Here is a 57,671-nt window from a genome sequence, read left to right on the forward strand (position 1 = left end):
CGTCGCGCTCTATTCGCGAACAGACAGCCCGTGACGCGGGATAAACCGCTGCTACGCGACAAGGCCAAGCCAACACAATGAGAGTGTGGCATTTGCCATATGCAAGCAGGACATTCAAGCCCAGAAAATGTCACGGCGTTTAAATTGAGTGCAACTATCGGGCTATATCACACTGCTCTATTTCTTTCACATCTCCGCGACCATCGCTTAAGTAGCATTGTTCTAACAACGAGCAATAACAGATCTCGGTTTTAATAGTCCTGCGTTGCTTATTCACCTTGTCCCACTGAGTTGTATTGAAACCTGTTTTCTTAAAACCAAAAAGATTAAGTTCAGCGCCTGAGGCTAATAATCGGTTATTACTAACGCCGGTGTATAACCAACCAAATGTTTCAAAGAAATTGATGTCAGTTGACTCTTTTTGCAGCTCATTTAACTGTGCTTCATAAGCATAAATATCAAAGCAGCAGTCTTTTATTAATTTGAATACATTGCTATACGATTTTTCATCATGGAAGAATTTAACGTATTTAATAATGGCTGGGCCTGAGCCTGAATTTTTAATGTAAAAAGTAATTTCTTCAGAATTTTTTTCTTCATTGAAATTCCCCGTCATCACTTCGAGCCATGGCCAGGTTGCGGCTTTTACTTGCCGCTCTGCGGCGTTGGCTTGTAAGTAAGTGGCATAAAAGGAGGCTGCTGAAATTATAATAGCGCACAATGCGAGAAAAAGGTTTAGCCGCTCGTTGGTCAACCAAATTTCGGACTTATTTGTGTTGCTTGGTTGTGCGCACAGATTTGTGGATACTATATCTGAGTCATTATTTGATTTAATGATATCCTGCTTTTGATTGTCCATAGTCTTGTATTTGTTGTTTTTTATAGACTATAAAACATGCAGATTAAATTGCATACAAAAAGAAACAGGGAGTATTTCTCCCTGCTTGAGCTATTAGCTGTTTGAAATAAATACGGTGAGCTTTTCACCAACTTTTAAGCTATCTCTTGAAAGGTTATTCCATTGTTTAAGCTTAGTGATACTGACCTTGTATTGTTTAGCTATCTTCCAAAGGCTGTCGCCAGATTTCACTTTGTATTCGATTTGTTGATCAGCTAGTTGCGGTAATATAAGCTTTTGGCCTATACGAATCGTATTTGTTTTTAAGTTATTGAAAGCTTTGAGTTGGCTAACGGTTACTTTATGGTTCTTTGCGATCACACTTAAGCTATCACCGCGTTTGACTGTGTAATGTTGCCACTGGCTAAAGTCATTACTCTTTTGGTTAGCTAATAGGGTTTGATAATGTGCTTGCTGCTCTTTCGGGACCACAATATGCGGCGCATCAATTACAGCAGGGTAACGGATAACACCATGGTTTAGCTCTTCAAGCTCTTGCCACTTTGCTTTATCTGCCAAGATCACAGCACCTGTCACTGGTAAGGTCGCAATGGCCTGCTCATTTTTAATGGCAGGGAATACCATTTTTTGATGTTTTAATAATTGTGCTGCAGCAAGTAACTTAGGCACGTAGTGTTTAGTTTGTGATGGCAGTTTCAAGCTAAAGAAATCAGTCGATTTACCTTGCTTTTTATTACGAGCAATAGCTTGTAGCACTCGTCCTTCACCAATGTTGTAGGCAGCAATAGCATGATACCAATTACCATCAAAGCGTTTATAAAGGTATTCCATAAAATCGAGGGCTGCACGGGTGCTGTCAATTACATCTTGGCGACCATCATACCAAGGAGTAATTTTTACTTTGAAATATTTAGCAAGAGAGGGTGTTAACTGCCACAAACCTGAAGCATGTTTATGTGAATAGGCACTGGCATCAAAATCACTCTCTATAAGTGGCATCAGGGCGAGTTCTATTGGTAAGTCACGGCTTTCTACTTCTGTAACGATATGATACAAATACGGCGCTGCACGGCGGCTTATTTCTTCCATGTAGTTAGGATGAGTAAGGTACCAAGCTATGCGTTTTTGCACATCTGGGTGACTTGAATCGCTAAATTGCAGTTGAATGCGAATACGCTGCCATACGTCATCAAGTTCACTTGGTTTGAGCGGTGTCACCGCGTCTACTTGTGCTGTTTTAGTGTTTGCAACCACAGTACCTGGATTTGCTTTGATGGTAGGTTTCTTTTTGGGAAGAGACTCAGGGGCAGTCTGACAGCCTGTTACAATGAGAGAAACAACAACAAGGCCTAAAAATCGATTTAAAAACACGTATTAAAATACTCCATTAACTTAGGTGCGGGTAAACTAAAGCGCCTAAGCTTAACATAAGGTGAGTTAAATATGACCATTAGATTAACAGCTCGCTAACTTACTCACCCAATTGAAATTAAAACGAAATACTAACTTGTAACCCAGCGTAGCCATGGTTTTGTGCTTCCCAATAGCGGCTGTCTATTTCTCGGGCTCTAGCATAGATCTCTATTCTGAACGGCTTTGAATCCACTCCCAAGCCAATCCCCACATAACCATCAATATTATTGTGGTCGTCATCAAAGCGGTCGCTGTAATCATGGTCATCTCGGTCGTTGTAAACAGCAAGCTCTATTAAATCTATGCCCACTTCGCCATAGGCAAAAAAGTCACTGAAATAGCCAAATTTTATGCCTGTGTCCAAGGTTAGAAATGTTTCCCGATCACCTTTTTTAGTAAACACTTCAGCTGAGCCTAATGCAGTTGTAAATGCTGCGCCGAAATTGCTGCGGTTAGCTTTAGTCATAAATTCGATGCCTGCCGAGGTGATTGAATCAGTACTATTATGCTCTGATTTAACAAACAAGTTCATATTTGGGCTGTCATAAATGCCAGCAAAGCTTGTAGCAGGAACAAAGGCAAGTGATGCGAATAGCGCCAAGAGGGTAGGTTTCATATTAGTTAATCCATTAAACTTTAATGGGTAGATGATACCAAACAGCGCCTTAGCAAATTGTAAGTAATTGTTCTAACGATGTAAGTTAACCGAACACACAGCGAAAGCAGGCTCCTTGTTGGCGTTTGATATATACCAAATCGCCACCATGATTGAGCATGATCTGGCGCGATAAACTTAAGCCTATTCCTGAGCCTTGTTGCTTGGTAGTAAAAAATGGCACAAAAATCATCTCGATCACATGATCGCTAATGCCAGTTCCATTGTCGCTGACCTCTAAATACAGTTGCTGATTAGCATTTTGCGCAATGTTTACCTCAATGCACTTTGCTGACTCTGGATTATTTAACTGCTTTAGTACATCAAGGGCATTTTTAAGTAGGTTTATTATTACTTGTTCAACTTGGCCTCTATCTATCATTACTAACTGCTGGCTTTGCACCGATAAATTCAACGTAATATTAAGTTGCTTAGCCTGTTGTGAGTGTAGAGCGACAACTTGCTTGGCAAGATCTGCCAGAATATGTGGTTGTAAGTGTGGGGCGGGTAAGCTACTAACCTTTTTAAATTGCGCTATAAACTCCCCTAAATGTTCGGTTCGCGATGCCAGTGTTGTTAAGGCAAGTTGCAGGTCTTGTTTATCTTCCTGATCATCAAAACAAAGCTCATTTGGCAGCAGCGCCGTACAAGTTTGTGCTAGTGAAGAGAGTGGCGTAATCGAATTAGCAATTTCATGGGTTAGTACTTTGGTAAGGCGTTTATAAGCTTGTTGCTCTTTTAATTGCAGCTGATCATGGATAGATTGCAAACTGATCACTTTACGAACTTTACCTTGGATTTCGGCAATACTGATCTGCACAGATAACGTATCGTGCTGCTCACCATTTTGCCATGGCACGGTATTACGGCTACTTTGTTTAGCGCCTTGGACAAGGTTTGCTATTACACCTAAATCATCGATGTGCTTTACAGCTTGTCCAAGTAAACGACTGACTGCTGGATTGCTTTCAATAATACTGCCTTGTTCATCACACACTAATACCGCTAAATCGATATGAATTAATAACGCTTGTAAGAACTGGGCTTGTTGTTCTGCATTAAAACGCGCAGCCTGAATTTGTTGTTTAACCTGCTCAAATTGCTGCTGCATAGGATGTTTATCGCCAAAGCCTAATGTGCTGTCTCCATTTGCTAAAGCGCGAATCACCCTATCTGCACGCCTTGTTTGGCGTTTAAATAAATTAAAAATTTGCGTGGCACATGTCACATTTAAAATAACTAAAAGTACCGAAATTGCTGAAAACCCGCTTTGGTCTATTTGCCAAAACAAAGCAATTGATAAACCTATTAATGCAGCTAATAGGCTGGCTAAGCTAATAAAGTTTCGCATCAATTAAAGTCCGTATTTTTCTAAACGACGATACATGGCTCCGCGTGTTAGGCCGAGCGCTTTAGCTGCGTGACTCACGTTCCCTTGAAAATGCTTTAAAGCTGCACGAACGGTTCTCTGCTCGATGATTTCAAGATCAAAAGTGTCGTAGTCTGTGGCGCTTGTAGGGAGCTCATTTGTGCTAAAAGTGGTACTGGGTGAGCTTATCACTGAGCTTATATCGAGCTCTGAGCCTTCAGAGAGGATGACTGCTCGCTCAATTGCATGGGCAAGTTCACGGACATTGCCTGGCCAATGATACTGACTTAAACGTGTCATATCAGATGCCGCAATCGATAACTCACGTTTGTATTTATGTGCAAAATGCTGCAAGTAGTAGTTACACAGTAATGGAATGTCTTCAATGCGCTCACGTAGAGCTGGCAAACGGATCTCTACGGTATTAACACGGTACAGTAAGTCTTGTCTAAATTTACCTTCAGTAACTGCTTGTTCGAGGTTTTCATTGGTTGCACAGATCAAACGAATATCAATATCGATGACTTTAGACCCACCAACCGGTGTTATTTGCCTGTTTTGTAGTGCCGCAAGCAGTTTAACTTGTTGGTTAAGCGGTAAGTTACCTAGTTCATCTAAAAATAAACTACCACCATGGGCAAGTTCGAATCGGCCAATGCGATCTTCTTTCGCGCCAGTAAACGCGCCTTTCTTATGGCCAAATAGTTCGCTTTCAAACAGGCTTTCGGCCAGTGAGCCCATGTCTAGGCTTATGAAAGGCTGGTTTTGGCGCTGGCTAGCATTGTGGATTGCATGTGCTGTGAGTTCTTTACCTGTGCCACTTTCGCCACTAATCAATATGTTGGCATCCGTGTTGGCTGCTTTGTCGATAACCGAAAAAACCTGCTGCATTGCATCGCTTTGGCCTAAAAACTCAAATGGTTGATTGCCGATGGATTGCTGCAAGGCTTGCTTTTGTTTTGTGAGCTTACCAACTTGCTGCTTGTCTTTAGCGTGTGAAAATGCCGCCGCTACAGCACCGAGTAATTGCTCATTCTGCCAAGGCTTGGCAATAAAGTCAGAGGCACCGGCTTTAATTGCTTCTACAGCTAGCTGAATATCGCTATAGGCCGTCATAAGCAGTACCGCAATGTTAGCGTCTTGGCTCATTATTTTTTTTAGCCAGTAGAACCCTTCTTTGCCACTAATTGAGTCTTGCGTGAAGTTCATATCGAGTAACACAACATCTATGGCCTGATCCGCCTCATGCTGTGCGTTAATGATACCTTCGATATCAAAGGGATTATCTGTGGTTTTTACAACCTGATAATGTTGTTTTAGAAGTAATCGTGCGGCGATAAGTACGTCGGGGTTATCATCGACGATAAGAATTGATCCTGCTTGTTTCATAGCTGTTTATTATTATTCCTTTTTAAGAACACTAAGACTAATTGAAAAGAGGAACAGTGTCCATTTATGGACGATATATGATTTTTGAAGTGTTCTATAAGCGGACACTTGATTATATTCATCTTTATTATTTTTTATATAAGTCATTGTAATTTAATGAAAATAAAAATTGGCACAAGAGTTGTTTTATCTATAGGTAATTAGCACCTAGATAACTTAAAGGCGTCAACATGGATAAGAAAATTACACGCTCAAATAAAAAAGCATTTTTTAAAAAATCAGTAATTGCAGCGGCATGTTTAGCTGTTGCGGCAGCAGCTTATGGTTTCACACAAACTGAGCAAACAGGTCGTAGTCAGCAAGTAACCGCGACAAGCTTAACGATTAGCACAGTACAACAAGGTGAATTTGTTGATGCTTTAAGTCTTCGTGGTCAGGTTATGCCTCGTACTACTATTTACCTCGACACCATTGCCGGAGGCCAAGTAGAAGAGCGACTTGTTGAGCAAGGTGAGTTTGTTAAAAAAGGCCAACCCCTTGTACGTTTAAGCAATACCAATTTGCAGCTTGATGTAATGAGCCGTGAAGCACAGGTGACTGAGCAGCTGAACTTTTTACGTAACACGCAAATGAATATGGAAACCAGCCGTTTAAACTTACGCCGTGATTTGCTTGAAATCGATCTTAAAATCACACATTTATCGCGTCGCTTAAAACAGACTCAGCCGCTAGTGAAAACCGGTGTGTTAGCACAAGAGCAATTATCTGAAATTAAAGAAGATTTAGCGTATTACAAAGCGCGTAAAGAACTAACCCTTGAGCGTCAAAAGCAAGAAAACAGCATTCGTGAAGTTCAGGTAGCTCAGTTAAAAGACAGTGCCGACATGCTAGAGAAAAACTTGCAGTTTGCGCGTAAGAACCTTGAAAACTTACTCGTAACAGCACCTGCCGATGGTTATTTAAGTGAGCTTGATGTTGAAATTGGTGAATCAAAAGGCCGTGGTGCTCGCCTAGGGCAAATTGATATTCCTAATGAATACAAGCTAGTTGTGCGATTAGATGAGTTTTACCTAAGCCAAGTTCAAACTGGTATGCCAGTGCTTATTGAACATGAGCAAGGCGAAATTGCGGCGACGGTTAGCAAAATTGATAGTCGTGTTCAGCAATCACAGTTTCAGGTTGAGGTCGAATTACCCAATGGCACGAATAACATAAAACGTGGGCAAAGCCTTGATGTGCAACTGATGCTAGGTGATAGCAAAGGCACTGCTTTGTTACTTGAACGCGGCGCATTTTTTACCAGTTCGGGTGGTAATTGGGTTTATGTCATGGAAAAAGATGGCAATCGTGCAGTACGAAAAGACATTCGTCTTGGCAAAAAGAATCAAAACTATTATGAAGTGTTAAGTGGCCTAAGCGCCGGAGATCGCGTGATCACCTCTAGCTACAGCAACTTTGATAAAGCACAACAACTACAATTTTAAGGATAATAACAATGATTAAATTAACTAACTTATCACGCGTATTCCGTACTCAAGATGTTGAAACAACAGCGCTTAATAACATTAACTTACATGTAAACGAAGGCGAGTTTCTTGCCATTATGGGGCCATCTGGTTGTGGTAAATCAACATTACTCTCTATTTTAGGTATGTTGGATTCGCCATCTGCAGGCAGTTTTGAATTTTTAGGTGAAGACATCGCAGGGTTTGGTGAAAAACAATTAGCAACACTTAGAAAAGCGTCAATTGGTTTTGTTTTCCAAAGCTTTAACTTAATTGATGAATTAACAGTATTTGAAAACGTTGAGCTGCCATTACAGTATCAAAATATCTCAAAAAGTGAACGTAAACAGCGAGTAGACGCAATCTTAAAACGTGTTGCAATCGACCATAGAGCAGATCACTTACCGCAGCAGCTATCGGGTGGTCAGCAGCAACGTGTAGCAGTAGCCAGAGCTCTCGTGATTAATCCAAAACTTATCTTAGCGGATGAGCCTACGGGTAACCTTGATTCAAAAAATGGTGATGAAGTCATGGCGATGCTACGTGAGCTAAATCGCGAAGGTACCACGGTAATTGTGGTTACCCACTCAGAAAAAGAAGGCAATTATGCTGACCGTTTAGTGCGCTTACTTGATGGCCAAGTAATGGTTGATAAAGCTAACCGTGTTCAACAAACAGCAGAGGTGGCATAACATGATTTTAAGTTATTTGATCACCGCGCTGCGTGCGTTTAAAAACCAAAAACAGCACTTTATTTTAAATGTTCTGGGTTTAAGTGTGGGCTTAGCTGCGGCAATTCTAGTTGCTTTGTTTGCAAAAAATGAGCTTTCTTACGATAGCCAACAGCCTCATGCTGAGCGTGTTTATCGCGTTGGCCAAGACTTCTCAAAACTCGGTTTATCTGTGGTGCCTATTTTTAATTATGTGCAGTCAAAGCAGGCTGAAGATTACAGCCAAGTTGAAGAAGTGTTCGGATTAACGATGGTCGAGCTGACCCGTGAAGCCATGGTGGATGTGAGTTACCGCAATCAAGGCTATAAGTTAAATGCCTTATATGGTGCTACAGCAAATATTGAAAATTTCATTGCTCTGAAAACGCTGGCGGGTGATTTAACAACAGCAATGAGTACACCAGATAGCCTCGCTTTAAGTGAGTCAGAAGCTCTGCGTATTTTTGGTCGCACCGATGTGATTGGTGAAACACTAACGCATGAACAAGGACAGTACACAGTGCGTGCCGTGTTTGCAGATTTAGCAGACAACACTCACTTTGCCTTTAAAAACCTTGTTTATGTTAAGCATGATCCAAACGAAATAGATATCAACAGTAGTTATGTTTATATGCGTGTAGCAGAGGGCACCGATACAGATGCATTAGCTAAAACCTTAACAGAGCGCTTTTTTAGCAATTCGATGCTGGAGCAAGTTAGTTTAGAGCTACATCCATTACTTGATTTGCACCTAACGGCTAAATCACCGTTTGAGATGAAAGCGGGTGGTGCTAAACAAGTGGTGATGATTTGTGTTGGTTTAAGTGTGTTACTTATTCTTATTGCAGGTTTTAACTTTATCAATATGACCGTCGCTCAATCGACTAAACGTGCAAAAGAAGTGGGTGTGCGTAAAGCGCTTGGCGCAAGTAAAGGCCAATTAGTAACGCAGTTTTTATCTGAATCTGTGCTGGTATCAATGCTTTCAATGGTGATTGCATGTGCTTTAGTGGAACTATTTTTACCAAGCTTTAACCAACTAGTAGACCGCGAATTGGTCGTGAATTATGCCTCTGAATTTGGCATTGCCATTATTGTGGTCGCAATTGCTGTGGGCATATTAGCTGGGCTTTATCCTGCATTCTTTATTTCGTCATTCAGTGCAAAACGCGTTTTAAGTGGAGATTTACAACGTGGTAATACTGCAATATGGGTTCGTAAGAGCTTACTAACCTTACAGGCTTCACTAGCAATAGGTTTAATCATTGCCTCTATTACCTTGTTAAAGCAATTAACTTACTTACAAAGCTTACCTTTAGGCTATGAAACAACACAAAGATTGGTTATTTCAGAGCTACCTGTAGGCGAAGTATTCACAAAAGAAAAAAATGCCTTAGTTAACCGTATTAGTGCAATTCAAGGCGTACAGCAAACAACAGTTATTGATACCCGTTTAACCGTTTCAATCAATAATACACTTATGCCAACGTGGCCAAATGGTGAAGCGTCTGGCAGCTTAACGCCTGTTGTAGGCGCAAGCTACGATGTTGTAAAAACGCTAGGATTAAAACTCGTTGCTGGTCGTGACTTTAGTCGTGAGTTTGCTGGTGATTGGGCAAGCCGTGAAAATGGAGTAACAAGTACGGGCACCATTGTGACTGAATCTGTCGCAAGGCAAGCGGGTTACACTAACATGAGTGACATTATTGGTAAGGTCATTAAAGACTCAGGTCGCGGCATAGATATGCGTGTTGTGGGTGTGGTGGAAGATGTAAAAGTAGGTAATGTAAAAGATGCCAACTCAAATATTATGTTCTTATGTGGCTTTAACTTTTTATCACCAGTATCAGAATTAATTTTAACCATTGATCAGCAAAACTTACCATATATTAAAGCTCAGCTCGCTGAAATATTAGCAAGCTCAGCCAATATCTATGAGCCAAAAATTAACTTACTCGCAGACAACTACAAAACTCTGTTAAAAGGTGATGAGCGAATTTCGAATGTCGTTTTAATCTTTACCGCTCTTGCCGTGTTCTTAACTTGTTTAGGCACCTTTGGTTTGGCTTCGTTTGCAACAGTGCGTCGTCAAAAAGAAGTGGCTGTTCGAAAAGTGCTAGGTGCATCACGCATCAGTATCGTTAATATCATTGCTAAAGAGTTCTTATTGCTGGTGGGCGTGAGTGTTGCTATTGCGTATCCAGTGACTTACTTGTTAGTTGGCGACTGGTTAGCAAACTTTAATGACCGCATTGAACAAGCTGTATGGGTGTATTTAGTTGCCGCCGCCGCGGTGGCCGCGATTACCTGGGTTACCGTTGCAAGTTTAGCCTTTAAGGCCGCAAGCACCAGACCATCGCTTATTTTACGATATGAATAACAGTTAACTAACTCCCAACGATAAGCCCAGCAATACAGCTGGGCTTTTTTAGTTTTAAATGAGTCGCCGTAAATGACAACCTACAGTAGGGCGTGCTTTAGCGCGTTAATATAGGCTTAAAGATCTTTTATCTTCACCGCAGGGTTACCTGCTACTAAGGTATTTGCTGCGACATCTTTGGTAACTATTGCCCCTGCGCCAATCACGGCATTATCAGCAACTTTAATACCTGCAAGTATAATAGCACCTGCACCAATCCATACATTGTTACCAATGTTAATCGGCGCTGCAAAATTAGCTTTTGCTAAACGCTCGGTTGGGTTTACTGCATGCGATACCGCGAGTATTTGCACATTTGGGCCTAATAAGCAGTCATCGCCTATCGTAATTTGTGCATCAGATAACGGCGCATCGAGCATGGTACAGTTAATGTTTATGAAGGTGCGATCACCTATTTTAATACCACTGCCATAATCACAATGAAAACCCGCTTCAATAACAACCTGTTCACCACACTGAGCAAACGTATCTTTTAATCGTTTTAAATTGCCTTTACTTGGGCTTTTGGCAAATAAACGACAAATTTCATGGGTGTTTTTTCGTTGTTCTATAAGTGACTTTTCTAGGCTGTTAAATGAAATGCTCATCGTTTATTCAGGTAACCCAATATGTGCATGACCACTTTTATAGTCAATAGTGATTAAAAAATGTTTGAGAACATCGTAGCCTATCAAGCCCTGTACTTTTTTTCCTCTTATATGTGTACCCGTTGTTTTATATTGAGATTCAAGATTCGCAGATTCTCCTTTAGCGGGGATACTCACCAGTACATTTTCCATTTCAAAAGGACCAAATTTTAGCCAAGGGATACGAAAGCTTTCAGTCATACCACTTGTATTCACGCCTGTGCTTATTCCCGATTCGCGCTCTATCTCATCAAGCCACCCCATGCTTTGAGCGACACTTCGTTTAACAACCATACCACCATTGTTACCCGTGTCGAGCACCAACCATATTGATTTTTCATTACTTAACATCACTTCTACAATAGGCATACCTGAGCCTCTTTGTTTTAGCATTTTAATGTTTTCGGTGTCATTTAAATTGACTGAGTCATGGGTAATAAGACGCATTTTTTGATTTGGGTAATCCAGTTGTATAACAAATTGGCGAAAGAAGCCGGCACCAAATAGGAGTGCATTATCATGAAAGCCAAGGTTGATTTCTACCGCATCATCAACTTCAGTGTCCATACCAAAAAAATTAATAGGCACATTGTGGTAAGTTGTTTTATTTTCAGTGCCATATACGCCTTTAATTCGCGTTTTGCCTCCCTTATCGAGATCAAGCTTATTTTTGTTAATAAAGTGAGGATTAATGCCATTCACTTGTGCGCCCGTATCCAATAAAATTTTACTCGGTATACCAGATACCGTTGCAGGCACTTTGATGTGACCATTTTCTAAGTGAAAATCGAGCCAAGGCGTGACCGCTGCGTGGTTAAAAAAACTTAAAACAGTTAAGCACAGTGTAATAAGTAACTTCATTATTAATCCTTTAATTTATTGTTTTTTATAACTTAAGCTATTTATAGTGAAGTAATTCAGATACCCATGCAAGCCCAAAGTTGGCTCAGTTACGGCTAGCCTTGTGTAGCAATGATGACAAGTGAAATGGTATAGGGACTTTGAGTGTAAATAATATAAGAATAATGCATTTTATGCTCTATAGTGGTTACTAAAGAGCATATGGTATTACGTCATAATTGTGCTCGGGATGATTTTAACCACTTATTAAGCCAAGCTGATTGCTCTTTAAGTAAATATGTTAAGTTTTCTTTCGCTCTATAAGAGTGGCCTTCATAGGGGAGCATAATGAGCTGGGTTGTTTTTTTATTCGCAATTAGCGCTTGATACATTCTTGTTGATTGTAGGGGGTAAGTCCCTGAATTTTGATCATTTTCACCGTGAATAAGTAGCAATGGCGCATCAATTTTATCTGCGAACATGATTGGTGATAAGTCAATATAGGTCTCTTTTGCTTGCCATAGAGTACGCTTTTCACCTTGAAAACCAAAAGGCGTTAATGTTCTGTTATAAGCACCGCTTCGAGCAATACCAGCTTTAAAAAAGTCAGTATGTGCGAGCAAGTTTGCTACGGTAAATGCGCCATATGAATGACCCATGACAGCTAAAGAGTCTATATCAATTAACCCTGTACCTTTGAGTGCATTGATAGCTGCTTGTGCATTAAGATTTATTTGATTGATAAAGTCATCATTGGGTTCTTGACCGTCAAATGCAGTGATTGGCATGGATGGTGACTCAAAAACTGCGATGCCGTCATGAAGAAAAACCAAAGGGCTTAATGGATCAAATTGCCTAAATATATTTGTTTTTACAGTATTTTGTTGGCTTAGTTTTTTATTATTAAATTCATCCGGGTAGATCCATAGGACTGCAGGTATTTTGCCTTGTGCTTTATCGTAGTTACTCGGTAAATGTAGCGTACCACTTAAATTTAACCCATCACTTCTTTTATAATTTATAAATGTAGGAGGCTTGTCAAAATATTGCTTATTTTTGTTCGTTAATAAGGGGATTCGCTCATTCATATCAGTGCTTGAAATTGCAAAATATTGAGGAGCTGTTTGTACATTTTGTGTTTGTATAATAAGCGTATTATTTGCCACTCTTAAAGGGAGTTCAATGCTTTCTTTACTGCTAATAAAGTACTCTTTTCGTGTGTTATTGGTTTTGTTTAGTGTATTTATAGTGGGCCTGATGCCCTCTTCGCTAAGGCCATTAGATAAAAAGAAAAGATTTGAATCATCTTCTACAAGCACTTCATACCCCTCAGGTAGTCTCAGGGTTTGCGGATCGCCAAAGTCATTAAATTTATCTCTATAGTCTCGTTGTTCAATTAAGACACTTGCTGAGGTACTTGCACTAATTAAAGAAGCTTTTGCTTGTTTGCTAGCATAAAGCCACTCTTGAGCGACTCCGGCACCTGATTTCCCCCATATAATATTATGTACTCTCCACTTAGCCTGATGGATGAGTTGTTTGTTTTGATTGAACGGGCTGGCAAGTTTATATGTATTGTCATGATATTTTTTATCTACTGACATATCACCATTATCAATTGCTTCGGTCCAAGTGAGAGTTGAGCCTTCAGAGGGAAGCCATTTTACTAATCTTGCACCATTAGGGACGCTATCTTTGGCTTTCTTTAAGTTAACCTTGTTATTTAAAGAGGGTAAGACATTTAGCTGGTGGTGGGTTTTTAAGTTAGTAATTTGATAGTCTCTGCCCCACTTTTTGTATGGTAAAAAGGAGGAGAGCTCTTTGGGTAGAGTTGACGACAACACATACTCTCCGTCAGGAGACAAAGAGAAATCATCAAATAGCATGTTATCAGTTAGAGAGGTCACATTACCTTTTAAATCGATTTTAACTAAGCTTGAAAGTGCTAGAGTTTTAAATTGCTCTTTAAGTTTGTTATTTTTTAGAAGGCTTTGATATGTTCGCCCTTGCTCTACTTGTCGCTCAGATGAGAGAGAGTTTGGCTGTTTTAATTCGTTAATGGGTGAGTGTACTTTAGTATTTCTTTTTTTAACGATTAGTGCTGTGCTATCAGGTAGCCATCTGAGGTGTCTGCCACCTAATGTCGCTGACAAATTGGCCTGAGAAAGGCGTTTGAAAACCTGAGCTTCAACGTCATACACCCATAAATTAATTGTGTTGTCATTTTGAATTAAATAAGCAATTTTTTTAACGTCAGGAGACCAGTTATAGTCGATAATGACGCCGTTATCAGGGGTTAGGTCTATGCTTGTTCTATTGCTGATATCAAAAAGTGTTGTATGGCTATATAAAGGTGTGTCAAATCGGCTATATAGATTGCTATAAAAATCCAAGCCCGCTAATTGCACGCGTGCTTGTGATACATAGTGAATCGATGGATAGCGTATCTGATGTAAAAATAGAGCCTGTTTCCCATTAGGTGATAGTGATACATTCTCTTGTGTTGTGGAATCTATATAACTTTCCCATTGGGGTTTATTCTCATCTGTGTTTGCGTGTATCGCGAAAGATAAGAGCAATACTATAAATATAAGAAATCTATTCATTGCGTAATGCCTTTATTGGATCTTGTCTTAGTGTTTTATTGATCGGAAAAAAGCTCGTGATAAGCGCCATAACTAACAGCCCAAGCCAGATAGATAATGTTAACCACCAGTTTATAGTTAAGGTGACGTTGGGTAGTGAAAAGCAATAACCAATAATTAAAAATGCTAATGAAAAAGCGAGCACCAAGCTCATCGTTATGGGTTGCATAAGCTCAAGTAAACTTTCTTTTAATAATCTTAGGTTATCTGCGCCCATTGAGAGCTTAACGCCCAAGCTATATCTGCGTACTTTAATTAAGTAGTTAACAATGCCATTGATGCCTATACAGACCATGAGTAATGATGTTGATGCAAGTACAATAGCGAGCCAAGCTGCGTTTAAATGACGCTGTCGTTGGTCATCAAATTGAGTTGTTAATGACGCTAATGAATGTATATCTAAGCGTTTATCAATCCCGTAGATCAGTTGCTGAATTTGCGATATTGATGCGGAATCTTTCATTGTTAGAAGGTAGGTATATTGACTCCAGCCGGGGTAATCTTTGGGTGTGAACACTTCAAAGTTTTCACTTTCAGGCCTTCCTGGTACGTAGGTATTACTGACTACACCTACGATAGAATAAAACGTTTTGCTGTCAAAGCTGACTTTACTATTTAGTACGTTCTGTGTGTTTTTATCCAACATATCCGCAAGGCGTTGGTTAACAATAATGGACGGGTTTTTAAGTTTTTCATCACCTTTGCTAAAGCCCTTGCCAGTTACTTTAAGATCTAATTCTGCAAAATAATTGTTGGAAACTAAGCTATTACGCGCTTGGGCAATATACTGGTCAGCTTCATCATATATTTGGTTAACGTTAACCGTATCGGGTAAGCGCTGTTCTGATGATAGTGCTAAACTGCTCACATTATCGAGGTTTAATAGCTGTTGGGTGATGGCTTTATGAAGGTTAATTCGTTCACTCGGCTTATCGATATTACTGTAATTTATTGTAAGTGAGTATTTACCTTGAGTGTTTATGCCATTATCTCTGAGTGCTTCAGAGAGTGTTACTAACACGACGTGACTTGCTGCGGTTAATACTAAAAATGAGAACAAAATCTGTAAGCCAACTAACAAGTGGCTGGTCGCTGCGCTCATTTGTTTTCCAGTACCTTTACCGCTACTTTGTAAGCTACTCATTAAGTTTTTCTCTTTTACGACACTTAATTCTATAAATGAATAGAGTGCAGCAATAGTAACAATCAAAAATACTGAAAAGAGGAGTGTATTTATACTTAACGAAAGAGTATCTAGTCGTTGTATAGAATTTTCGGCTAAGTTTTGAATAACGATAAACCCTATTTGGGTAAGTGTTAATGCCAGTATGACTGCAATGCTAATCAGTAGTAAGTTGTGCTTTAGTGTTTCAACAATGAGCTGTTTTGTACTTGCTCCAAATGCAAAGCTTATAGCAATCGGTTTTATACGAGTAATTGCTTTTGCAAGTTGCATACTAGAGAGGTTGATAAGTGCAATGATCAATAACAAACAAACACCTAAAAGAAGCATGAGTACTATTTTTCCGCTATCACCTTTTAGTGCGTCACTAAATGTCGTGATACGTGCGTTAACAGTAAAATCTTTCAGAATATTAGGAGCATGGAGCTGAGCGCCTTTCAATGATAGGTCTGATAACTGTTGTGTGATTGCAGATTCTGATGCTGTATCTTTTAATCTAACAACACTTTTGTATGCACCCATAAACCCATTTGCTGTTTTGGGATCAAATACCTCATCGACATCAATAGGTAACCATATCGCATCGTTTATATTTTTGTAGTGGGGCAGAACAAGATCATCTGGAGCTACACCAACAATAGTGAATCGACGTTGATTTAACTGTATTTTTTGACCAATGATATCATCTTGACCTTGGAAAAGTTTTTGCCATGCCCTATAGCCTAAAACGACAGACATGTGCTTACTGCCAAGCGCCTCGGTCTTATTAAATAATCTGCCAAGTTCAGGTTTTACACCAAGCAGGTCAAACAAGTTATTAGATGCAAGAATAACGTCTACAGCGGGTCTAGTTGGCCTGTCTAATAATTTATAACTGGTCCACTTATGGTAGGTAGCCATGTCAGTAAAGAGCGTATTTTCACTCTCTATATAACTTATTACTTTTGAATTACTAGCAGGGCCTGAGTAGCTTTTTGAGTTTACGGTGCCTTCCAGTAAATATAAATTATCACTTTGTTGATAAGGCAAGGGGGAGAAAAAGACTAAATCCACTAAGCTAAATGCACTTAGTACCATGCAAAGAGTAAGCGCTAATGTAAATACGGTTGTTAAATAGTACTGTTTAGCACGTTTGAAGGTATTGTAGGCTACTTTTAACATGGCTGAGCAACTCGATTTGCCTCTATTGGCGTATTGATATCATCATTTTCAGCTATTACAGAGCCATCTTTTAATTGAATATTACGAGATGCCATGTTGGCATAACGCGGGTCATGGGTGACTAAAACGATTGTTGTGCCTTGCTGATTAAGGTCTTTGATCAATGCCATGATGGCATCACCGCTTTTAGAATCTAAGTTACCTGTTGGCTCATCGACAAGCATAATTCCTGAATCACCAGCTAAAGCGCGAGCAATGGAAACGCGTTGCTGTTGACCCCCTGATATTTGGTTAGGGTATAAATCAGCTTTATCTGCAAGGCCTACTTTTTCTAAGCAATCTAAAGCACGTGCATGGCGCGTTGAAAGCGAATCCCCTCTGTATTTTAAAGGCAGTGCTACATTTTCTAAGACGGTCATTTCATCTATCAGATTAAAAGATTGAAATACAAAGCCGATTCTATTTCCACGAACTTTAGAGCGTTGCGTTGAGTCCATATCAGAAACCAGTAAGCCGTCGATGTAATATTCACCACTTTGTGGGGTGTCGAGTAATCCCATAATATTCAGCAGTGTTGATTTTCCGCACCCTGATGGGCCTGAAATAGAAATAAATTCGCCATCATAAACAGTGAAGCTAATTCCTTTTAAAATTTGACTAACTTGATCGCCATTGGTAAAGGATTTAGTTAAGTTATTAACCCTTAAAATTTCAGTGTTCATACTTCTAGCTCTCTATTTTTATAACTTTTGTTTCAGCAGGAATATCTAAGGTGGAAATAATAACTTGCTCACCAGGCTCTAAGCCTGATAACACCTGAATTAACTGTCCTGATGTTTTGCCATATTGCACATCAACTCTAACAGCCTTGTTATCACTCGTTAGCTTGAATAGTGAACCATAACCACCTTCTTTAGCATCACTGGGTTGCTTTATGTAATTCATATCTTTTTGCACGTCGGCGTAGATGGTTGCATCAACCTGTTGCATCGGTTTCATGCTGCCGTGCTCAATTGCTTCAAGTTCAATATCAATCTGTACAGCACCATCATTGATAACAGGGTCAACACGAACGACTCGTCCATGCACTTGCTCATTGAGTGTTGTAATGTCGGCTTTCATGCCCATTTGAATTAAGTGCGCTTGAATTTGCGGAACTTTTATTTCCCCAACTAATGGCGAGAGGCTGCCAATGAGCGCAAGCTCAGAGCCTGCTGTTACACTTTGCCCTAAACTGAGAGGAAGACGCTGGATGACCCCTTTCATTCCTGCTTTTACAGATAATTGCTCTACCATAAGTTTTGCGACGTTGAACTCATCTTCTGCTTGAGAAATAAGATCATCTTGAATCGAAAGTGCTTCTTTTTGCATTTCAGTGAGTTTGTCTAATTTTGATTCTTCGAGGCTGATGCGTTTGAGTAACTGCTTCGCTTCCAATTCATTTTTTTTAGCACTAATCCCAGAGACAATTCCTGATTTAGCTAAAGAGCGTTCGGCTTCTACTTGGAGCATGGCAATTTCTGCTTGTGCTTTTAACTCAGAGATACTTGATTCATTGTTTAACAGCTCTCGTTGTTGCACTAACAAAGTTTGACGTTTCTGTGTCTTTGCATTTTTGAGCTTCGCTAAAGCTAAGCGCAGCTTACTCTCAAGCTCAGGGTTGTTTAATGTCAGAATCACTGTATCAGGCTCTACAACAGCCCCTGCTTTTAGCTTTATTTCGTCGACAACCGCATTGCTAGTGGCTGTGAGTAGTCTTTTATTAATTGATTGTAGTGAGCCATAACCTTCAACCTTAATAGAAAAGTCACCTCGTTCTACTTTTGCCATCGTTACAGACTCAAGCGAGATTACTTCTGCATTATCTGCAAACCCTAACCGCCAACCAGATAAAAGCATAATGGCTGACAAACCAATTAACCCCTGATAAACAAGTTTAGATGTGAGTTTCATTATTTTTTCCTTTGCTTTATGAGCAATCTTTAGTTAGATCACCTCTGACAGGGCTTGACCATTAATTAACTTTTCTAAGTCTATTACTCTGTCTGCTGCTTTTATCGTTTCTTGCCTGTGGGCGACACTAATTCTGGTTATTCTTTTTGATTTTAAATGCTGATTCACTTGTAATTCTGTAGCAGCATCTAAGTGACTCGTTGCTTCATCTAAAAATAAAACAATAGGTTGGCTGTAAAGGGCCCTAGCTAAAAGTAAGCGTTGCTTTTGACCGCCAGACAATGAACTGCCTAAGTCGCCCACCTGTGTATGCAGCCCCATTGGCATGGCTTGAATCTCTTGCCAAATTGCTGCGCCTTTTGCAGCTTCAATCACTTGATTGATATCTGGCTTGGGTTCAAAAAAGGAGATATTTTCAATTAAAGAGCCATTCAGTAATTGATCATTTTGCATAACCGTGGCGCACATAGATCGAAAGTTTCGCATCCCTAGCATATTGATTGAGTGGCCATCTAATAGATAATCACCTTGCTCGGCTTTAATTAGGCCAGTCATTAGCTTAAGTAAGGTTGATTTGCCTAATCCTGAGCGGCCAATAATAGCGACAGACTCTCCAGCATTTATTTCAAAGTTGATACCTCTAAATAACCAAGGAGATGAAGGAGAATATCTAAAATGTAAATCACGTACTTCGATATGTCCCTTAGTTTGCTCTTTTGCAACGACCAATGAATTACTCTCTTGTTCTTGGCTTTGCATGACGATATCTGACATTCTTCGAAGGTAAGTGGATGCCAACTTAAATCGAAATATATGGTCAACTAAGGTTTGAGTGCTGCTTGAAAATTGTTGACGATAGGCTAAAAAGGCAATGAACATACCAATCGTAAATGCATTGTTTATGATTAATGTCGCACCAAAAAATATAACGGTTAAATACTCTACTTTACTTATTAATTCTTGGCTTATTTCAGCCGAAATAGATATTTTCTCTCGCTTAATATTTTCATTGGTTGTATCGGCAAATAAGTTAAGCCACGATGATAATCGTGTACTTTCTTTGACGTAGCACTTTATGGGCATTATCGCTCGAATTGTTTCGAGAAAGTGGCTATTTTCTTTTGCTTGTTTCGCTAAAACTTGTTCTAAGTGTTTATTTTCTTTTTTTGTTAAGTAAAGCCTTACCATTAACGTGATAGATAAAAATATAAGTGATATCAAGGCAAGGGTAGGTGAATAGGTATACATTATGATTAAAGTCGTAATACCAAGAAGGCCTTCGACAATCGCGGCAATAAAGCCTCGGCTAATCATACGCTGAACTTCATTAAAGGCCTCGAATCTTGATTTGATATCTCCAACATGGCGAGACTCAAAGAATGATAGAGGTAAATGTAGTAAGTGGCGTTGTATATTAGCCTTTACCTGAAAACCTAAGTTCTTATCTAGGTATAATATTGCCGCTGAGCGAATAATATTACTAAACGTAGTTAATAGTGTGATTGCTAAAAATGCAGCCAGTAGCCAGACCAACACACCGCTATCTGAAAGTGGAATACCATGGTCAATGACGATTCTTATATAGTATGGGGATATGAGTAAAAAGCATTGCAATATCAATGCAATAACGAAAATTTTAAACAGCGATGAGCCTAACCCATCAATATTACCTATAAACGTTCTAAGTGGCATTTTTACTCTTTCATCTGCAACCGTAAATGTCGATGAAGGAGTTAACTCTATTGCAATACCAGTGAAAGCTTCAGAAACTTGTTTCCAATCAAGTTTAACTTTCCCTTTGGCAGGATCATGAATAACGATCCCCGTTCTACTGACCGACGCTAAGGTTACAAAATGATTAAAGTTCCAATGAAGGATTGCTGGCCCTTTTAGTTTTGATAGCTGTCCAAGCTCTAGTTTTAGTACACGCCCAGACAAGCCAATATCATCAGCTATTTTTAAAATATGTTTAACGGTAATGCCTTGTGTTCCTACCGGATAGCGCTGTCGCATGGCAAGCATATTAACTTTGTAGCCATGATAAAATGCGATCATTGCAAGGCAAGTAATCCCACATTCAGCTACTTCACTTTGTAAAAAAGTAGGCAATTTAGATGATTTGAAGTCTATATAATCGGTGAGTCGCATTTAGTTTTCACTATTTAATTAAATTTATAATCTTTTCATCTTGCTTGTTAAGTACTATTTTTATTTCAGCGTTAGGTGATAATTTTTGTATATCATTTTCTTTAATTTTCAAATGAACTTTTTGTTCTTTTTCACTTGATATTCCATTAATAACCATAGTGACTGTCGCTGTTATTTTTTCATCGTTAATATGTAGAGTTGCTTTATCATTTACATTTAAATTAATTTTCTTGGTGTTTGATACCCAAAAAGATAATTCACCATCGGCTGGTGGTGTCAAAAGATAACCAAGAGGCTTGTATGGCTGAGTTATATTTTTATCAATTTTAGAGTGAAAGAAAAAACCGTCACTGGGAGAGCGGATAACATCACTTTCTAAATTGCTTTTATTATTTAGTTTAGAGATAGAGATCAAAGCCTGGTCTTTTCTTACATGCCCACCATTTTTAGATAAGTAACTTTTTATAATGGCAACTTCACTATAAATTAGTGGTGTATAATTTTCAGCAGATATCTTAATCGCAAGACTCTTACTTGATGGGATCGAGATTATTTTTATTAAAAGAAAGAAAGCGATAAATATGAAGATAAGAAATAATATAGAGTTATTTATCACTTTAGGTTGCTTTATAAGCGACTTGCCAATATCACTTGATTTATATTGGTTCCTAAGAGCTTCCTTTCTAAACATATTAACAATAGACATGATTTAGCTAACTTTCTTTATTGGAATGTCACCAACAACAGTGTTGCTGTTCATATAACTAAGCGGGCATCCCATTTGCCAGCTATCAAGAGTCGTAAAGCCTTTTATCCAGGTGCTAAATTTTTCATTATTTAAAGTGAGAGTGCCGTCAGGGTTAATCTTGCCAATATTGTTTCTGTCATCATCTAAAGCTACGGTACACTTATTGATATTACCATTTGCTCTAATTCCTAAAGAATTTGGCTTTCCGGCATAACAGATGTAATGGCCCCGATCATTAGTTTCCTTACTATTATCTAAATAACGTTCTGTTAGTTCTCGAGCTAACTGTTTGGCTGATTTTTTTGATATTAGGCGGTTTATTTTTTCTTGATTATCACCCCCTAAGTTAGATATTTCTTTAAAAAGCAACTGAAACCTACTGTCTTCTTTTAGCTCTTCATCATAGCGTTCACAAAAGGCTAAAACACTTTCATGGTTTAAGTCTGTAACATGTATTCTGAGAGTTATATGAAAATCAAGATCTGTTGCAGATGCTGCTAATAAGCGACCCCATATTTTATCAAAACTGCCTCTTCCGTTACGTGTTAATCGAGTTGTGTCGTGTGACTCTTTGTCACCGTCAATAGAGATTTGAAAGCTATTTTGTTTTAGCTCCACAAGTTTTGTGAGTGTTTTTATATCGAGAAGAGAACCATTTGTAGTCAGATTTCCCGACACTTTACAGCCATTTTCTTTTGCTAATGATTGTGCGTATTCAGCAATTTCAAATAGAATATCTTTTGCTAATAAAGGCTCCCCACCAAACCAACTAAATGATAGGCTCTTCAACTTAGGTATTTTATTTTTGATAAGAATTTTAGTAGCATCGACTAACCAACGAGGCATTTTTCCAATTTCAAAATCTTCATAGCAATACACGCATCGAAAATTGCACTGCTCTGTTGGAAAGATTATTAGCTGGAATTTTTCATTGCTGAGGCTATTTACTAATTGTTGTTTAGAAAAGCCTTTAATTTTTCCTGTTGAAGAGATCATTTTTTCTCCTTTAGTTGTAAATTAACCCAGATCACTTTAAAGAGGGTGATCTGGGTTAGTGTGTTAGTTATAGTTCTTTAAATTCAGAGCCACAGCTAATGTTTGCACAACCTACATTAGTCTCTTCATCCTCTTCTTCTGGAGAGAAACCACCAGCTACAACGCCAGCTAACTCTTCACTTAGCTCAACTTCACCTAACTCATTAAGTTTGATTTCTTCGTTTTTGATATTTTCAAATTTCTTGCTCATTTTATTTCCTTAAATTTATTTTATTAGCCCTTAATGGGTTTTATAATTATGGATGCTATTTTTATTTTTTTAACTGTTAAATCTACTAGGGTTAATTATTTTATTCATTCTTTTTGTTATTTCTTTTAAGTTTTCTTTGTTTCCTCCTTCCTCAGTGAAGGGGAGGTTTAATTCATGTGAAATGTGTTTTTTCAGTATGAAATATTCTGTTTTTTCATTTATTTCTAAAATTTCTGTCTTTATATCTTTGGATGGATGGTTTTTATATATGTCTAGAACTGTCATGCCATAATTGAATTCATCATTTATTTTTTTATAACTTTTCAAAGTGTTTTTTACGAGTGATGAACTATGTGACTCTTTACTTTCTGCGATAACATATGAGGAAAAGTTCAGGTCTGATAGTGAATCTAGCTTTGTTTTCTTTAAGCAAGCTATCAGGTGATTTAACACAGTTTTAGATTTGCTTTCATTTCCTGATTTTTTAAATAACTCGTAAAGCCGGTAGCTGTATATCCCATTTTTTATACACTTGTATTTTCTTATTTGCTTAAAGCAAATATCCAAAGCTTCATCAAATTCATTTAAGTAAATTAGTGATATTATTTTTGATTCAATATATATGTCATTATTACTATATTTTTCAGGTATTAAGTCTTGGAGTGAGAACACCGCATTGAAATTAGAATCTGCAGTATAGCTTTTTAAGCATTCATCTAACGTAGCAAGGTAGAGTGCCTCCCAGCGCTCGCCAATATCCGACTTTGAAACTTTTATTCCACCTAAATGAACTTTGTCACTGTTATAAATTGGAGATATGTTGTTTAACAGGGAATCGAACTCTGATTTTCTTTTCGTCAATTTATAGAGCCTGAGCAAGTTGATTGTAGGATCTATAAGGTTTATGAGATTTTGGTTATCTCTGTCATTTCTATATAATTCACTCCACAGGTCGATCGCTTTCTTTAAAAACAGCTCACTTTCATTAGTTTTTCCTTGGTAAGCTAGCACTAATGGGTATGCATTGATTAGCCTTCGCAGTGTTCCATTAAACTTTATCTCTTGACCTGCTACATCCCTATCAAAAGCAATGCACATGTTTTCACACCATTGCTCAATATTATATAAAGCTGCTAAATCCCGTTTTTCGGTTAAACGTTTTAAGTGAGGTTTGTAGCTTGTCGAAAAATTTTCTGGCATTAGCTAATGCCCTCGGAATCTGAGAAGGAGGTGCGTTGTTCCTGATTATCACTTACATGACAATAGACCTCTTCAGGATCGATATAACCACCGACGAGTGCATCAAGTAATTCGAGGTTGGTAATTTCAATAAAACCATCATTTGTTCTTCGAGCTGCTACCGAGTGTTTTTCTGATTTCATATTGTTTCTCATTTAACTTGCCTTATTAGTTTTTCGGACTTGAAGATAAACCTAAAATAAGCCAGCTGATTTGCAATGATTTAACGCTGATATATCTGTAACCAAGTTGTGACTTTCTTATAAATCAATGGGTTATGATTGTGTGGTAATTCTAATTACAGTGCGGTACTATAGTTGTTGTTAAGGAAGTGTTAAGTTTGTGAGTGACTAAACAGTATGTTTTTTAAGATTGGTGAGTATTATTTAGATACGCAAGAGATGTCTCTTCGCATAAATGAGCAATCAATTTTATTAGAACCAAAAGTCTTTGCCGTCTTAGTGTATTTTATTGAGCATAATGATCGTTATATTTCGATGGAAGAGCTCCATGAAAACCTATGGCAAGGTCGATGTGTCTCAGATGCTGCTGTTAGGCGAATTATAAGTAAAATACGTATTGTTTTGAACGATGACCACAAAGAACCTACTTACCTTCAATCTCTTCCAAAGCGCGGCTATAAATTAATTTGTCCAGTATCTCAAATTGCAGAAACATCTACACCTGAGGAAACTGAAAAGCCAATAGATGTAAAGAATAATGACGCAAAAAAAAATAGGCGTTTTTTATTCATTGTAATTGCCACCCTCTTTTTGTTTTCATTGACCTACTTCATCTATAAAAATACTGATAAAGAAGTACATGTCGTTACAAAAGTGATTGATTCTGTTATTTCGGACAAAAGGGCGTTAGCTGTTTCAAATGATGGCAAATATATAGCATTTACAAGTAAAGTAAGTCATGAGGAAAATGACCACATCTATTTAAAAGATAGAGAAAGCCAAACTGTAAAAATGCTAATTGATGATACGACCCTACCCAGGGGTTTAACTTTTTCCAATGATGCAAAACACTTGTATTATTCTGATAATTTAGATGGTATTGCTTTATTAAAACAGGTTGCGTTAGAAAGTGAAGCACATAAACCAGAGATATTAGTATCCGACTTTTACTTTATCGCCGATGTTTTTGCGGATAAAAATGAAGATGGCCTAATTTACTTTTCTGGGCAAAAAAGCCAGCAAAGTGCAATGCTTATCTATAAGTATAACTCTAAAAATAATTTGCTAGAGGAAGTTACATCCGTTGCTCAAAAAGGTGCACATGACAGCCAAGCCGATATTTCTCCAGATTCTAGCAAAGTTGTCGTACTTCGAGTTTTTTTAGATAGTAAACGTAACTCTATTCGGGTACTCGATTTAAAAATTGGTAACACACTTTTCCAGCATGACCAAAATGTTGTCATCTATGATGTTCAATGGCTAGATAATGAGCACATCATTTTAGTCGATGATAAAAAATTAACTAAATTGAACATTAAAACAGGTGATTTAGAGATCATAACTAATTCAGAAACAGGCTTGATTGCTGCCAAAGTTTTAAGTTCTAGTTCTCTATTGGCGATTAGAGATAATGTGTTAACCAATACGCTGATAGAGAAGAAACTACCATTAAGTGATTTTAAAAATGTTGAGTTAATCCAAGAGAAACAAGCAAAGCAAGGTTACATTAAAGCTTACCAGCCCGTTGATAATAAAATCTGGATGGTTATAAAAGAGAACGGAGTAAACTCTTTGACTTTTTATGAAAAAACAAAGGCTGATAAAAAAGTGACTTTAATGAGTACTGAAAAGCCACTTAAGTTAATCAGTACCTCAACATCTGGGCAATATGTATTACTGAAGCTTCAAGAGCGCATAACGATTCTTAATACACTTGATAATAGCCTTACCTACCTCTCTAAAGCTGATGAGTTGATTGGCGATATTACTTTTTCACTAGACGAAAAGTCTATTCTATATACGCGTAAGAGCAATGGTGAATGGCAAGCTTTTAAGCATATGATTAAAGAGAAAACAAAGGAAAAAATCTTTAAAGGTTACCGCTTTATTCGTCCATTCAATGAAGGGTATGTTTTAGGTGATGACAACGGAAGGTTATCACGCTTTGAAACGTTAAAAGAATCGATGATCCCAATGCCCATAAGTGTGTCTACTGAGCATAATACAAACTGGACGATTATAGAGAGCACATTACTATGGAGTGATCATAACTTGATAAACACCACCTTCTATGAAATGGACTTATACGATGTTGATGCCTCTAGCTTAAAGTCAAAAACGTTTGACTTTAACGTGATTAGGCCTAGTTTTTATGTAGATAAAATGAATAACTTGATTGTAGTTGAAAGCTTAGGTAATAAATATAGCGATATAATTTTATTTGAAATTCAATGAGTTAAATGTTTTTCTTTAAAGTTATAAAAAAGTCACCACATAATTATTGATAAAATAGCCCTCTTAGCCCAAATTTAATGTGAACAAAATAACTACAACATAAGTTAGGGGCTATACCACTATGAAAAACACTTTTAAAAAAACATTCATCTATGTGACTACCTTTATATTATTAACAGTAGCTAATACCGGTGAACTGTATATAAATGATACTATTAAAATTAATACTGACGAGTCATCAGTGAAAAGCATTTGTATTCTCGCTCCAGATCTATGTAAAGAATAATCTTATAAGAGAGCGTTTTTTATGGTAAATATAAATGAACTTCATTCTAGAATTGAGTGTATAAATTCAATAGATAGCTTTAATAAATTTTTTACAGATATAAAAAATACTTATAGTTATACGCAGGTAGGATTTATTACTTTTGATTTCTCTGACTTATTTAGATTTGATACTAATTACTTTGGAGAATTTGAGCACTCTTTTTTAGATGAGGTTCACTCCTGTAAAAAATTAATTCATTATTGTCTTAATGAAACAAAAGCGCTGATGCTTAGTGAAATAAATGGCAATTATGATTCAGTATTAATTGTTCCTACAGGTTTACATAAGAATAAATTTGCTTGTTTGGTACTTGAGTTGCCTAATTTAAGTACTGAACCGCACAAAGCAAAAATGCTAGGAGACTATTGGCGAATCTTTTTAATCGAAATGTTTGAAGCCTACCGACGTTCAACGCGTACAGAAGCAGTAAAAATTACACGGCGAGAAAAAGAGTGTATTAAATGGGCATCAATAGGCAAAACATCCTGGGAAATTAGTCAAATACTTAATATCAGTCAAAGAACGGTTGATTTTCATTTGTCTAACTGCATAAAAAAAACGAGTAGTACTAATCGACAGCAAGCTATCGTGAAGTGTATCTTAAACGGAGAATTGCTTGCCTAACACCAGCAAGAGCCACCTTTTATGGTGGCTTATTTGTACCTAGTGTGAATTTAATAGAATGATAAGTTTTCTCCCTCACTTTAATTTAAAACATTCACTTGCCATTTATATTGTTTCGTTTAAAATTTCAAAACTTTCGAAACGAAACTTATGTGATCATATAAATGACAAAACGAAACACTCAACAACGTCGCCATACAATTTTAAGTCAAGTTAATGAGTACGGTGAGGTAGCTGTAGAGGCGCTGGCTGAGCAGTTTCAAACTTCAGAAGTAACGATTCGTAAAGACCTCACGGCACTTGAGAAAAGTGGCTTATTACTGCGCCGTTACGGTGGTGCCATTGCATTGCCGCAAGAAATCGTTGCAAATAGCAACGAGAAAAGCGACTCGCTTCGCAAAATGGCAATCGCACAGGCGGCTGCAAAGCTTATTAAAGACCATAACCGCATCATTATTGATAGCGGCCGCACTACAGCAGCGATGATCCCTGAACTTGCCAATAAGCGTGGTTTAGTGGTGATGACCAATGCTATTAATGTCGCTAACCGACTGCTTTCATTAGAAAATGAGCCAACACTTTTGATGACCGGTGGGACTTGGGATCCGCATTCAGAATCGTTTCAGGGCCAAGTTGCAGAGAATGTTCTACGCTCTTACGACTTTGACCAACTCTTTATTGGTGCCGATGGCATTGATATTGATAGAGGTACTACAACCTTCAATGAATTAGTAGGGCTTAGCCAAGTGATGGCTGAAGCTGCCCGTGAAGTGGTAGTGCTGGTTGAATCAGAAAAAATTGGCCGAAAAATACCGAATTTAGAACTGCCTTGGCAGCGTGTTACCACTGTTATAACAGACAACCACCTAAGCGTAGATAAGCGCGAGGCGATAACAGCGTGTGGTGTACAGCTGATCTGTGCAGAAATTGAATAACCCGTAATAAGACCGACAACACCTTATTACGCATCATTTATGACAACACATACCGCCCAAAGTTAAACACTTTGGCATGTGCAAAAGGAGAGATTATGTGTGGAATCGTAGGGGCTGTTGCAGAACGCCCAGTAAATAAAATTCTTGTAGAAGGCTTAAAGCGTCTTGAATACCGTGGCTATGACTCAGCAGGTGTAGCCCTCGTTGAAGGCAATGTATTAAATACAGTAAAAGCTGTAGGTAAAGTTGCTAATTTAGAATCAGCCCTTAATGCTGCAAATGTAAAAGGCACGACAGGTATCGCACATACGCGCTGGGCAACACATGGCGGTGTAACTGAAGCGAATGCACATCCGCATATTTCGAATAGCGAAATTGCACTCGTTCATAATGGTATTATTGAAAACCATGCTAGCCTGCGTGATGCGCTAAAAGGTGATGGTTATGAGTTTTTATCAGAAACTGATACTGAAGTAATGGTGCACCTTATCCACCAACTTCGTCAGCAACACACTTCTTTATTGGCAGCAGTACAAGCGGCTGTTAAGCAGTTTGAAGGCGCATTTGGTACCGTTGTTTTTGATAAAGCGAACGACAACGAAATCATTGTAGCGCGCTCAGGTAGCCCATTGGTTATTGGTTTAGGTCTTGGCGAAAACTTTATTGCATCTGACCAACTTGCTCTATTACCTGTTACTCGTAGCTTTATTTACCTTGAAGAAGGTGATGTTGCTCGTATTACCCGTGACAGTGTGGAAATATTTGATGCAAACGGCGAGGTAGTCGAGCGCGAAGTGATTGAATCAAACATCACGCAAGATGCATCAGGTAAAGGCGAATATCGTCACTACATGCTGAAAGAAATTTACGAACAGCCTCTTGCTGTACGTAACACACTTGATGGCCGCCTTCACAATGATACTGTGGCAATTGATGCCTTTGGTGACAGTGCTCAGCAAATCTTTAAAGACGTAAAGCACGTACAAATTATTGCCTGTGGTACTTCATATCACTCGGGTATGGTTGCGCGTTACTGGCTTGAGCAGTTTGCAGGCGTGAGCTGTAACGTAGAGATTGCCTCTGAGTTTCGTTACCGTGAATCATTTGTACATGAAAACAGCTTACTTGTGACCATTTCACAGTCTGGTGAAACAGCCGATACACTTGCTGCACTGCGTCTTGCAAAACAGCAAGGTTATATGGCGTCAATGACCATTTGTAACGTACCTGGTTCATCACTGGTGCGTGAATCTGACTTAGCCTTTATGACTAAAGCAGGTGCTGAAATTGGTGTTGCATCTACTAAAGCTTTCACCACACAACTTGTTGGTTTATTAATGCTAACTGCATCTATTGCGCAAGAAAAAGGCTTAGATCAAAGTGCGATTGTCAATGCAATTAAAACACTGCCTAACAAGTTAGAAGAAGCATTACTGCTTGCAGAAGGCATTGAAGATTTAGCTGAAGAGTTTGCTGATAAACACCACTCACTATTCTTAGGTCGTGGCTCACAATACCCAATCGCGATGGAAGGTGCACTTAAGCTGAAAGAAATTTCATACATTCACGCTGAAGCATACGCGGCGGGTGAGCTTAAACATGGTCCTTTAGCGTTGATTGATGCTGACATGCCAATCATTGTTGTAGCGCCAAACAATGAACTACTTGAAAAGCTTAAATCAAACGTAGAAGAAGTACGTGCCCGCGGCGGTATTATTTATGTATTTGCAGATAAAGACTCACACTTTGAATCTGATGAAACAATGCGTGTAATTAACGTAAACCATGTGGATGACGTGATTGCCCCAGTTGTATATACAATCCCATTGCAGCTACTTTCATACTACGTTGCGGTTATTAAAGGCACCGACGTAGATCAACCTCGAAACCTAGCAAAATCGGTAACGGTTGAATAAGTTTAGAGTTTTATATTTATTAAGGCGCAATATGCGCCTTTTTTTGTACTTGTAATTCTGTTAGCTTAAAAAATTACCAACATCTCTTAAGGATAAGTCGTGCGACTATTTAAGTTACTCTGTATTAGTGGTTTTTTACTCTGTACTAGTTATGTAATGGCTCAACCAGCCGCAGGTGAGGCGGTTACAAATTACAGCCAACATACGCATACTATCGAATCAAGTAATCTTAGTGAGCAACGCACTGTCGTTGTGCAATTACCAAAAAGCTATCAGGCCCATCCTAATAAGAAATACCCTGTTATCTATCGTTTAGATGGGGCTGGCAATGTGCCATTGATTAATGCTGTGCTTGAGCGCTTACAACAAAATGATCAGGCGCCAGAGGTGATTGTAGTTGCAATTGAAAGCACTAATCGACTTAGAGACTTTTATCCCACAGTGAACAAAGAACCACAAGGGCCTGTTGGTGAAGGCGGTGGTGCAGCAAAGTTTTTAGCTTTCGTAGAGCAAGAACTGATGCCTTTGGTTAATAAGCAGTATCGCACTCATGATTATAGAATTATCGCAGGAGCTTCCGCGGCTGGTGTATTTGCTCTTTACGCAATGCAGGCTAACCCCGAGCTATTTCAAGCACATATTGCTTATAGTCCTGCGGTATGGTGGAACTATGGCGCCCCGGCTAAGAGCTTAAAAGCCTTTGTCACTAAAGCCAACAGTATCAACAGCTATGTATATATGAATATCGGCGAAGAAGCTGGCATTATGCGCGAAAGATACGATGATATGCAGCAAACGATGCAAAATAGTAAGGTGCAAAATCTGCGCTTTAAGAGTGACGCCTTTGCAGGCGTTTCGCATAACCTAACCTCAGCTGCAGGGGCATTTAATGCGTACCATGGCTTATTTTTATCTAAACATATGCCTTTGAGTGCGCTGGGCGATGATGTTTCATCGATTGATGCCTATTATCATGGTTTATCTCAGCAATGGGGTGAGCAAATAGCGCCACCAGACCGTGCTGTTAGGTTACTTGGTTACAGCTTAACGGATAACCAGCAATTTGAGCGGGCGATTGAGGTGTTTAAGTACAATATCAAAAACTACCCTAAATCAGCGTATGCCCTGTCAGCTTTGTCATATGGCTATGAAATGCAAGGTAATACTCGCCAAGCATTATTCCAAATTGAGGCTGCAATAGCGGTTGCCGATGACGCTTACCCTTACCTTAATTACTTAAAAGAGACAAAAACGAGGTTGCAAGGGCTGCTATAATCAATAAGCTCGCTCCCCTAAGTCATAAGCAAAGTAACCATATACAGCTAAGATCATCGTAATCGTAAAGGAGTAATGCATCACTCGAGCGAGTACAAGGTCAATAGGGCGTGCGTGGCGAAGTATTGCTTCGTCGTTAACGATGGTTGCTTTGGCAGGCTTTTGACGACGAATTACTTTGCCATACATGGTCACTCTTATGCCTATTCCTTTATCCCAAAGAGGCTCGTGTATTCCTTCGTCACGCATTTTTTTCTCAATATGCTTCATCGAAATGCGAGTGAAGCATAGAGTTGAGATTAAAAAAGCAATAAATGATGGTCCAGCTAAAATCCAGAAAATATTTTCAGGTATAGTAAACATTTAAAAGTAACCTTGTTTAGTAAGCGCCTTCCCCTAAATCATACGCAAAATAACCATAGGCAATTATTAGCATCAAACCTAAAAATGATACATGCATTACTCGAGCTAAAATTAAATCAATAGGTCTGGCGTGCCGTAAAATTGCTTCATCATTAACAACAGTAGCTTTTACAGGTTTTTGTCGCCTAATAACTTTTCCATACATAGTCACCCTTATACCTATACCTTTATCCCAAAGTGGCTCATGTATTCCTTCCTCGCGCATTTTTTTCTCAATGTGCTTCATTGAAATACGAGTGAAGCACAGGGTTGAAACCAAGAATGCTATCACGACCGGGAGTGAAATTATAAAAAAAGTGAACTCGGGTATTATATACATATTAAAACCTGTCAAAACTTGAACTTAAATCATACACAGCGCCAGATATAAGTTGTTCTAAAGAATCACCCATATAACAGGGCCATGGCAATAGCAATGCAGACACTGTGGCCCACCTATAAAAGCCCCTGTTCTACAACTGCACGGCGTTGTAATGAGTGTATGTAAGTTAATTAAGGCAGTAAGAGTTATAACTTAGCCTTTATTTCCAACACATTAAGCGATTTGCTGTTTTCTCATTGCTTCGAGTTTGGCGTACATATGTTCTGTAAAAAAGCCGTGCATTAAAAATCGTTGCCCTAAATTCCACGGGCCTACGAGGTAATGCGGGTATTTATTATATGCGTACTCGGTTAATGAGCTATCGTTGATTATTTTTCCTATTCTAATTGCGATGCTGTGATCTAGGTTGAATCCATTAATGGCATCGCGATATTCATCACGTTTTAATAATAAGCAAAACAAGCACATAAATAAGGCATGTGCGGTTTCAAAATCAATGACTTGTGTGGCTTTTTTTTCGATGAAAAAATCTTTCATATTAATTGGTTGCCAACTTTTCCAATTATATCGATTGGATTTATTAATGTGTGTTTGAGCATTGCCGAGTTGTGCGAAGGACTCAAACAATTCTTGGTCGTGATCAACAAAGCTATTGTGTAGCATGTCGTCTATTGTTTTAGGGTATAGATTCACTCTATAACTGTGATCTGTGTTTTCTGAAAGGAAATTTAAAATATTTGATTCTGTGGCAAAGTGCCTAAGAATAAGCATATTCGCCTCTGGCGAAACAAAGTACTTACAAAACCAGCAAATGGTTTTTTGTAAAAATGTATGCGCACTAAATTGTGGTAATGGCAGCCTTTTTAAAAACCAAATCAGATGCAATAAAATAGCAAATACAAACTGCAAAATGGGCCTTAGTGTCCAGCGAAAGCGATTTTCTAAATCTTTGTGCCAAAGTGTTAATGCTTGTTGCTCAATAGGCAGAGAGTCATCATTTTTTAGTGCCCTTAGGTAGGCGCTTTGGTTATTGCTCATTATCAATCTCCTCTAGTTGCAAGCAATACAAACGCCCTACAACCTTAGCTGTTTTAACTATGGTGGCCACTTTTTCGTTTGAGGATGCGACGCGATCAATGAGTTGATAAAGTTCTTTTAGGTGCTCAACATCATTTTTGCCATGATATTCTAAAAAACGAGTGATGTTTGCTGTGGGTTGTAAGTGCTCTTTAATCAGCTTGGCCCACTTGAGTGACATTTTGTTTCCTAACCCTTCAATGATCCACATAGCACCAATGAGCGCAACAGGGTTGGGTTTACTGGCGCTGTACATTAGGTAACCATGCAGTGCCTCTGAGCCTAAATTTCTGTCGGCTGTTTGTATATCATCAAGGTTGCCACCGGCTGCTAGGTAGTCTTTCTCGATCATCAAATAGTCGCGGTGTTCTTCGTGGGCATGATGGATAACGCTAGAGCGAACATCACTGTAATCACGGTCAAAACTGGATGCGCTGCGGCTTATCCACCTTGAACCTTCAATCACTTGTTGACGCATATTGAGTAGTAAATGACGGTAATCTTGTTGGCTTAATTTACCCGTTTCTAATCGTTTTACTATTGGCACTTTTGACAGATTGCGATCAAAATCAAGCCATACTTGTAGTAACTGTTGTAGGCATTTCTTACCAAGCTCAGTTTGAATGTAATGTTCCATGTTATTTCTCTATTGTTAGCAGCATATATGCGCAGTTAAATCGGCCTGACTCAGGAACCATACACAGAATCGTGTCGCCTGAGTTTAAAGTATGCGTTTTTATAAACTCATCCAGCATGATAAATAATGAAGCGCAGCCGGTATTTCCTCTGTCATAGAGATTTGTGTACCATTTTTCTTCAGGAATAAAAGTGCCAGCTTGTTCTAGCATTTCAAAAATTTTGCCTTTGAAATAGTGTGATGAAAAATGGCAAAGTACATGATCGATTTTATCAACGTCGACATCACCTGCATTTATGAGTTTTAAAAATCCATTAACACCAACGGTAACGATATTATCTAATAGCCTAACATCTTGCCTGAGCAATAATGCGCCAGCTTTTTCTGCTGCAGCGTAGGTTGGGTAGTCTTGCCAGGTTTTTATATCCTCATTTTTACTTTTGCCTAATGACATGCAGGTATCGTATACGTCAGCGTGAGAAAAGCTTTTTATCCATTCGATTTTTAAACTTGTGGTGTTAGGTCTAGGGATATTTTCGAGCAGTAGGGCGCCGGCCCCGTCTGAGAGCATCCAGCGCAAAAACTCGGCATTAAAATCTACGGCATTATCTGTAATTACTTCATAGCGCGAGTGTTTGAATAGTCGAGAGGCAAGCTCGCTTGCTACCACTAATGCGTTATCGCTTAATTCTGCTTTGATATTAGCGAATGCGTATTTGAGCGCCATCATACTACTTGAGCAAATACCATGGCTGGTGTTTATTTCTACTTCAGGAATATTAAGCTCGGCTTGTAACATGCTACTAAACCCAGGTAAAACCATATCACCTTGACTGGTTGCAGTACTTAACAGCTTGATTTTACTGCGCGGTAGAAAACTGTTTTCAATGCAGCTTATAGCTGCCTTCTTAGCTAGGTCACAGTTGCTTTCAACTGTTTGCTGCTTTGTGTTTATGGCGTAGTGGCGTGTTTTTATACCATTCGACTTTAAAATTTTATTTTTTAAGCGGCTGGGTTTGTTATTTATTAAGCCCAGTACAGCTTCGATTTCGTCATTATCGATTGGGTTTCCTGGCAAGTAGCGACCAGTACTATTTATATATACGTTCACGCTTTTCTTCCTTTAAAGTAAGCATAAATACAGCGAAGGTTTTCTTCCATGTAGGGAAACACACATACAATAGCCATAAATGTTAAATAAGCAGGTAGGTAGCTAGATGTGCCATATGGGTTTTCAAGTAATGTAAATGTCATTTCTCCATTGAGATCTAAGGTAATTAATTTTAAAAAATGATCCCAATTGATGACAATAATGCTGGTTAGCATATACAGGGGCAAGGATCCTAAATAGGTGTGGGCGTGCATTTCCCAAATAGAGATTTCTCTTATGGGGGATGCATAGGCAACATCCATATGGGCAACGAGCTCGTGCAAAACCCAAGTTATGATACAAATAAGTAAAATGAGTGCATTGACATCAAATATAAGGCAGAGCACGATGGGTAGCCCCATCTGAATTCCCATGACGGAATGCATTAATGTTTCTTTAATGCCTGTAGTGTGTTCTATCTTAGTTGCGCGGTGACAGCACCAATCAACAAATCCAGCTATTCCCCACAGCGGTAAGAAAAAGTACAGCAATGCATTTATTAGTAGTAAAGAGGTATCCATTCTCGTTTGTTCCTTTTTTACCATGCATAGTAGGGGGTTATGATTTTTTAGTCAAAGCGTACTTTTCATAATACAGCTCATGGCAAATTATAATTTGTTATTATGGCCTATTAATAAAGGGCTAGAAACTGAGGGATAGATAGGGTCGCTGTGCAGTGTTTAATACCCCGCATTGCTGCGGGGTTTTTTGCTTTTTTACAGAGTTAAAAATTAAAAGTCAGTCGGTGCGGGTGGCACGGTGAGTGGCTTTTTCGGGTTGTCTTTTAGCTCTTTTAACAGCTCTTCTACGGCACGTTCAATCGACGGATCTTTACCTTGATAGATAAGCTCTGGGCGGTCAACAACCTTGATATCTGGGGTGACACCTTCGTTTTCGATGATCCAGTTACCATCGTTATCTAAAATGCGGAATGTTGCCGCGATAACTTGGCCGCCGTCGACAAGGCTTGGGTTACCTGAAATACCAATTAAACCACCCCAAGTGCGGGTACCAATAAGCTTACCTAACCCCGCCTGACGAAAGTAGTAAGGAATAGCGTCACCGCCTGAACTTGAGTAACCATTGATCAGCATGGCTTTTGGACCATCATGAGCAAATTGTGGTGTTTTCGTTGGCTCAACACCGCGGCGCTTCCAATAGTTAAGCGGTTTACGGGCAAGCCACGTGATCATGTGCTCAGGAATAAAGCCGCCGCCATTGTATCGGTCATCAATAATCATGGCGTCTTTGGTAGTTTGCGGCATGTAGTTTTTGAACATGGCGCGGTTACCCTCAAACGCTGTATTGGGTAAGTGAACATAACCAATACGGCCATTTGATAGCTTATCAACATAGGCTGCACGAGAGTTAACCCAGTCTAAATAACGCAAACCCTGTTCGCTCGCTACAGGCTTAACGGTAACTTGCCATGCACCTTTGCTGCGCGGTTTACTATTAAGCATAAGCTCTACTTGTTCACCTTGGGTGTTCTCTAGTAATTCGTAGAAGTTAGCTACGTCTTTTACTGAGCGGCCATTTACGGCAATGATGTAGTCGCCGTTATGTGCTTTTATCCCTGTTGTGCCAAGTGGTGAACGGAAGTCTTCATGCCAGTTTTCACCTTGGAAGATTTTCTCAATTTTTACGTATCCTGATGGATCGCTGGCAAGTTTTGCACCCAATAAACCATGCTTTTTACGCTCTGCTTTTGGCATATCACCCGACTGCACATAAATGTGGCCTGAGTTAATTTCACCGGCGATTTCACTGAGAATGTAATCTAAGTCACTACGGTGTGAGATAGCATCAGCCATAGGTTGATACTTAGCTAAAATTGCGTCCCAATCTTGGCCGTGATGGTTTTCATCATAGAACCAATCACGTAATGTACGCCAGCCTTCAACATACATTTGCTGCCATTCAATTTGCGGCTCAATTTTTAAGGTCATTTTACTGAGATCGAGTTTATTCGCCGCTAAGTCTTGTTTGGCTTTTGGCTCAATTAAGCTGTAATCCTTGCCTGCATGAACAAGCAGGTGCTCACCGTTACTCGAAATTGTGTAATTACTGACTCCTTCAGCCACGGTTTCAAGCTCACTATCGTGAGCTGTGCCAATCAGTTGCAAACCGCCATTAGCCAATGTTAGCACACCATCTTTGACTGCGGTTAAGCCACGATAATCACCTGCTGGTGCATTTAAAGCGGTTACACGCTGCATAAAGTCGCTGCTTTGCAGGGTATTTTTCGCTTTCTTATCGTCATCTTTTTGTTTATCACTGACGATCGCTGTTTCGTCACTTTGTAGTGCGATAAGTGGCTTGATACTGTCATTTACGGCAGCGGCATAAATACGGGTTGCACGATTAAACATATAGTCAAACTCGTAGCTACTAAAGGCTAAATTAAAGTCGCGCTCAGAGCTAAAGTACAGGTATTGACCATCAGGAGAAAAAGTTGGATTTTGCTCATTGGTCATTTCATCCGTTAAGCGAGTCACTTTCTTTTTATCAATATTGTAGTGCCACAATGAGGCATAGCGGTTTTCATTGTTTTTCACATACACAATGTCTTCGCTATTTGGCGACCAGGTATATTGGCGGATGCCTTCTTCATCGTAGATGCTGGTATCAATTTTGTGTTGTTTACCCGATTTTGCATCTATCCACCAGAGTGTGTGGTTTTTATCTGCAAATAACAGTTTTGAGCTATCTGGTGACCAAATTGGTGTAAAACGCCAAATAGTGCCGTTGCTGGTTAGTTGCTTGGTGGCATTGTTGTCGCTGCGATCTTTTAAGTAAATTTCGTATTCGCCACTTTCATCGCTCATATAAGCAATATAACGGCCATTTGGCGACCAACTTGCGTCAATTTCGCGACCTTTTGCTGTGTAAGATAAATTACGTGTTGGGCCTTGTTTAACTGGTACGCTAAATAACTCACCGCGGGCAGTAAAGAGTGCACGCTTACCATCATGAGAAATCGACATTGAGTCGATAAAGTCACTGACATTTTTTGTGTACGGCATTGCATACTGACGCACACCAGCAATGTTAATGCTCAGCTTGCTGCTTTTTTGAGTTTTTGGATCAAAGCGATAAAGGTAACCACCATTTTCATAGACAACCGCAGTTGGCCCTGCTGATGGCCACAATACGTCAAAGTCTTTATGGTTGGTTAGCTTCTTAGGCTCAGCGCCTTTTTGGTATTGATACAGGTTAAGGGTGTAATCACGGTCAGATACAAAGTAAATGTTGTCGCCAACCCAAGTAGGTTGCTGATCGGTAGCACGGTTACTGGTCAGTTGCTCTGAGGTATTGTTTTTTAAATCGTAAACCCAGACATCTTGTGCACGACCGCCACGGGTGCGCTTCCAAGTACGAAATTCACGATCAATCGGCGTGTAAACATATTTGCTGCCATCTGGCGAAAGCATCCCGCCACCGGTTTCAGGAATAGCAAGAGGCTGCTCAAGGCCACCGTCAGCAGGCACCATGTATGGACGACCCATACGTTTACCCCACGGTGTGCGGTTAGCACGAAATACCACATTTTTGCCATCCGCTGTCCAATCGAGAACACGATAATCAAAACCGCCGCGTGGTGGCATTGGGCCAACATCGTTGTAGTAAGTCAGTTGCTTTAAGCCAGAGCCATCGCTGTTAATGACATAAATTTGGCGGCTGCCATTGTACTCGGCTGCAAAGGCAATGCGTTTACCATCAGGTGAAAACTTAGGGAAGGTTTCAAAGCCAATATGGTCGGTTAAGCGTTTGCTCTCGCCTGTTTGCGTATTAGCAATGTAAATATCGCCACCGTACACAAAGGTAACGTTTTGGTTATGAATATCAGGAAAGCGCAGTAAACGCGTGTCTTTAGTTTCGTAAGCTGATGCCCAAGGTGCCAGTGTCGCAGCCATGGCCAGTGCCAACGTTGTTAGTTTTTTCATGGGATTACATCCTATTTTGGGAACTGTAACAGCATAACAATTCGCTTAAAAATAGCGATGCAGATGCGATGAAAGCACTGTTACAAAATATGAATAAAAAAGGTTGGCATTTAATGCCAACCTTTAATCGCTATTCGTGAACTTTAAAACCTAATGTTCATGATTATGCTCTTCACTTTGCTCTGCAATACCTAGCCACGTAATTGCGCTTGGTGCGAAGGCTAATTCTAAATCACCTTCAATTTCGAGATCTTCAATGTGCACTTTTAGTACGTGCTGAGCGATAGGATCGGCAACGTAAGCAAACTCACTATTTTGTGATACAGTCATGCTGAAGCTCATGCCCTCTGGCATAGTTGTTACATCTTCTTCAGTAATATCTACTTTACCTGCAAGCTCCCAATGCATGTGGCCGTCGTGCTCATGGGCTTCAAGCACGTTTAAAAAGCCTAAGCTATCAAGTACTAAAAAGTGCGCTCCGCTTCCTGAGAATGAGTAAGAGACGGCACTTGCACCTTCATCAAGTTGCCACTCAAGCACTTCCATTTCAGCTTCGCTTGGGTTAATACTTACAAATACACCTGATGCAATAGCAATGAAGCTTTCACTACCTTCATGGCCGTATAGTGTACCAATGCGTGTATCCCCTAAAGCATCAATGTTGACGATTTTTTCTGCATGGTATTCATCGTCGTGCTGGTGGGCAATTAACACACCGTCGCCACAACCAAACGCTACATAATCATGGTTTTGTGCTGCACCGTGTAAATCGGGGCAGGTTAGTTCAAATGTTTGTTCAAGCTCATATTCACCATCATGAAGGTGGTAAACGCCAACTTGATCAGGCAAAACTTTAGCATTTGAAGTGCTCTCGCTATCATCGCGACGCAAGGTTGCAATTAGGTGCTCGCCACGTGGTTCTGCAACACCATGCATATTAATGTCGTACTGAATGCCTGGAAGTGTGGCGGTTTTGTTTGCAATGTCGTTATCGGTTAATACTTCAACAGAGGCAGCCGTACCTGCATCGGCATTGCCATCATAAAATACAGCCATTTGGCCGTCGTGCTTAACGATGTGAGTTGGGCGGCTACCGGTTGTTAATTCGTAGTCACTAAAAGCTGGACTTTGTTTATAGTCGTGTAGGTGATCGCCATGATCTTCACGCCATAAGCCACTATCAATAAAGCCCAAGTAGTCTTGATTGCGATTTGCAATTACCGCATAGCGATAGCTAGGTGATACATTTAATGAATTTGAATCATGGGTTAGTGTAAACGACTCGAGTAGCGAGTTATCATCTAAGTCAAAAATATTTGCTTCGTTACTGTTCGCAGCTAACACCGCTAAGCGACCCATAGAATCAATAGCATGGTCATCACCGTGATCATGATCATCGCCATGATCATGATCATCGCCATGATCATGATCATCGCCATGATCATGACCGTCGTCAGGTGTTTCAATTGGATCTTTTTCAACAATGTTTGTTTCTGCATCACCACACGCGGTGATCAAGGTGCTACTAATTGCAAGAGCGAGTAGTTTTAGTCTAAATAAGTGTGTCATATTGATTTTCCTTAATTGTAATTTTGTTTAGAAATAGCCGCGAATACCCACTGCAAAACTGCGCCCCGGACGTGGCGCGATATTCTTTAAGAACGAGCTGTGTACGCGTGCTTCTGTGTCCGTTAAGTTTGTGCCTTTTAAATAAAGCGATAGGTCTTGGTTCAATACCGATAAGTCATATGAAATGCTGGCATCAACGAGGGTATAGCCATCTGTTTTGGTTTCTTCTTGCGCTATGCGGTCTTGTTCTTGATAGCGTGTTACGTGAATATTTGCTGTTAGGTTTTCGGTTTGATAGCTAAACTCGGTACCAAAACGCAGTGGAGGAGTGCGCGGTAAATCTCCGCCGTCTTTTAGACGCGCGCGTACATAATCTGAGAATAAATCGACTTTAAATTCGTCGGTTAGCTGCCAAGCAACTTGCGCTTCAAAACCATGTAAAACCACGTCGTCTGTTTTAAATAAATAAACAGGTAGTTCAGATGAATGATCATGCTCATCTTCGTGGTTGTGTTCGTCACCATGGTCGTGATCATGACCACTTTCAGCGTATAGGCCTGTGTTGATCTGGTAATAATAGTTATCTACTTGGTTATAGAAAGCATTGAAGATAAAGCCAATATCGCCCTCGGTTTTACGAAATGTAAGCTCGATATTATTTGCCGTTTCTAAATCGATAGCTTTGTTTGAAAGTTCAAAATGACCATCATGAGTATCGAATAACGCGCCAACTTCATAGGTTCCGGTCCCTATGTGTGGACCGAAAGATAAAAGCTCAGAAGCAGAGGGAGCACGCTCAGAACGCGATACCGATAAACCAAGGTTATAACCCGGAGTAAAATCCCATACCACACCTGTTGATAAGCTGACCGGTGTAAACTCTTGGGCTACATCAAATACACGTGTGTAGTTTGATTCTTCGTGTTCATGATCATGGTCGTGCTCATCGCCGCCTTCATCATGGGTATGGGCGTCGATTTCTGGTAAAAGCACATTGTTAGCATCAATTGTTACTCGCTCAACACGACCACCTAATTGCACTAAAAAATCACCAAAATGCTTTTCTTCCATCATTGCAAAAGCAATACTTTCAGTAATAGAAGGAGGAGTGAAGGCTTCAGAGCCCTGTGCTTCTACATCACTTTTTTTATAATGAAAGCTGATGCCACCATTCCACTCATCAAATTGACTATGCAGAATGTCAACGCGCAACTCATTGGTTTCGTTTTTGAAGGTTGTACCTACTGCACCGTGTTCGATTTCAGCATGTTCGTAGTCTGTGTGGCCTGCACGTAAGTTAATTTTGCTTAGCCATTCACTGTCGATATTGTATTCGCCAAGTAATTGCACTTTGGTTTGGTCAAGATCAGCAAATACGGCTTCTTCTTCGCTGTGTTCCTCTTCGTGGTCATGCTCTTCTTCACCATGAGTATGGCCAGGAATACCGTATTGGCGGTTAAATTGTTCAACCGCAACGCCAATGTAGCCTTGTTCGAATAAGTAGCTGGTACCAAGTGTGAAGCCGTCAGAGTCTTCGTTACTGTTGGCTACGATATCATCATCATTGTGCTCAATATCTTCAATATTTGCAGCGACAGGTACACGGTAGTCATCAGACTCTCGCCAAAAAGCATCAGCATAAAAGGCAAATGAGTCAGTACCAGTAGTGGCATTAAATGAAGCTGTTTTTTGTTCATCAACTGAGTTGTGTTCTAAATTCCATTCACCACGGGTTGTGCTGTCTGTTGGTACGCGGCTATCAACCACGTTGACCACACCACCAATGGCTCCGCTACCATAAAAAAGAGTGGCGGGACCACGTAATACTTCAATTTGTTTTGCGGTTGACGCTTCAGAGGCCACTGAGTGATCAGGACCGACGCGTGATACATCACTTACATCTAAGCCATTTTGTGTGATCAACACACGTGGGCCGCTTAAACCACGGATCACAGGAGTACTGGCAACCTTGGCATGAAAGTTTGTGTTAACGCCTGGTAGCTTTTCAAGGCTATCACCTAGTGTTGATGCTTGTTGGCGTCTTAATTGTTCGCCAGATAACACACTAACAGGAGAAGCTGACTCCATTGCAGACATATGAATCGGCGTTGCTTCAACATCAATCACTTCAATTGGCGAGCGTTTTAAATTAAACGTTGCGCTGTGGTCTTGGTCATTGGCAAGCGTAATATCACGATGTAAGTGAGCATAACCTGGCGCTGAAATATGCAGCTCTTTTAAGCCGTTATTTAAGCCGCTGATTTCAAACTCGCCTTTATCGTTAGTTGTTACTTTTTGATCAGACCCTTCAAGGTCAACAGTGGCATTAGCAATCGCTTTACCTTGGTTATTTAACACAACGCCTTTGATTGATTGCGCCAAGACACTGGCAGGTAATAACGTCGCTATGACGACAGCTATTTTTGAGATGTTATTCATTAGTTACCACTCTTTAGTACGTTATAATGTATCAATTGTGCTTTAAATGTTATAATGTATCAAGTGTGAATCGATGAATGAGTTTCATTCTTTTTTGTAACAGAATGTTGATAGCGGGGTAATGAAGTGGGTGGGGTGATCAAAGCAGCAAAATTAGCAGTGATAGGCTTTATAGTTGGATGCGTTTTTTCAGCTCAAGGGCATCAACACCATCACCATTCACATGGTGAGGGAGTGCTTTTTGTGGTTCATGATCAAGATAAATGGCAGGTTAAGTTTATTTTGCCAGCTGGAGATATTTTTGGTTTTGAACATCAGCCCGAAACAGCCCAGCAAAAGCAGGTCATTAAAAAAACATTAGCCAAATTAGAAAATTCAAAGCAGTTAGTGACATTTAACACCCAGTGCGAGCTTATTGATTCAAACGTTGAAAACCCATTTGAGCATCACACTCATCATTCACATCAAGACTTAGAAGTTGAATACTCGTTTAGCTGTGATGAGCCCATTTCTACAGTCACAGTCACTTTATTTGAGTGGGCTAAAACAATATCTGCTATCGAAGCGCAGTGGATCACAGAGCAAGCACAAGGAATCGAAGAGCTGACGGCAGCTAAACCTTATATTGAGTGGCCGCTATGAATAAGCAGCGATTAACCAGCACACTTAATAAAGCAAAGCAGGTTTGCCTTGAACATGGCAGAAAATTCACGATTCAACGCAAACAGATACTGCAAATATTGTTAACCACAGACGTGCCGCTATCAGCCTATGAACTGGTCAGTTGCTACAAGCTGCGTACAAGCTCGAGTGTCTCTGTTATGTCTGTTTATCGCATCTTGAGCTTTTTAGAGTCGGTAAACCTTGTTCGCAGGCTTAATAGTGCTAACAAATACATCGCTTACGATGCTGGCAGTGAGAGTTTCAACGATGATCTTTCTCTGTTTTTAATTTGCCGTCATTGCCAAAAGGTTGAAACACTTACTGTTTCACAGAGCGATGTTGCAACGCTATTCCCTCATTTTGCTGAGGTGGGTTTTACCTCACAAACAACGCAATTTGAAATGATGGGAGTATGCAATGAGTGCCAAGCAAAAATTGCTTGATGCACTTTTTATCATTCATGTGTTCTATTTTGTAGGGATTATTCAATGAAATTACAATTAATGATGGATAAGTTTGCTATCGGGTTATCAGCTATGTGTGCTATTCACTGCTTAGCTGTGCCTGTGTTACTCGTGTTATTACCGAGCACTGCTGTGCTTGGTTTAGGTAACGAGCAGTTTCACTTTTGGATGCTTGTCGCGGTACTTCCTAGTAGCTTACTTGCATTAGTTCTGGGTTGCAAAAAGCATAAAAAGTATCGGTTTTTTATGTTTGGTGTGGTTGGTCTCTTACTGCTTGTGATAGCCGTTTATTTTGGTGCAGGAAGACTAGGAGAAGTTGGTGAAACGGCTTTAACAATATTAGGATCAAGTTTTATTATTTTAGGTCACTGGCTTAACTTTCGCTCATGCAAAACAATAGACGGTAAACATCAATCATGCCAGCAGACTGTTTGAGTAAGAGGTGATACCGGCCACATATCTTTTGACCGGTATTGGTTTCGCTTATTTGTAGAAAACTTCTACAGTACCTTTTACTTTTAATAGTAAAGGTTGGCCGCGGCGATCAAGCGCTTTTGGAGAAGCGATTTTGATCCAGCCTTCGCTGATATTATATTCTTCAACGTCAAAACGCTCTTTGCCGTTAAGTTTTACACCAATTTCATGCTCGAATACTTCTTCTACGTAGAACTTGCTACGAGGGTTAATCGATAATTGATTTGGTAATTCTGGTTTATTTGTATCTGTCATGATTGCAATACTGTATTGAATAAATTGTGCGCCATTGTAGGCAATCCCAAGCATGGGCTCAAGTAAGAACAGTGCAAATTTGTTTTGTGCCGAGGTTTGAACCTACGATAGTGCTGTTATTAAGTGCACTTTAATTCGCAGCACTCTTTCAATAATCAATACTTTTGCGGTAGCTACACTAAAATAAGTAGTTAGAAAATAGAAATTAGTGATTTGTTATACTATATCAAATATGCTTATTGTGTTATTTTATAACAAATCATTTTAATTAATATTTTTAGCTAATCAACTTATGAAGTATTCAACTCTATTTCTTGCCTTAGCAGCGACGTCTGCTGCAACTACACACGCTTCTAACAGCGATATCGAAACAATCACCATTGAGCACAAGCAAGCCTTTCGTGGTGATATACCAACAAAAGATTTACCGCAGTCGATCACCACATTAAGTAAAGACATGATGATTGATAATGGTATTACCAAGTTTCGTGATGCGCTGGACTTTTCTGCCAGCATTAGCCGAAAAAATAATGGTGGGGCGCTGTGGGACAGCTACTCAATTCGTGGTTTGTCGGGTAATGAGAATATGCCATCAGGCTACTTAATCAATGGCTTTAGTGGTGGTAAAGGATTTGCAGGCCCTCGTGATGTTTCAAACATTGAATATATTGAAGTATTAAAAGGGCCTGGCTCTGCGTTGTATGGTCGCTCAGAGCCGGGTGGTACCGTAAACATTATTACTAAAAAGCCACAGTTTTATCAGCAAGGGCAACTTCAAGCCGAGTTGGGTAGCGATGACCACAAACGTATTCAAGGCGATTACACCAATGGCCTGACTGATGATTTAGCGTTTCGCATAAATGGTGCTTGGCAAGACAGCGATAGCTTCAGAGATCATGTGCATCACGATAAATTTGTGATCACCCCATCACTTTATTATCAAGTTAATGACAAATCATCGCTGACGTATGAATTTGAATATGTTGACCAACAGCAAATGTATGACCGTGGCATTGTGGTGTTAAATGATGACTTTGATACCGTGCCAGAGTCGCGTTTCTTAGGTAACCCAAATGATGCACCAACCAAGGTACATTCTCGCGGTCATCAAATTAACTATAACTACGATTTTAATCGTCAGTGGTCATTGCTGGCAGGGGCTAACTATCGTGCTGCAACGCTAACAGGGCAGTCTTCAGATGCTGAGTTATCACCTTCTCGTCAGTCATTGTTTGATGATGGCAGAACCTTAACTCGCCAACACCGATACCGTGATTATGAGTCTGAAGATATCTCGGTGCGTTTCGAATTAAGTGGTCATTTTGATATCGCGGGTATTACTAATCACGTACTCATAGGTGCTGATGCGTATGATTATGAGCTACGTACGGGGTTATACCGTTACCGTGGTGGTTATGGCACTTATACAATTGATATCCATGAGCCTGATTACAGCACTGGTGAAGGTCCAGAGGTGGCTATGCAATACGAAAATAACGAAGAGCAAAAAGCTTTCGGTATCTATTTGCAAGATCAGCTCGACCTAACCGATAACTTAAAAGTCATGCTAGGTCTACGCTTTGATGAAATTGAGCAAGACATTTTCGAAACTAAGTCGGCTATAGCTTCAAATAGTAAAGAGAACCGCATTAGCCCTCGTTTTGGGGTTGTATATACAATTAATAACGACATTAACGTTTACACAAGCTACTCAGAAGGGTTCTTACCACTAAGTGGTACCGATGCTGAGGGTAAGCCATTCGGTTTTGAAGAAAGCGACTCGTTTGAGGTGGGAGTTAAATTTAGCTATGCCAATATCAGCGGTACCCTTGCTTACTTTGATGCGAGTAAGAGCAATATGCTGGTGGCGGACCCTGTAAATGTCGGTTATTCAACGCCTGTAGGTAAAGCAAATAGTACAGGTTTTGAGTTAGACCTAACAGGCTCATTGGGCGATAACACTGAGTACAACCTATCTTATGCTTATGTTGACGCTGAGACAGCAACAGACAGTTTAAATGTTGATTGGTTAGTGCCAATTCCTAAAGGCAGCCCTCTTGTGAACGTACCAAAGAATAATCTTTCGATTGGTTTAAATCATGACCTAAGTGTATTTGCACAAGATATAAAGATTGGTGGTCATTATCAATATGTGTCTGGCCGTTTAGGTGACCCTGCTGATTTAAGCTTCCGTTTGCCGAGTTATCAAACGGTAGGCTTGTTTGCCAAATGGCGAGCAACAGAACGCACAACGGTATCACTGAATGTTGATAATGTGTTTGATGAAAAGTACATTGCAAGCTCATACAATGCCTTATGGGCCTACCCAGGTGCGCCTACGCAATTTAAACTGGGTGTGAGCTATGACTTCTGAGCAAGTTAAAAGCCGTATTCACAGTATCGACATCATGCGTGGTGTCGTTATTCTATTGATGTTACTTGATCATGTGCGAGAGCGGTTTTTCTTGCACATGCAGGTAGCCGATCCTATGGTAGTTGATACCACGTCACCAGGACTTTTTTGGAGTCGTTTTGCCGCACATTTTTGTGCGCCAACTTTTATCTTTTTAACCGGTTTATCGGCGTGGCTTTATAGTCACCCAGCAAGTGGTGTAGCGCGCTCAGCGCAAAGCTTCTTGGTTAAGCGAGGGCTGTTTTTAATCGCCTTAGAAGTGACCCTCATTTGTTTTTCGTGGATGGGTTACTACCACACTATTTGGTTGCAAGTGATGTGGGCGATTGGTCTATGCATGCTGGTCTTAGCGTTATTGATAAAACTGCCGCGTAATGTGTTATTAGTACTTGGTTTAGCTATTGTGTTTGGTCATAACTTACTTACCCCAATCAGTTTTACGCCTGATGAGTTTGGTTATTCGCTGTGGACGATTTTGCATGATCGAGGCTATCTATCACAAGGTGGCTTAATCGATATAAAAATTAGCTACCCAGTGCTGCCTTGGATTGGTGTGATTTTACTGGGTTATTGCGCAGGGCCACTATATGCACATACGCAAAAAGCGCAGTCTCGTAAACGAGCACTGCTGCTGTTAGCAGTATTATGTGTAGGCTTATTTGCTGTGCTGCGTGGCTTTAATATCTATGGTGAAACCCTACCTTGGCAAACCTTTAGCACCGCAACACAAACCATGATGTCGGTATTCAATGTCACTAAATATCCGCCGTCACTGAGCTTTTTGCTTATCACTTTAGCAGGTATGTTTGTTGGTTTATGGGTATTTGAAAGACCACTTAATCGCATCACCAATGCACTCCGTGTGTATGGCTCTGTACCTATGTTCTTTTATATTTTACACCTCTATGTATTGCTAGTGATGTATCAAATAGGTATTCAGGTGTGGGGGGCAAACCAAGGGCAATATTTAGGTGTTAATGATATATCAGGTATTTGGCTTATCACTATCGTATTAGCCGTTGGGCTTTATTGGCCAACTAAGAAGTTTAGTGAATATAAGCGTAAGGCTAACAAACCTTGGCTTAAATATTTATAAACTCATCAATGCCGACATGCCTATGCATGTTGGCATTTCTTAGGAACTGTTGATTGAAATTGTTTAAAGTTAAAATTACAAAAGTTATCAAAAGGTAAAATATTAGTTAAATTAATATTAAATTCGTATTTTTAATACTTCTTCACTACTGTATGTTATTTGTACCACTTTTGGTAGAAAAATAAGGATAGTAAAATGAAAAAAGTATTAACATCAATAGGATTACTCGCCGCTAGTGTTTTTTCGGTTCATGCAAGCGCAGATACAATGGAATGTTATGTCGATACGCAAGCATATGATCAATATACGCCAAATCGTTGTTTTGCAATGGTATTTGGTCAAACATATGCAACAGCAGTGTTTCGTGTAGTAGGAGATGGTTCAACGATTGATAGTGTTATTTGGTCTAATGATGCATCATCGTGTGGAACATCAGGTACGTCTTGTTCATACCAAATCCGAGCATTTCGACCAAGTAAAGCGGAAGCGACAATTCTGTATGCAGATGGCCGCTGGAGCAAAGTGTCAGCGACAGCTTCTTTTGAAGATGGTCGTTAAAACTTAAAGCTTACGGATCGATTCAATAGGCTGGCTTGTACCAGCCTATTTAGTATTCACTTATACAATAAAGCGTTTATTAAGTTGCCTTATCAGTCACTTTTTGCGATATTATTTATATTATAATATTAACAGGAAGCTAAAAGATGACTCTGCCTAGTTCTCAATCTGCAAATGCTATTCGCATACTTGCTGTCGATGCCGTTCAACAAGCTAACTCTGGCCACCCAGGTGCGCCTATGGGTATGGCTGATATTGCAGCTGTATTGTGGCAAAACTTTCACCGCCATAACCCATTAAATCCTGACTGGTCTAACCGTGACCGCTTTGTGTTATCAAATGGCCATGGTTCAATGCTTCAATATGCATTGTTACACCTAAGCGGTTATGACGTAAGCATCGAAGATATTAAGCAATTCCGTCAGCTTCACTCTAAAACACCGGGTCACCCAGAATATGGTTACACACCGGGTGTTGAAACAACGACAGGCCCATTAGGTTCTGGTATTGCTAACGCAGTTGGTATGGCCATCGCTGAAAAAACCTTAGCCGCGCAATTCAATAAGCCACAATTTGATATTGTTGATCACTTTACTTACTGCTTTATGGGTGATGGTTGCCTAATGGAAGGTATCTCGCACGAAGCATGTTCGCTGGCAGGTACATTAGGTCTTGGTAAGCTAATCGCATTTTGGGATGACAATGGCATCTCTATTGATGGTGAAGTAGAAGGCTGGTTCACCGACGATACGCCTGCACGTTTTGAATCTTACGGTTGGCAAGTTATTCGTGATGTTGATGGTCACGATATGAATGCAATTGCCAGTGCAATCGAAGCGGCACAAAGCAACACGACGCAACCAACACTCATCTGTTGTAAAACAGTGATTGGTTTTGGCTCGCCAAATAAATCAGGTAGCCACGACTGTCACGGTGCACCACTGGGTCACGACGAAATCGCCGCTGTACGTGAGCAGCTAAACTGGCCACACCCAGCATTTGAAGTTCCACAAGAGGTTTATAACGAGTGGAATACCCAAGCAAAAGGCCAAGAGCTTGAAGGTGCATGGCAGCAAAAGTTTGCAGCTTATAGCAAAGCACATCCTGAACTTGCAAAAGAATATACACGTCGTGTTCTTGAAAAAGCATTACCAGCTAACTTCGCTGAATTAGCTGATGAGTACATTGCTAAATGCCAAGCCGACATGCAAAACATTGCGACACGTAAAGCATCACAAAATGCGATCACTTTCTTTGCTAACCAGCTTCCTGAACTAATGGGTGGCTCTGCCGACCTTGCTGGTTCTAACTTAACCTTATGGCCAGAAGCAAAAGGTTTACAAGATGCTGCTGATGGTAACTACGTGTTCTATGGCGTACGTGAGTTTGGTATGAGCGCAATCATGAATGGTATTGCATTACATGGTGGTTTCATTCCATTTGGCGCAACCTTCTTAATGTTTATGGAATACGCACGTAATGCTGTACGTATGGCAGCATTAATGAAAGCACAGAGCATTTTTGTGTATACCCATGACTCAATCGGTCAAGGTGAAGATGGCCCAACTCACCAACCAATCGAGCAAATCGCTAACCTTCGCATGACACCAAACATGACTGCATGGCGTCCGTGTGATGAAACTGAAACAGCAGTAGCTTGGCGCCAAGCGTTATTAAAAGAAACCGGTCCAAGTTCACTGATCTTCAGCCGTCAGGGTACCAAAGCAATGGCACGTCATGCACAGCAAGTTGCTGACATTGCTAAAGGGGGTTATGTACTTGTTGATAGCGAACAAGCTGCAGAGCTTATTCTTATTGCAACGGGTTCTGAGGTAGAACTAGCTGTGAATGCTGCTGCTGAGCTAAAAGCACAAGGCAAGCAAGTTCGCGTGGTATCTATGCCATCAACGAATCAGTTTGATAGCCAAGATAAAGCATATCGTCAAAGCGTGCTACCAGCGGGTACACCTAAGATTGCTGTTGAAGCTGCACACCGTGACTTCTGGTTCAAGTATGTTGGCCAAGATGGTGATGTACTAGGCATGGACACATTTGGTGAGTCAGCGCCAGGCGCAGTATTGCTTGAGCACTTTGGTTTCACAGTGGCAAACCTAGTTGCAAAAGCAAACGCATTACTTGCTGAATAATGTGAATGGTAAAAAATTATCGTAATCGCAACACGATAAGCCTGCCTTTGTGATGATGTGCAGGCAATAAAAAAGCCCGCAAACTTTGGTTTGCGGGCTTTTTGCTGCTTAAACAATCGGTTTAAACTAATTCGCTTAAGATTGACTCTAGTTTTTCTTGGTCAATTGCGAACTGACGAATACCTTGGCTTAGCTTTTCAGTAGCCATGGCATCTTCATTCATTTCCCAGCGGAAAGCTTGCTCAGTCATTGCAACTGGCGCTTCTGCTTTTTCTGTTGCTGGTAATAGTTTTTGAGTTAATGGTGCGTCAGTTGCAGCTAGTTCAGCAAGTAACTTAGGGCTGATAGTTAAACGGTCACAACCTGCTAATTCTTGGATTTCACCGATGTTACGGAAGCTTGCGCCCATTACAATCGTTTCGTAGCCGTGCTTTTTGAAGTAGTTGTAGATATGCGTTACTGACTTAACGCCCGGATCGTTAGCACCGTCGAAATCAGCGCTTACATCTTGTGCTTTGTACCAGTCAAGAATACGACCAACGAATGGTGAAATTAGGTAAGCACCTACTTCGGCACAAGCGCGTGCTTGAGCAAATGCAAATACCAGCGTTAGGTTACAACGGATACCTTGCGCTTCAAGTACCTTGGCTGCTTGAATACCTTCCCATGTTGAAGCAATTTTGATTAACACGCGTGATGTGTCGATACCTTGCTCTTTATATAAAGCAACAAGCTCAAGTGCTTTATCAACAGTTGCTTGAGTATCAAATGATAAACGCGCATCAACTTCTGTTGAAACTAAACCTGGCACTTGCTCCATTAATTTAGAGCCAATTAATACTGCTAGCTTATCAGCTGCTTTTGTTACAACTTCAGCTGTGTCACTGCTTTGTGCTTTTGCCCATGATACGGCTTCGGCAGCAAGTGGGCGATATTTCTCAATTTGAATCGCGTTTAAGATTAGTGAGGGGTTTGTTGTTGCATCTTGCGGTTTATATTCGTTGATTGCTTCAAAATCACCTGTGTCAGCAACAACGGTTGTTACTGCTTTAAGTTGTTCTAATTGACTAGACATAGTTATCCCATTCTTATCATACAAAAGTTAATGTAGTGGCTTTAACCTATTATTTGTGCTGAAAAAACAATCTAATCTACCAGAGAAACTGCGCAATAAATCGCCCGCCAGCAGCAAATAATCCTGTTAATAATATTTTTATAATACCTTTACAATCTGGTATTGTTGATATTATCATACAAATAAAGATAATGACTAACAATGTTAGTAAGCAATTAGTGAAAGGTAATTATGTCTCGTTATACGTTGGGATTAGACTACGGGTCGGACTCGGTAAGAGCATTACTCGTTGATGTTGCGACTGGTGAAGAACTTGCCAGCCATTTAGTAAACTACCCGCGCTGGGCACAAGGTTTATATTGTGACCCAAGTAAGGATCAGTTTCGTCAGCATCCACAAGACTATATTGATAGCCTTGTAGAAGTAGTAAATGGTCTTTGGTCACAAGTTCCAGCAGGTACTGCAGACAAAGTAGTGGGTATGAGCTTTGATACGACAGGCTCAACACCTGTAGCAATTAATAGCCAAGGTACACCACTGGCATTAACTGAAGAATTTGCAGAAAACCCAAATGCAATGTTCATTTTGTGGAAAGACCATACGTCTATTAAAGAAGCAAATGAAATCACTGAAGCTGCAACTAACAATGATGTGAACTACCTTTCACACATGGGCGGTATCTACTCTTCTGAGTGGTACTGGGCCAAAGCATTACATATTTTCCGCGTTGATAGCAGTGTTAAAGCAGCCACTTATTCATGGGTTGAGCACTGCGATTGGATGACCGCGCTAATGTGCGGCACAACACACCCTGAAGCATTAAAGCTAGGTCGTTGTGCAACGGGCCACAAACAAATGTGGAACGAGCAGTGGGGCGGTTTCCCACCAAACAGTTTCTTCAGCAATATCGATCCACTATTAGATGGTGTTGTTGATACGTTAAATGCAACCACAGAGCCAAGCGACCAAGTTGCTGGCAACTTAACTGCAGAGTGGGCCGAGAAGCTAGGTTTACCACAAGGTATCGTGATTGGTTACGGTGCATTTGACTGTCACATGGGCGCAGTAGCAGCCAATGTTCGTCCTGGCGTTCTAACTAAAGTAATGGGTACTTCAACGTGTGACATCACAGTAACGTCTAAAGAACAACTAGGTGATACTTGCGTTAAAGGTATTTGTGGTCAAGTTGATGGCTCAGTAATCCCTGGGTTAATTGGCTTAGAAGCCGGTCAATCTGCATTCGGTGACTTATACGCATGGTTCAAAAACCTAGTACTTTGGCCAACTCGCCAACTTACAAATCTATCTGACGCTGAACAAACGTTAGTTAACAAGCTAGAAGATTCAATCTTAGTTGATCTATCAAAAGCAGCGGCAGCACTGCCTGTAACAAGCAACGATGTAACTGCGCTTGATTGGGTAAATGGTCGTCGTACGCCAGATGCTGACCAAAGCGTTGCCATGGCATTAACAGGCTTAAAGATGGGCACTGATGCACCTAAGTTCTTCAAAGCACTTGTTGAAGCAACTGCCTTTGGCGCACGTGCTATCACTGAACGTTTCCGTAGCGAAGGCGTACCAATCGAGTCAGTGGTTGTTATCGGCGGTATCTCTAAAAAATCAGACTACGTAATGCAAACCTGTGCTGATGTTTGGAATTGCCCAATCGACGTTTTAGAAAGTGAGCAAAGCTGTGCATTGGGTGCGGCAATTATGGCTGCGGTTGCTGCGGGTGAGCACGCAACAGTGGCAGATGCTCAAAAAGTTATGGCGTCGTCTGTATGTCATCAGTATTTACCAAACCCTGAGCGCGTTGCTGTGTATGACGAGCTTTATGCCAACTACCAAGCACTTGCAAGCTATGTAAACGGAGACAAAGCATGAGTTTTACAGAACTAAAACGTGAAGTCTATGAAGCGAACATGGAGCTGCAACGTCGTGGCTTAGTAATTTATACCTTTGGTAACGTATCGCAAATCGACCGCGACAAAGGCGTGATTGCGATTAAACCAAGTGGTGTTTCGTACGACCAAATGAAGGCCGACGACATGGTGATCGTCGACCTTGAAAACAACATTGTTGAAGGGTCTATGCGTCCGTCTTCTGACACTAAAACGCATGTTCATTTATATCGCCACTTCGATGCAATTGGCGGTGTAACACACACGCATTCGACCTATGCAACTGCATGGGCGCAAGCAAAACAAAGCATTCCTTGCCTTGGCACAACTCACGCTGACTATGTACACGGTGACATCACCTGTACTCGTGAACTAACCGATGAGCAAGTGAATGGCGATTATGAATTAGAAACCGGTATTCAAATTACTGATGCGTATCAAGACCGCGATCCGAAAGCTGCACCTATGGTGATTGTTGCGGGTCATGCGCCTTTCACGTGGGGTAAAGATGCCGCTCAGTCTGTATACCATGCCGCACTACTCGAAGAGATTGCACGCATGGCGTATTTAACACGCACTTTAGATCCACACGCAGTTGAACTTAAAAAAGCAGTGATGGATAAACATTATCTACGTAAGCACGGTAAAAACGCGTATTACGGTCAGAGCAAATAGCAAGAATTTAGAGGATTATTAACATGACGACGATGACGAAAGAAGTCTGGTTTGTTACCGGCTCACAACATCTTTATGGTCCTAAGGTGTTAGAAACGGTTGCCAAAGACAGCGAAGCAATTGTAGCGGGCTTAAACAGCGAAGCGAACCTACCAGTAAACTTGGTATGTAAGCCTACCGTTAAGTCACCTGAAGAAATTCACGCTGTTTGCCAAGCGGCAAATACGGATCCTAACTGTGTTGGTTTAGTTTTATGGATGCACACTTTCTCACCTGCGAAAATGTGGATTGCTGGCCTAAGCGAATTACGTAAGCCTTGGTTACACCTTCATACTCAGTTCAATGCAGCCCTTCCTTGGTCTGATATCAACATGAACTACATGAATACGCACCAAAGTGCACACGGTGACCGTGAGTTCGGTTTCATCGGTACTGTAATGCGTAAAGAGCGTAAAGTTGTTGCAGGTCACTGGCAACGTGCTGACGTACAACAGCAGTTAGATGACTGGTGTCGTGCGGCAAAAGGTTGGGCAGAAAGCCAAACACTTAAAGTTGCGCGTTTTGGCGACAACATGCGTCAAGTTGCGGTTACTGAAGGTAACAAAGTTTCAGCGCAAATTACCTTTGGTTATGAAGTACATGCGTTTGGTGTCGCTGAGCTTGTAAAAGTGGTTGATACTATCACTGAAGAAGAAGTTGATGCACAGTTAGAGCTTTATAAGCAAGACTACGTAATTGCTGACGAAACTCTACAAGACGATTACGCAGTGAAAATGCTACGCAACGAAGCACGTTTAGAGCTTGGTATGGAGCGTTTCTTAGAGAAAGGCGGCTTTAAAGCATTCACTAACTGTTTTGAAGACTTATCAGGTCTTTCTGGTCTTCCAGGTCTTGCTACACAGCGCCTAATGTCGAAAGGCTATGGTTACGGTGGTGAGGGTGACTGGAAAACAGCTGCTATGGTTCGCATCATGAAAGTAATGGGTGAAGGCCGTGACGGTGGTTGTTCATTCATGGAAGATTACACTTACAACATGGGTGAGACTGACCAAGTACTTGGCGCGCACATGTTAGAAGTGTGTCCTTCAATTGCAGCACAAAAACCACGCCTTGAAGTTCACCAACACACTATCGGTGTGAAATGTGATGTAGGTCGTTTATTGTTTACTGCAAAACCGGGTGCTGCAATCAACGTATCACCAATTGATATGGGTAACCGTTTCCGTATTCTTATTAACGAAGTAGACACAGTGGCTCCGCCAGCTGATTTACCTCACTTACCAGTTGCTTCAGCGCTTTGGGAACCAAAACCAAATCTATCTGTAGCATCGGCTGCATGGATCCACGCCGGTGGTGCACACCATACTGCATACAGCCAAGCAGTAACAACCGATATGATTATCGATTTTGCTGAAATGGCTGGCGTTGAAACGATGATCATCGATAACGATACGACGATCCGTAGTTTCAAAACAGAGCTTCGTCATAACGCAGCTTACTACATGCTAAAACGTGGCCTGTAAGAATTAGTACTTTATGTACTAGAACGTGCTGTGTGTGAGCACGTTCACCCCAAATTTTGTTGTCGATTAAGCCAGTGATGAGCCTCGCTCTTCGCTGGCTTATGCTATTGTGAAGCGAAACATTTTAGGAGTAGATATGATCGATTTAAGCGCCTACCAAGGCATTATTTTTGATATGGATGGCACCTTAATTGACTCAATGGGCAGTCACTTACAGGCATGGCAAAAAGCTTGCGAAGCCTATGGCTACCCATTCGATTACGACTACATGTACAGCTTAGGTGGCATTCCGACCGTTAAAACAATTGAAATGCTTAACGAAAAATTTGGTTTAGATCATGACCCTCTGGCTGTGGCAAAAGATAAACATCAGTTTTGGGTTGATTTACAGCATCATCCACTGGTGATTGACGAAACCGTCGCAGTACTTGAAAAGTACCATGGTGTATTGCCTATGGGCGTTGGCACGGGGGCTGACCGCGAGCATGCAATTGATCATCTAACTGATACCAATTTAATAAATAAAATTGGTGCGTTAGTCACTGCAAGTGATGTAAGTAAAGGCAAGCCAAACCCAGAAACATTCTTAAAAGTGGCAGAGCAATTAGGTGTTGAGCCAAGCCAATGTGTGGTATTTGAAGACACGCAAATTGGTTATCAAGCTGCCAAAAGTGCGGGGATGGATTGCATCATGGTGAAAAACGGAAAAATCCAACTTTAGCGATTAAAGTTGCAATGACACCCTTATTTGTATTATAAAACTATAAATACAATTACAAAAAGGTTATTCATATGTCATTGCAATGTGTTTTCCAAGGTTTAAAAACAACTCATCAAACAGCCAGTTCGAACACGAAAAAGTCGCGCGGGCTTTATGCATTGTTGGTGACATGCGGGATTGCCCTTACACCAGCTTGTGCTCATCAAGGAGATAACATGACTACTTCCCCTTCAGCATCAATGACGGCCTATGGCGTACTGGCTGATCAAACGCCGGTTAATCAAGTAACGTTGACTAACAGCAATGGTATTAGCGTTGATGTGATCAACTACGGCGGCATTATCACGCGTATTGAAACACCGGATGCCAAAGGCGAAATGGGTAATATTGTACTGGGTTTAGATAATCTAGAAGCGTACACAAAAGCGACAACTTACTACGGTGCAATCATCGGTCGTTTTGGTAACCGTATCGCAAACGGTAAATTCATGTTAAATGGCACTGAATATCAATTAGCG

The 57,671-nt window shown here is 40.3% G+C and carries 48 protein-coding genes (1 of these 48 running past the window's edge); 20 read left to right on the forward strand and 28 right to left on the reverse strand.

What is annotated here, in order from left to right; translation table 11 throughout:
* Positions 1-154: 154 nt before the first annotated feature.
* The 5 genes from NYF15_RS20550 to NYF15_RS20570 form a co-directional block, all read right to left on the reverse strand.
* Positions 155-859, reverse strand: a complete 705-nt coding sequence (locus tag NYF15_RS20550) for a hypothetical protein (protein ID WP_371354521.1) — start codon at positions 857-859, stop codon at positions 155-157.
* A gap of 93 nt (positions 860-952) precedes the next feature.
* Complete coding sequence (locus tag NYF15_RS20555; protein ID WP_371354522.1) at positions 953-2,230, reverse strand: LysM peptidoglycan-binding domain-containing protein; 1,278 nt, start codon at positions 2,228-2,230, stop codon at positions 953-955.
* A 118-nt stretch (positions 2,231-2,348) separates the two neighbouring features.
* A complete protein-coding gene (locus NYF15_RS20560; protein WP_371354523.1) occupies positions 2,349-2,888 on the reverse strand; it encodes a hypothetical protein in 540 nt (179 codons plus the stop codon).
* Between the two features lie 85 nt (positions 2,889-2,973).
* Entirely contained in the window at positions 2,974-4,278 is a 1,305-nt protein-coding gene (locus NYF15_RS20565) for a PAS domain-containing sensor histidine kinase (RefSeq protein WP_371354524.1), read from the reverse strand.
* A 3-nt stretch (positions 4,279-4,281) separates the two neighbouring features.
* The gene (locus NYF15_RS20570; protein WP_371354525.1) at positions 4,282-5,685 is read right to left on the reverse strand and encodes a sigma-54-dependent transcriptional regulator; all 1,404 of its coding nucleotides are present in this window, start codon (positions 5,683-5,685) and stop codon (positions 4,282-4,284) included.
* A gap of 230 nt (positions 5,686-5,915) precedes the next feature.
* On the opposite strand from NYF15_RS20570, the gene NYF15_RS20575 reads away from it, so the two are divergent.
* Genes NYF15_RS20575 through NYF15_RS20585 form a run of 3 tightly spaced genes read left to right on the forward strand, consistent with a single transcriptional unit; the run spans position 5,916 to position 10,280 of the window.
* Complete coding sequence (locus NYF15_RS20575) at positions 5,916-7,169, forward strand: efflux RND transporter periplasmic adaptor subunit (protein ID WP_371354526.1); 1,254 nt, start codon at positions 5,916-5,918, stop codon at positions 7,167-7,169.
* A gap of 11 nt (positions 7,170-7,180) precedes the next feature.
* Positions 7,181-7,882, forward strand: a complete 702-nt coding sequence (locus NYF15_RS20580; RefSeq protein WP_063528939.1) for an ABC transporter ATP-binding protein — start codon at positions 7,181-7,183, stop codon at positions 7,880-7,882.
* A 1-nt stretch (position 7,883) separates the two neighbouring features.
* The gene (locus tag NYF15_RS20585; protein ID WP_371354527.1) at positions 7,884-10,280 is read left to right on the forward strand and encodes an FtsX-like permease family protein; all 2,397 of its coding nucleotides are present in this window, start codon (positions 7,884-7,886) and stop codon (positions 10,278-10,280) included.
* 116 nt (positions 10,281-10,396) lie between these two features.
* Here the strand turns inward: NYF15_RS20585 and NYF15_RS20590 are convergent, their stop codons facing one another.
* The 12 genes from NYF15_RS20590 to NYF15_RS20645 form a co-directional block, all read right to left on the reverse strand.
* A complete protein-coding gene (locus NYF15_RS20590; protein ID WP_371354528.1) occupies positions 10,397-10,927 on the reverse strand; it encodes a sugar O-acetyltransferase in 531 nt (176 codons plus the stop codon).
* Positions 10,928-10,930: 3 nt separating this feature from the next.
* Positions 10,931-11,827, reverse strand: a complete 897-nt coding sequence (locus tag NYF15_RS20595; protein WP_371354529.1) for a pepsin/retropepsin-like aspartic protease family protein — start codon at positions 11,825-11,827, stop codon at positions 10,931-10,933.
* A 212-nt stretch (positions 11,828-12,039) separates the two neighbouring features.
* The gene (locus tag NYF15_RS20600; RefSeq protein ID WP_371354530.1) at positions 12,040-14,412 is read right to left on the reverse strand and encodes a prolyl oligopeptidase family serine peptidase; all 2,373 of its coding nucleotides are present in this window, start codon (positions 14,410-14,412) and stop codon (positions 12,040-12,042) included.
* On the reverse strand, positions 14,405-16,795 hold the full coding sequence (locus tag NYF15_RS20605) for an ABC transporter permease (protein WP_371354531.1): 2,391 nt from the start codon (positions 16,793-16,795) through the stop codon (positions 14,405-14,407). The genes NYF15_RS20600 and NYF15_RS20605 overlap by 8 nt, the downstream gene beginning before the upstream one ends.
* Positions 16,789-17,517: an ABC transporter ATP-binding protein gene (locus NYF15_RS20610; RefSeq protein WP_371354532.1), complete on the reverse strand. Its 729-nt coding sequence runs from the start codon at positions 17,515-17,517 to the stop codon at positions 16,789-16,791. The genes NYF15_RS20605 and NYF15_RS20610 overlap by 7 nt, the downstream gene beginning before the upstream one ends.
* A 4-nt stretch (positions 17,518-17,521) precedes the next feature.
* The gene (locus NYF15_RS20615; RefSeq protein ID WP_371354533.1) at positions 17,522-18,748 is read right to left on the reverse strand and encodes an efflux RND transporter periplasmic adaptor subunit; all 1,227 of its coding nucleotides are present in this window, start codon (positions 18,746-18,748) and stop codon (positions 17,522-17,524) included.
* 33 nt (positions 18,749-18,781) lie between these two features.
* Positions 18,782-20,896, reverse strand: coding sequence for a peptidase domain-containing ABC transporter (locus NYF15_RS20620; RefSeq protein WP_371354534.1), 2,115 nt, complete (start codon positions 20,894-20,896; stop codon positions 18,782-18,784).
* Positions 20,897-20,906: 10 nt separating this feature from the next.
* Positions 20,907-21,602 (reverse strand): hypothetical protein, encoded by a 696-nt coding sequence (locus NYF15_RS20625; RefSeq protein ID WP_237120184.1) that lies wholly within the window; start codon positions 21,600-21,602, stop codon positions 20,907-20,909.
* A 3-nt stretch (positions 21,603-21,605) separates the two neighbouring features.
* The gene (locus tag NYF15_RS20630) at positions 21,606-22,640 is read right to left on the reverse strand and encodes a radical SAM protein (protein WP_062567076.1); all 1,035 of its coding nucleotides are present in this window, start codon (positions 22,638-22,640) and stop codon (positions 21,606-21,608) included.
* Positions 22,641-22,707: 67 nt separating this feature from the next.
* Positions 22,708-22,890 (reverse strand): hypothetical protein, encoded by a 183-nt coding sequence (locus NYF15_RS20635; RefSeq protein WP_062567077.1) that lies wholly within the window; start codon positions 22,888-22,890, stop codon positions 22,708-22,710.
* Positions 22,891-22,959: 69 nt separating this feature from the next.
* Positions 22,960-24,090 carry a hypothetical protein gene (locus tag NYF15_RS20640; protein WP_371354535.1) on the reverse strand — a complete coding sequence of 377 codons (1,131 nt, stop codon included), beginning with the start codon at positions 24,088-24,090 and terminating at the stop codon, positions 22,960-22,962.
* Positions 24,090-24,284, reverse strand: coding sequence for a hypothetical protein (locus NYF15_RS20645; protein WP_062567079.1), 195 nt, complete (start codon positions 24,282-24,284; stop codon positions 24,090-24,092). The genes NYF15_RS20640 and NYF15_RS20645 overlap by 1 nt, the downstream gene beginning before the upstream one ends.
* Positions 24,285-24,488: 204 nt before the next feature.
* Between NYF15_RS20645 and NYF15_RS20650 the strand changes: the two genes are divergently transcribed.
* From NYF15_RS20650 to NYF15_RS20670, 5 genes are all read left to right on the forward strand, one after another.
* Positions 24,489-26,546, forward strand: coding sequence for a winged helix-turn-helix domain-containing protein (locus tag NYF15_RS20650; RefSeq protein ID WP_371354536.1), 2,058 nt, complete (start codon positions 24,489-24,491; stop codon positions 26,544-26,546).
* Between the two features lie 307 nt (positions 26,547-26,853).
* Positions 26,854-27,498 carry a helix-turn-helix transcriptional regulator gene (locus tag NYF15_RS20655; protein WP_130150871.1) on the forward strand — a complete coding sequence of 215 codons (645 nt, stop codon included), beginning with the start codon at positions 26,854-26,856 and terminating at the stop codon, positions 27,496-27,498.
* A 164-nt stretch (positions 27,499-27,662) separates the two neighbouring features.
* Positions 27,663-28,433, forward strand: a complete 771-nt coding sequence (locus NYF15_RS20660; RefSeq protein WP_062567082.1) for a DeoR/GlpR family DNA-binding transcription regulator — start codon at positions 27,663-27,665, stop codon at positions 28,431-28,433.
* Between the two features lie 95 nt (positions 28,434-28,528).
* The gene (gene glmS / locus NYF15_RS20665; protein WP_371354537.1) at positions 28,529-30,349 is read left to right on the forward strand and encodes a glutamine--fructose-6-phosphate transaminase (isomerizing); all 1,821 of its coding nucleotides are present in this window, start codon (positions 28,529-28,531) and stop codon (positions 30,347-30,349) included.
* Between the two features lie 156 nt (positions 30,350-30,505).
* Complete coding sequence (locus tag NYF15_RS20670; RefSeq protein WP_371354625.1) at positions 30,506-31,624, forward strand: alpha/beta hydrolase-fold protein; 1,119 nt, start codon at positions 30,506-30,508, stop codon at positions 31,622-31,624.
* Here NYF15_RS20670 and NYF15_RS20675 read toward each other — a convergent pair whose 3' ends face one another.
* From NYF15_RS20675 to NYF15_RS20715, 9 genes are all read right to left on the reverse strand, one after another.
* On the reverse strand, positions 31,625-31,987 hold the full coding sequence (locus tag NYF15_RS20675) for a hypothetical protein (protein ID WP_371354538.1): 363 nt from the start codon (positions 31,985-31,987) through the stop codon (positions 31,625-31,627). It lies immediately after the preceding gene.
* A gap of 16 nt (positions 31,988-32,003) precedes the next feature.
* Complete coding sequence (locus NYF15_RS20680) at positions 32,004-32,273, reverse strand: hypothetical protein (RefSeq protein ID WP_371354539.1); 270 nt, start codon at positions 32,271-32,273, stop codon at positions 32,004-32,006.
* A gap of 309 nt (positions 32,274-32,582) precedes the next feature.
* Positions 32,583-33,407 carry a hypothetical protein gene (locus NYF15_RS20685; protein WP_341803565.1) on the reverse strand — a complete coding sequence of 275 codons (825 nt, stop codon included), beginning with the start codon at positions 33,405-33,407 and terminating at the stop codon, positions 32,583-32,585.
* Positions 33,397-34,083 carry an iron-containing redox enzyme family protein gene (locus NYF15_RS20690; RefSeq protein WP_371354540.1) on the reverse strand — a complete coding sequence of 229 codons (687 nt, stop codon included), beginning with the start codon at positions 34,081-34,083 and terminating at the stop codon, positions 33,397-33,399. Before NYF15_RS20690 ends, NYF15_RS20685 begins: the two co-directional genes overlap by 11 nt.
* A gap of 1 nt (position 34,084) precedes the next feature.
* Entirely contained in the window at positions 34,085-35,194 is a 1,110-nt protein-coding gene (locus tag NYF15_RS20695; RefSeq protein WP_130150879.1) for a beta-ketoacyl-ACP synthase III, read from the reverse strand.
* Positions 35,191-35,754, reverse strand: a complete 564-nt coding sequence (locus NYF15_RS20700; protein WP_130150880.1) for a diguanylate cyclase — start codon at positions 35,752-35,754, stop codon at positions 35,191-35,193. The genes NYF15_RS20695 and NYF15_RS20700 overlap by 4 nt, the downstream gene beginning before the upstream one ends.
* A gap of 210 nt (positions 35,755-35,964) precedes the next feature.
* Positions 35,965-39,180 (reverse strand): S41 family peptidase, encoded by a 3,216-nt coding sequence (locus tag NYF15_RS20705; protein ID WP_371354541.1) that lies wholly within the window; start codon positions 39,178-39,180, stop codon positions 35,965-35,967.
* Positions 39,181-39,330: 150 nt separating this feature from the next.
* Positions 39,331-40,749 carry a 5-methyltetrahydrofolate--homocysteine methyltransferase gene (locus NYF15_RS20710; protein ID WP_371354542.1) on the reverse strand — a complete coding sequence of 473 codons (1,419 nt, stop codon included), beginning with the start codon at positions 40,747-40,749 and terminating at the stop codon, positions 39,331-39,333.
* A gap of 27 nt (positions 40,750-40,776) precedes the next feature.
* Positions 40,777-43,188: a TonB-dependent receptor gene (locus NYF15_RS20715; protein ID WP_371354543.1), complete on the reverse strand. Its 2,412-nt coding sequence runs from the start codon at positions 43,186-43,188 to the stop codon at positions 40,777-40,779.
* A gap of 135 nt (positions 43,189-43,323) precedes the next feature.
* Here NYF15_RS20715 and NYF15_RS20720 point away from each other — a divergent pair, with 135 nt between their 5' ends.
* The 3 genes from NYF15_RS20720 to NYF15_RS20730 are packed head-to-tail and all read left to right on the forward strand — an operon-like array spanning position 43,324 to position 44,750.
* The gene (locus NYF15_RS20720; RefSeq protein ID WP_371354544.1) at positions 43,324-43,830 is read left to right on the forward strand and encodes a DUF2796 domain-containing protein; all 507 of its coding nucleotides are present in this window, start codon (positions 43,324-43,326) and stop codon (positions 43,828-43,830) included.
* Positions 43,827-44,294: a Fur family transcriptional regulator gene (locus tag NYF15_RS20725; RefSeq protein WP_371354545.1), complete on the forward strand. Its 468-nt coding sequence runs from the start codon at positions 43,827-43,829 to the stop codon at positions 44,292-44,294. Before NYF15_RS20720 ends, NYF15_RS20725 begins: the two co-directional genes overlap by 4 nt.
* Before the next feature lie 45 nt (positions 44,295-44,339).
* Positions 44,340-44,750 (forward strand): MerC domain-containing protein, encoded by a 411-nt coding sequence (locus tag NYF15_RS20730; protein ID WP_130150886.1) that lies wholly within the window; start codon positions 44,340-44,342, stop codon positions 44,748-44,750.
* A 48-nt stretch (positions 44,751-44,798) separates the two neighbouring features.
* On the opposite strand, the gene NYF15_RS20735 is transcribed toward NYF15_RS20730, so the two are convergent.
* Positions 44,799-45,044, reverse strand: coding sequence for a DUF3297 family protein (locus NYF15_RS20735; protein WP_130150987.1), 246 nt, complete (start codon positions 45,042-45,044; stop codon positions 44,799-44,801).
* Between the two features lie 292 nt (positions 45,045-45,336).
* On the opposite strand from NYF15_RS20735, the gene NYF15_RS20740 reads away from it, so the two are divergent.
* From NYF15_RS20740 to tkt, 4 genes are all read left to right on the forward strand, one after another.
* Positions 45,337-47,418 carry a TonB-dependent siderophore receptor gene (locus tag NYF15_RS20740; protein ID WP_371354546.1) on the forward strand — a complete coding sequence of 694 codons (2,082 nt, stop codon included), beginning with the start codon at positions 45,337-45,339 and terminating at the stop codon, positions 47,416-47,418.
* Entirely contained in the window at positions 47,408-48,553 is a 1,146-nt protein-coding gene (locus tag NYF15_RS20745; RefSeq protein WP_371354547.1) for a DUF1624 domain-containing protein, read from the forward strand. Before NYF15_RS20740 ends, NYF15_RS20745 begins: the two co-directional genes overlap by 11 nt.
* Before the next feature lie 195 nt (positions 48,554-48,748).
* The gene (locus tag NYF15_RS20750; protein ID WP_130150889.1) at positions 48,749-49,111 is read left to right on the forward strand and encodes a hypothetical protein; all 363 of its coding nucleotides are present in this window, start codon (positions 48,749-48,751) and stop codon (positions 49,109-49,111) included.
* Positions 49,112-49,257: 146 nt separating this feature from the next.
* Entirely contained in the window at positions 49,258-51,258 is a 2,001-nt protein-coding gene (gene tkt, locus NYF15_RS20755; protein ID WP_371354548.1) for a transketolase, read from the forward strand.
* A 121-nt stretch (positions 51,259-51,379) separates the two neighbouring features.
* Here the strand turns inward: tkt and tal are convergent, their stop codons facing one another.
* A complete protein-coding gene (gene tal / locus NYF15_RS20760; RefSeq protein ID WP_371354549.1) occupies positions 51,380-52,333 on the reverse strand; it encodes a transaldolase in 954 nt (317 codons plus the stop codon).
* Positions 52,334-52,564: 231 nt separating this feature from the next.
* On the opposite strand from tal, the gene NYF15_RS20765 reads away from it, so the two are divergent.
* The 5 genes from NYF15_RS20765 to NYF15_RS20785 all read left to right on the forward strand — a co-directional run.
* Entirely contained in the window at positions 52,565-54,217 is a 1,653-nt protein-coding gene (locus NYF15_RS20765) for a ribulokinase (RefSeq protein WP_371354550.1), read from the forward strand.
* Positions 54,214-54,909 (forward strand): L-ribulose-5-phosphate 4-epimerase, encoded by a 696-nt coding sequence (locus NYF15_RS20770; RefSeq protein WP_130150893.1) that lies wholly within the window; start codon positions 54,214-54,216, stop codon positions 54,907-54,909. Before NYF15_RS20765 ends, NYF15_RS20770 begins: the two co-directional genes overlap by 4 nt.
* A 23-nt stretch (positions 54,910-54,932) precedes the next feature.
* Positions 54,933-56,432 (forward strand): L-arabinose isomerase, encoded by a 1,500-nt coding sequence (araA, locus tag NYF15_RS20775; RefSeq protein ID WP_371354551.1) that lies wholly within the window; start codon positions 54,933-54,935, stop codon positions 56,430-56,432.
* Positions 56,433-56,568: 136 nt separating this feature from the next.
* Positions 56,569-57,153 (forward strand): HAD family hydrolase, encoded by a 585-nt coding sequence (locus NYF15_RS20780; protein ID WP_371354552.1) that lies wholly within the window; start codon positions 56,569-56,571, stop codon positions 57,151-57,153.
* Positions 57,154-57,224: 71 nt separating this feature from the next.
* Positions 57,225-57,671, forward strand: the 5' portion of a protein-coding gene (locus tag NYF15_RS20785; protein WP_237120214.1) for an aldose epimerase family protein. It continues 765 nt past the right edge of the window; only the first 447 of its 1,212 coding nucleotides appear in the window; the start codon lies at positions 57,225-57,227; its stop codon lies beyond the right edge, outside the window.

It is taken from the genome of Pseudoalteromonas sp. 68 DY56-GL68 (assembly GCF_041414825.1).
GTDB lineage: Bacteria > Pseudomonadota > Gammaproteobacteria > Enterobacterales > Alteromonadaceae > Pseudoalteromonas.

Excerpts from the sequence above, each read along its gene's own strand:
- NYF15_RS20550 (WP_371354521.1), bottom strand. The coding sequence starts at position 859 with ATGGACAATCAAAAGCAGGATATCATTAAATCAAATAATGACTCAGAT.
- glmS (WP_371354537.1), top strand. The coding sequence starts at position 28,529 with ATGTGTGGAATCGTAGGGGCTGTTGCAGAACGCCCAGTAAATAAAATT.
- NYF15_RS20715 (WP_371354543.1), bottom strand. The coding sequence starts at position 43,188 with ATGAATAACATCTCAAAAATAGCTGTCGTCATAGCGACGTTATTACCT.
- NYF15_RS20730 (WP_130150886.1), top strand. The coding sequence starts at position 44,340 with ATGAAATTACAATTAATGATGGATAAGTTTGCTATCGGGTTATCAGCT.
- NYF15_RS20640 (WP_371354535.1), bottom strand. The coding sequence starts at position 24,090 with ATGCCAGAAAATTTTTCGACAAGCTACAAACCTCACTTAAAACGTTTA.
- tkt (WP_371354548.1), top strand. The coding sequence starts at position 49,258 with ATGACTCTGCCTAGTTCTCAATCTGCAAATGCTATTCGCATACTTGCT.
- NYF15_RS20605 (WP_371354531.1), bottom strand. The coding sequence starts at position 16,795 with ATGTTAAAAGTAGCCTACAATACCTTCAAACGTGCTAAACAGTACTAT.
- NYF15_RS20565 (WP_371354524.1), bottom strand. The coding sequence starts at position 4,278 with ATGCGAAACTTTATTAGCTTAGCCAGCCTATTAGCTGCATTAATAGGT.
- NYF15_RS20750 (WP_130150889.1), top strand. The coding sequence starts at position 48,749 with ATGAAAAAAGTATTAACATCAATAGGATTACTCGCCGCTAGTGTTTTT.
- NYF15_RS20700 (WP_130150880.1), bottom strand. The coding sequence starts at position 35,754 with ATGGATACCTCTTTACTACTAATAAATGCATTGCTGTACTTTTTCTTA.
- NYF15_RS20680 (WP_371354539.1), bottom strand. The coding sequence starts at position 32,273 with ATGAAGCACATTGAGAAAAAAATGCGCGAGGAAGGAATACATGAGCCA.
- NYF15_RS20745 (WP_371354547.1), top strand. The coding sequence starts at position 47,408 with ATGACTTCTGAGCAAGTTAAAAGCCGTATTCACAGTATCGACATCATG.
- tal (WP_371354549.1), bottom strand. The coding sequence starts at position 52,333 with ATGTCTAGTCAATTAGAACAACTTAAAGCAGTAACAACCGTTGTTGCT.
- NYF15_RS20725 (WP_371354545.1), top strand. The coding sequence starts at position 43,827 with ATGAATAAGCAGCGATTAACCAGCACACTTAATAAAGCAAAGCAGGTT.
- NYF15_RS20655 (WP_130150871.1), top strand. The coding sequence starts at position 26,854 with ATGGTAAATATAAATGAACTTCATTCTAGAATTGAGTGTATAAATTCA.
- NYF15_RS20740 (WP_371354546.1), top strand. The coding sequence starts at position 45,337 with ATGAAGTATTCAACTCTATTTCTTGCCTTAGCAGCGACGTCTGCTGCA.
- NYF15_RS20660 (WP_062567082.1), top strand. The coding sequence starts at position 27,663 with ATGACAAAACGAAACACTCAACAACGTCGCCATACAATTTTAAGTCAA.
- araA (WP_371354551.1), top strand. The coding sequence starts at position 54,933 with ATGACGACGATGACGAAAGAAGTCTGGTTTGTTACCGGCTCACAACAT.
- NYF15_RS20675 (WP_371354538.1), bottom strand. The coding sequence starts at position 31,987 with ATGTTTACTATACCTGAAAATATTTTCTGGATTTTAGCTGGACCATCA.
- NYF15_RS20620 (WP_371354534.1), bottom strand. The coding sequence starts at position 20,896 with ATGCGACTCACCGATTATATAGACTTCAAATCATCTAAATTGCCTACT.
- NYF15_RS20645 (WP_062567079.1), bottom strand. The coding sequence starts at position 24,284 with ATGAGAAACAATATGAAATCAGAAAAACACTCGGTAGCAGCTCGAAGA.
- NYF15_RS20770 (WP_130150893.1), top strand. The coding sequence starts at position 54,214 with ATGAGTTTTACAGAACTAAAACGTGAAGTCTATGAAGCGAACATGGAG.
- NYF15_RS20590 (WP_371354528.1), bottom strand. The coding sequence starts at position 10,927 with ATGAGCATTTCATTTAACAGCCTAGAAAAGTCACTTATAGAACAACGA.
- NYF15_RS20575 (WP_371354526.1), top strand. The coding sequence starts at position 5,916 with ATGGATAAGAAAATTACACGCTCAAATAAAAAAGCATTTTTTAAAAAA.
- NYF15_RS20670 (WP_371354625.1), top strand. The coding sequence starts at position 30,506 with ATGGCTCAACCAGCCGCAGGTGAGGCGGTTACAAATTACAGCCAACAT.
- NYF15_RS20685 (WP_341803565.1), bottom strand. The coding sequence starts at position 33,407 with ATGAGCAATAACCAAAGCGCCTACCTAAGGGCACTAAAAAATGATGAC.
- NYF15_RS20595 (WP_371354529.1), bottom strand. The coding sequence starts at position 11,827 with ATGAAGTTACTTATTACACTGTGCTTAACTGTTTTAAGTTTTTTTAAC.
- NYF15_RS20560 (WP_371354523.1), bottom strand. The coding sequence starts at position 2,888 with ATGAAACCTACCCTCTTGGCGCTATTCGCATCACTTGCCTTTGTTCCT.
- NYF15_RS20630 (WP_062567076.1), bottom strand. The coding sequence starts at position 22,640 with ATGATCTCTTCAACAGGAAAAATTAAAGGCTTTTCTAAACAACAATTA.
- NYF15_RS20735 (WP_130150987.1), bottom strand. The coding sequence starts at position 45,044 with ATGACAGATACAAATAAACCAGAATTACCAAATCAATTATCGATTAAC.
- NYF15_RS20570 (WP_371354525.1), bottom strand. The coding sequence starts at position 5,685 with ATGAAACAAGCAGGATCAATTCTTATCGTCGATGATAACCCCGACGTA.
- NYF15_RS20635 (WP_062567077.1), bottom strand. The coding sequence starts at position 22,890 with ATGAGCAAGAAATTTGAAAATATCAAAAACGAAGAAATCAAACTTAAT.
- NYF15_RS20625 (WP_237120184.1), bottom strand. The coding sequence starts at position 21,602 with ATGTCTATTGTTAATATGTTTAGAAAGGAAGCTCTTAGGAACCAATAT.
- NYF15_RS20710 (WP_371354542.1), bottom strand. The coding sequence starts at position 40,749 with ATGACACACTTATTTAGACTAAAACTACTCGCTCTTGCAATTAGTAGC.
- NYF15_RS20780 (WP_371354552.1), top strand. The coding sequence starts at position 56,569 with ATGATCGATTTAAGCGCCTACCAAGGCATTATTTTTGATATGGATGGC.
- NYF15_RS20600 (WP_371354530.1), bottom strand. The coding sequence starts at position 14,412 with ATGAATAGATTTCTTATATTTATAGTATTGCTCTTATCTTTCGCGATA.
- NYF15_RS20705 (WP_371354541.1), bottom strand. The coding sequence starts at position 39,180 with ATGAAAAAACTAACAACGTTGGCACTGGCCATGGCTGCGACACTGGCA.
- NYF15_RS20585 (WP_371354527.1), top strand. The coding sequence starts at position 7,884 with ATGATTTTAAGTTATTTGATCACCGCGCTGCGTGCGTTTAAAAACCAA.
- NYF15_RS20690 (WP_371354540.1), bottom strand. The coding sequence starts at position 34,083 with ATGGAACATTACATTCAAACTGAGCTTGGTAAGAAATGCCTACAACAG.
- NYF15_RS20610 (WP_371354532.1), bottom strand. The coding sequence starts at position 17,517 with ATGAACACTGAAATTTTAAGGGTTAATAACTTAACTAAATCCTTTACC.
- NYF15_RS20765 (WP_371354550.1), top strand. The coding sequence starts at position 52,565 with ATGTCTCGTTATACGTTGGGATTAGACTACGGGTCGGACTCGGTAAGA.
- NYF15_RS20615 (WP_371354533.1), bottom strand. The coding sequence starts at position 18,748 with ATGAAACTCACATCTAAACTTGTTTATCAGGGGTTAATTGGTTTGTCA.
- NYF15_RS20650 (WP_371354536.1), top strand. The coding sequence starts at position 24,489 with ATGTTTTTTAAGATTGGTGAGTATTATTTAGATACGCAAGAGATGTCT.
- NYF15_RS20580 (WP_063528939.1), top strand. The coding sequence starts at position 7,181 with ATGATTAAATTAACTAACTTATCACGCGTATTCCGTACTCAAGATGTT.